51 protein-coding genes, 2 pseudogenes and 1 riboswitch (1 of these 54 only partly in view) are annotated in these 57039 nt (G+C 69.9%); of the genes and pseudogenes, 20 read left to right on the top strand and 33 right to left on the bottom strand.

Annotated elements, in window-relative coordinates; all coding sequences use genetic code 11:
- Positions 1-32 carry the 3' end of a pyridoxamine 5'-phosphate oxidase family protein gene (locus ACWDEW_RS39805; protein WP_450519847.1) on the top strand. It extends 655 nt beyond the left edge of the window, so only the last 32 of its 687 coding nucleotides appear in the window; its start codon lies off the left edge, out of view; the stop codon is at positions 30-32.
- On the top strand, positions 32-664 hold the full coding sequence (locus ACWDEW_RS39800) for an FMN-binding negative transcriptional regulator (RefSeq protein WP_450519845.1): 633 nt from the start codon (positions 32-34) through the stop codon (positions 662-664). The genes ACWDEW_RS39805 and ACWDEW_RS39800 overlap by 1 nt, the downstream gene beginning before the upstream one ends.
- Positions 665-797: 133 nt before the next feature.
- Here the strand turns inward: ACWDEW_RS39800 and ACWDEW_RS39795 are convergent, their stop codons facing one another.
- Complete coding sequence (locus tag ACWDEW_RS39795) at positions 798-1805, bottom strand: EamA family transporter (protein WP_450519843.1); 1008 nt, start codon at positions 1803-1805, stop codon at positions 798-800.
- An 88-nt stretch (positions 1806-1893) separates the two neighbouring features.
- Complete coding sequence (locus ACWDEW_RS39790) at positions 1894-2445, bottom strand: Clp protease N-terminal domain-containing protein (RefSeq protein WP_450519841.1); 552 nt, start codon at positions 2443-2445, stop codon at positions 1894-1896.
- 219 nt (positions 2446-2664) lie between these two features.
- Between ACWDEW_RS39790 and ACWDEW_RS39785 the strand changes: the two genes are divergently transcribed.
- Together ACWDEW_RS39785 and ACWDEW_RS39780 are read left to right on the top strand one after the other, a co-directional pair.
- The gene (locus ACWDEW_RS39785) at positions 2665-2832 is read left to right on the top strand and encodes a hypothetical protein (RefSeq protein ID WP_450519840.1); all 168 of its coding nucleotides are present in this window, start codon (positions 2665-2667) and stop codon (positions 2830-2832) included.
- Between the two features lie 175 nt (positions 2833-3007).
- A complete protein-coding gene (locus tag ACWDEW_RS39780; protein ID WP_019071082.1) occupies positions 3008-3436 on the top strand; it encodes a type II toxin-antitoxin system Rv0910 family toxin in 429 nt (142 codons plus the stop codon).
- Positions 3437-3541: 105 nt separating this feature from the next.
- Here ACWDEW_RS39780 and ACWDEW_RS39775 read toward each other — a convergent pair whose 3' ends face one another.
- Positions 3542-4177 (bottom strand): PadR family transcriptional regulator, encoded by a 636-nt coding sequence (locus ACWDEW_RS39775; protein WP_450519837.1) that lies wholly within the window; start codon positions 4175-4177, stop codon positions 3542-3544.
- A 126-nt stretch (positions 4178-4303) separates the two neighbouring features.
- Here ACWDEW_RS39775 and ACWDEW_RS39770 point away from each other — a divergent pair, with 126 nt between their 5' ends.
- Positions 4304-5194, top strand: coding sequence for an aminoglycoside phosphotransferase family protein (locus ACWDEW_RS39770; protein ID WP_450519914.1), 891 nt, complete (start codon positions 4304-4306; stop codon positions 5192-5194).
- A 3-nt stretch (positions 5195-5197) separates the two neighbouring features.
- On the opposite strand, the gene ACWDEW_RS39765 is transcribed toward ACWDEW_RS39770, so the two are convergent.
- Positions 5198-5722 carry an HAD domain-containing protein gene (locus tag ACWDEW_RS39765; RefSeq protein WP_450519836.1) on the bottom strand — a complete coding sequence of 175 codons (525 nt, stop codon included), beginning with the start codon at positions 5720-5722 and terminating at the stop codon, positions 5198-5200.
- A gap of 25 nt (positions 5723-5747) precedes the next feature.
- Between ACWDEW_RS39765 and ACWDEW_RS39760 the strand changes: the two genes are divergently transcribed.
- The gene (locus ACWDEW_RS39760; protein ID WP_450519834.1) at positions 5748-6416 is read left to right on the top strand and encodes a class I SAM-dependent methyltransferase; all 669 of its coding nucleotides are present in this window, start codon (positions 5748-5750) and stop codon (positions 6414-6416) included.
- Positions 6417-6945: 529 nt separating this feature from the next.
- A complete protein-coding gene (locus ACWDEW_RS39755) occupies positions 6946-7758 on the top strand; it encodes a PhzF family phenazine biosynthesis protein (protein ID WP_450519832.1) in 813 nt (270 codons plus the stop codon).
- 28 nt (positions 7759-7786) lie between these two features.
- Here the strand turns inward: ACWDEW_RS39755 and ACWDEW_RS39750 are convergent, their stop codons facing one another.
- A complete protein-coding gene (locus ACWDEW_RS39750; protein ID WP_450519830.1) occupies positions 7787-8587 on the bottom strand; it encodes a CPBP family intramembrane glutamic endopeptidase in 801 nt (266 codons plus the stop codon).
- 139 nt (positions 8588-8726) lie between these two features.
- Here ACWDEW_RS39750 and ACWDEW_RS39745 point away from each other — a divergent pair, with 139 nt between their 5' ends.
- Positions 8727-10514: a substrate-binding and VWA domain-containing protein gene (locus ACWDEW_RS39745; protein WP_450519828.1), complete on the top strand. Its 1788-nt coding sequence runs from the start codon at positions 8727-8729 to the stop codon at positions 10512-10514.
- 12 nt (positions 10515-10526) lie between these two features.
- On the opposite strand, the gene ACWDEW_RS39740 is transcribed toward ACWDEW_RS39745, so the two are convergent.
- Positions 10527-12044 carry a glutamate-cysteine ligase family protein gene (locus tag ACWDEW_RS39740; protein WP_450519826.1) on the bottom strand — a complete coding sequence of 506 codons (1518 nt, stop codon included), beginning with the start codon at positions 12042-12044 and terminating at the stop codon, positions 10527-10529.
- A 523-nt stretch (positions 12045-12567) separates the two neighbouring features.
- Here ACWDEW_RS39740 and ACWDEW_RS39735 point away from each other — a divergent pair.
- Together ACWDEW_RS39735 and ACWDEW_RS39730 are read left to right on the top strand one after the other, a co-directional pair.
- Positions 12568-13152 (top strand): hypothetical protein, encoded by a 585-nt coding sequence (locus ACWDEW_RS39735; protein ID WP_450519824.1) that lies wholly within the window; start codon positions 12568-12570, stop codon positions 13150-13152.
- Positions 13153-13436: 284 nt separating this feature from the next.
- On the top strand, positions 13437-13628 hold the full coding sequence (locus ACWDEW_RS39730) for a DUF5999 family protein (RefSeq protein WP_450519822.1): 192 nt from the start codon (positions 13437-13439) through the stop codon (positions 13626-13628).
- Between the two features lie 104 nt (positions 13629-13732).
- On the opposite strand, the gene ACWDEW_RS39725 is transcribed toward ACWDEW_RS39730, so the two are convergent.
- The 10 genes from ACWDEW_RS39725 to ACWDEW_RS39680 form a co-directional block, all read right to left on the bottom strand.
- A complete protein-coding gene (locus tag ACWDEW_RS39725) occupies positions 13733-14803 on the bottom strand; it encodes an endo-1,4-beta-xylanase (protein WP_450519820.1) in 1071 nt (356 codons plus the stop codon).
- 91 nt (positions 14804-14894) lie between these two features.
- Positions 14895-16340 carry a glycoside hydrolase family 43 protein gene (locus ACWDEW_RS39720; protein ID WP_450519818.1) on the bottom strand — a complete coding sequence of 482 codons (1446 nt, stop codon included), beginning with the start codon at positions 16338-16340 and terminating at the stop codon, positions 14895-14897.
- A 53-nt stretch (positions 16341-16393) separates the two neighbouring features.
- Positions 16394-18940, bottom strand: a complete 2547-nt coding sequence (locus ACWDEW_RS39715; RefSeq protein ID WP_450519816.1) for an ATP-binding protein — start codon at positions 18938-18940, stop codon at positions 16394-16396.
- Position 18941: 1 nt separating this feature from the next.
- Entirely contained in the window at positions 18942-19625 is a 684-nt protein-coding gene (locus ACWDEW_RS39710) for a response regulator (RefSeq protein WP_450519814.1), read from the bottom strand.
- A gap of 100 nt (positions 19626-19725) precedes the next feature.
- The gene (locus ACWDEW_RS39705; protein ID WP_450519811.1) at positions 19726-20358 is read right to left on the bottom strand and encodes a potassium-transporting ATPase subunit C; all 633 of its coding nucleotides are present in this window, start codon (positions 20356-20358) and stop codon (positions 19726-19728) included.
- Between the two features lie 6 nt (positions 20359-20364).
- A complete protein-coding gene (kdpB, locus tag ACWDEW_RS39700) occupies positions 20365-22464 on the bottom strand; it encodes a potassium-transporting ATPase subunit KdpB (RefSeq protein WP_450519810.1) in 2100 nt (699 codons plus the stop codon).
- A gap of 47 nt (positions 22465-22511) precedes the next feature.
- Complete coding sequence (kdpA, locus tag ACWDEW_RS39695; protein ID WP_450519808.1) at positions 22512-24176, bottom strand: potassium-transporting ATPase subunit KdpA; 1665 nt, start codon at positions 24174-24176, stop codon at positions 22512-22514.
- An 8-nt stretch (positions 24177-24184) separates the two neighbouring features.
- Positions 24185-24274: a K(+)-transporting ATPase subunit F gene (gene kdpF, locus ACWDEW_RS39690; RefSeq protein WP_016434100.1), complete on the bottom strand. Its 90-nt coding sequence runs from the start codon at positions 24272-24274 to the stop codon at positions 24185-24187.
- A complete protein-coding gene (locus ACWDEW_RS39685) occupies positions 24271-24444 on the bottom strand; it encodes a hypothetical protein (RefSeq protein WP_450519807.1) in 174 nt (57 codons plus the stop codon). The genes kdpF and ACWDEW_RS39685 overlap by 4 nt, the downstream gene beginning before the upstream one ends.
- A 763-nt stretch (positions 24445-25207) precedes the next feature.
- Entirely contained in the window at positions 25208-27049 is a 1842-nt protein-coding gene (locus tag ACWDEW_RS39680; RefSeq protein ID WP_450519805.1) for an APC family permease, read from the bottom strand.
- Positions 27050-27316: 267 nt separating this feature from the next.
- Here ACWDEW_RS39680 and ACWDEW_RS39675 point away from each other — a divergent pair, with 267 nt between their 5' ends.
- Complete coding sequence (locus tag ACWDEW_RS39675) at positions 27317-27817, top strand: hypothetical protein (protein ID WP_450519803.1); 501 nt, start codon at positions 27317-27319, stop codon at positions 27815-27817.
- Here ACWDEW_RS39675 and ACWDEW_RS39670 read toward each other — a convergent pair.
- Positions 27795-30308, bottom strand: a complete 2514-nt coding sequence (locus tag ACWDEW_RS39670) for an ATP-binding protein (RefSeq protein ID WP_450519801.1) — start codon at positions 30306-30308, stop codon at positions 27795-27797. The two genes, ACWDEW_RS39675 and ACWDEW_RS39670, sit on opposite strands and share 23 nt — an antisense overlap.
- Before the next feature lie 183 nt (positions 30309-30491).
- Between ACWDEW_RS39670 and ACWDEW_RS39665 the strand changes: the two genes are divergently transcribed.
- The 3 genes from ACWDEW_RS39665 to ACWDEW_RS39655 all read left to right on the top strand — a co-directional run bounded on the left by ACWDEW_RS39665 (position 30492) and on the right by ACWDEW_RS39655 (position 35378).
- The gene (locus ACWDEW_RS39665) at positions 30492-32066 is read left to right on the top strand and encodes a Na+/H+ antiporter (protein WP_450519799.1); all 1575 of its coding nucleotides are present in this window, start codon (positions 30492-30494) and stop codon (positions 32064-32066) included.
- Positions 32067-32370: 304 nt separating this feature from the next.
- Positions 32371-34329, top strand: a complete 1959-nt coding sequence (locus ACWDEW_RS39660; protein ID WP_450519797.1) for an amino acid transporter — start codon at positions 32371-32373, stop codon at positions 34327-34329.
- Between the two features lie 527 nt (positions 34330-34856).
- Positions 34857-35378, top strand: a complete 522-nt coding sequence (locus ACWDEW_RS39655) for a hypothetical protein (RefSeq protein WP_450519795.1) — start codon at positions 34857-34859, stop codon at positions 35376-35378.
- Here the strand turns inward: ACWDEW_RS39655 and ACWDEW_RS39650 are convergent.
- The gene (locus ACWDEW_RS39650; protein WP_450519792.1) at positions 35356-35946 is read right to left on the bottom strand and encodes a DUF1707 SHOCT-like domain-containing protein; all 591 of its coding nucleotides are present in this window, start codon (positions 35944-35946) and stop codon (positions 35356-35358) included. The genes ACWDEW_RS39655 and ACWDEW_RS39650 overlap by 23 nt on opposite strands.
- Positions 35947-36043: 97 nt before the next feature.
- On the opposite strand from ACWDEW_RS39650, the gene ACWDEW_RS39645 reads away from it, so the two are divergent.
- A complete protein-coding gene (locus ACWDEW_RS39645) occupies positions 36044-36439 on the top strand; it encodes a TOBE domain-containing protein (RefSeq protein ID WP_450519786.1) in 396 nt (131 codons plus the stop codon).
- 42 nt (positions 36440-36481) lie between these two features.
- On the opposite strand, the gene ACWDEW_RS39640 is transcribed toward ACWDEW_RS39645, so the two are convergent.
- From ACWDEW_RS39640 to ACWDEW_RS39630, 3 genes are all read right to left on the bottom strand, one after another.
- The gene (locus ACWDEW_RS39640; RefSeq protein WP_450519784.1) at positions 36482-37642 is read right to left on the bottom strand and encodes an NAD-dependent formate dehydrogenase; all 1161 of its coding nucleotides are present in this window, start codon (positions 37640-37642) and stop codon (positions 36482-36484) included.
- Between the two features lie 104 nt (positions 37643-37746).
- A complete protein-coding gene (locus ACWDEW_RS39635) occupies positions 37747-38679 on the bottom strand; it encodes a LysR family transcriptional regulator (RefSeq protein WP_450519782.1) in 933 nt (310 codons plus the stop codon).
- 26 nt (positions 38680-38705) lie between these two features.
- Complete coding sequence (locus tag ACWDEW_RS39630; protein ID WP_450519780.1) at positions 38706-39011, bottom strand: PucR family transcriptional regulator; 306 nt, start codon at positions 39009-39011, stop codon at positions 38706-38708.
- Between the two features lie 50 nt (positions 39012-39061).
- On the opposite strand from ACWDEW_RS39630, the pseudogene ACWDEW_RS39625 reads away from it, so the two are divergent.
- A pseudogene (locus ACWDEW_RS39625) lies at positions 39062-39767 on the top strand (xanthine dehydrogenase family protein molybdopterin-binding subunit); the annotation flags it as partial.
- On the opposite strand, the pseudogene ACWDEW_RS39620 reads toward ACWDEW_RS39625, so the two are convergent.
- Positions 39679-40169: pseudogene (locus ACWDEW_RS39620) on the bottom strand (molybdopterin-dependent oxidoreductase). The pseudogenes ACWDEW_RS39625 and ACWDEW_RS39620 sit on opposite strands and share 89 nt — an antisense overlap.
- Before the next feature lie 205 nt (positions 40170-40374).
- Between ACWDEW_RS39620 and modA the strand changes: the two are divergent.
- The 3 genes from modA to ACWDEW_RS39605 are packed head-to-tail and all read left to right on the top strand — an operon-like array spanning position 40375 to position 43111.
- Positions 40375-41196, top strand: a complete 822-nt coding sequence (gene modA / locus ACWDEW_RS39615) for a molybdate ABC transporter substrate-binding protein (RefSeq protein ID WP_450519778.1) — start codon at positions 40375-40377, stop codon at positions 41194-41196.
- On the top strand, positions 41193-42050 hold the full coding sequence (locus ACWDEW_RS39610) for an ABC transporter permease (protein WP_450519776.1): 858 nt from the start codon (positions 41193-41195) through the stop codon (positions 42048-42050). Before modA ends, ACWDEW_RS39610 begins: the two co-directional genes overlap by 4 nt.
- Entirely contained in the window at positions 42047-43111 is a 1065-nt protein-coding gene (locus ACWDEW_RS39605; RefSeq protein ID WP_450519774.1) for an ABC transporter ATP-binding protein, read from the top strand. Before ACWDEW_RS39610 ends, ACWDEW_RS39605 begins: the two co-directional genes overlap by 4 nt.
- A gap of 96 nt (positions 43112-43207) precedes the next feature.
- On the opposite strand, the gene gcvP is transcribed toward ACWDEW_RS39605, so the two are convergent.
- A complete protein-coding gene (gene gcvP / locus ACWDEW_RS39600) occupies positions 43208-46093 on the bottom strand; it encodes an aminomethyl-transferring glycine dehydrogenase (protein WP_450519772.1) in 2886 nt (961 codons plus the stop codon).
- Positions 46094-46272: 179 nt separating this feature from the next.
- Positions 46273-46368: riboswitch (glycine riboswitch) on the bottom strand.
- Positions 46369-46482: 114 nt separating this feature from the next.
- Here gcvP and ACWDEW_RS39595 point away from each other — a divergent pair.
- The gene (locus tag ACWDEW_RS39595; RefSeq protein WP_450519770.1) at positions 46483-46854 is read left to right on the top strand and encodes a PRC-barrel domain-containing protein; all 372 of its coding nucleotides are present in this window, start codon (positions 46483-46485) and stop codon (positions 46852-46854) included.
- On the opposite strand, the gene ACWDEW_RS39590 is transcribed toward ACWDEW_RS39595, so the two are convergent.
- From ACWDEW_RS39590 to ACWDEW_RS39545, 10 genes are all read right to left on the bottom strand, one after another.
- Positions 46776-48278 carry a DNA polymerase IV gene (locus ACWDEW_RS39590; protein ID WP_450519768.1) on the bottom strand — a complete coding sequence of 501 codons (1503 nt, stop codon included), beginning with the start codon at positions 48276-48278 and terminating at the stop codon, positions 46776-46778. The two genes, ACWDEW_RS39595 and ACWDEW_RS39590, sit on opposite strands and share 79 nt — an antisense overlap.
- Before the next feature lie 57 nt (positions 48279-48335).
- A complete protein-coding gene (locus ACWDEW_RS39585; protein WP_450519766.1) occupies positions 48336-48980 on the bottom strand; it encodes a MerR family transcriptional regulator in 645 nt (214 codons plus the stop codon).
- 216 nt (positions 48981-49196) lie between these two features.
- The gene (locus tag ACWDEW_RS39580; RefSeq protein WP_006123076.1) at positions 49197-49670 is read right to left on the bottom strand and encodes a bifunctional nuclease family protein; all 474 of its coding nucleotides are present in this window, start codon (positions 49668-49670) and stop codon (positions 49197-49199) included.
- Positions 49671-49755: 85 nt separating this feature from the next.
- On the bottom strand, positions 49756-50493 hold the full coding sequence (gene ftsR / locus ACWDEW_RS39575) for a transcriptional regulator FtsR (protein ID WP_450519764.1): 738 nt from the start codon (positions 50491-50493) through the stop codon (positions 49756-49758).
- Positions 50494-50536: 43 nt separating this feature from the next.
- On the bottom strand, positions 50537-51418 hold the full coding sequence (locus ACWDEW_RS39570; RefSeq protein WP_450519762.1) for an FHA domain-containing protein: 882 nt from the start codon (positions 51416-51418) through the stop codon (positions 50537-50539).
- A 61-nt stretch (positions 51419-51479) separates the two neighbouring features.
- Positions 51480-52316, bottom strand: a complete 837-nt coding sequence (locus ACWDEW_RS39565; RefSeq protein WP_450519760.1) for a DUF881 domain-containing protein — start codon at positions 52314-52316, stop codon at positions 51480-51482.
- Positions 52317-52321: 5 nt separating this feature from the next.
- A complete protein-coding gene (locus ACWDEW_RS39560) occupies positions 52322-52654 on the bottom strand; it encodes a small basic family protein (protein ID WP_019059351.1) in 333 nt (110 codons plus the stop codon).
- Entirely contained in the window at positions 52651-53487 is an 837-nt protein-coding gene (locus ACWDEW_RS39555; RefSeq protein ID WP_450519757.1) for a DUF881 domain-containing protein, read from the bottom strand. Before ACWDEW_RS39555 ends, ACWDEW_RS39560 begins: the two co-directional genes overlap by 4 nt.
- A gap of 167 nt (positions 53488-53654) precedes the next feature.
- Complete coding sequence (locus ACWDEW_RS39550; protein WP_019075736.1) at positions 53655-56150, bottom strand: mannose-1-phosphate guanyltransferase; 2496 nt, start codon at positions 56148-56150, stop codon at positions 53655-53657.
- A 114-nt stretch (positions 56151-56264) separates the two neighbouring features.
- On the bottom strand, positions 56265-56873 hold the full coding sequence (locus tag ACWDEW_RS39545) for a CDP-alcohol phosphatidyltransferase family protein (RefSeq protein WP_450519755.1): 609 nt from the start codon (positions 56871-56873) through the stop codon (positions 56265-56267).
- Positions 56874-57039: the final 166 nt, after the last annotated feature.

The raw sequence follows: 57039 nt of genomic DNA, 5'->3' as shown, positions 1-57039 counted from the left end.
TCGAACTCCCGGACTACCTGTCGGTGTTGTGATGCTCATCCACCCTTGGGACGCGCCCCAGGACGACGCCGAATGGCAACACTGGCTGTCCGCGCACGACTTCGGCCAACTGGCCGTCAACGGCCCACCCGGCGAACCCCCGTTGATCCAGCCCCTCCACTTCGCCTACGACCCCGAGCGGGGCGAGGTGGTCACCCACCTGGCCCGCCCCAACCCGCTGTGGCCGGCGCTGGAGGCGAACCCCCAGGTGGTGCTGAGCGTCGTCGACGACTACGTGTTCATCCCCGGCCCCTGGCAGGCGGACCCGGACGTCCCACCGGAACACGGCGTCCCGACCAGCTTCTACGCGGCCGTCCAACTCCGCTGCACCGCCCACCTCGTGGACGACCCGACCGAGAAGGCGACCCTCCTCAACCGCCAGGTCGCCCACTTCCAGCCCGAGGGCGGCACCACACCGGTCACCCCCGGCGAGCCACCGAACGGCCGCCTGCTGTCCGGCATCCGCGCCCTGCGCCTCGAAGTGACCGGCGTACGCGCCAAGTTCAAGTACGCGGGCAAGCGGTCCGTCGAGGTCCAGGACCGTATCGCGACGGGACTCGCGGGGCGGGGCGGGGTGCGGGACGACGTGGCCAGGGGGCATTTGTTGCGGCGGCGGGAGGGGTGAGGACGGGGCAGGCCTGAGGGAGAACTCGGCGAAGCCGCTGCCGGACCAGGCGACTTCCGGGCTGGTCACGTCGCCGTCTCCGGGGCAGAGCGTGAGCCCCGTCCGGTCCTCCTTGCCCGCGCTCGGCTTGGGCCTAGGCGGCAGGTTCCCGTGAGGACAGTTGCTCCCTTTCGGGCCCCCCGGTCGCCACCGGTTCCTCCGAGCCCTTCGTGGGGGCCGAGGACTGGGCGATGAAGGCGCCGAGGAGGACGACCGCTCCGCCGATGAGTTGAGGTGCGGAGAGGTGTTCGCCGAGGAGGATCCAGGCCAGTACCGTCGCGACGACCGCTTCGAGGCAGGCGACGACGCCCGCGACCTGTGGGGAGAGGCGGCGGACGGAGACGACTCCGGTGACGTAGGCCAGGACCGTGGCGATCAGGACGATCCAGGCGAGGAGGAACGCGGCCGGGACCGCGTTGCCGTTCATGTGGGCGTCGCCCTTGAGGACGGACCAGTGCATGGTCCAGGGGCGGGCCACGGCGGTCAGTACGAGGGCGCCGACGAGCAGGCCGTAGGCGATCACGCCGAGTGGGTCGGGTGCCTCGGTGCCCGCGTCGCTGCCCTGGTCGGAGAGGACGAAGTAGCCGACCTGGCAGCAGGCGGCGGCGAGCGCGAGGAGCAGGCCGACGGCGTCGAAGCTCAGGCCCGACCACACCTCGACGACGCAGGCGAGGCCGCCGGCCGCGAGGACCACGCCGAGCGCGGCGGCGCGGGTGACCGGACGCCGCTGCACGAACCGGACCCAGCCGAGCACGAGGGCGGGCGCGAGGTACTCCACTAGGAGGGCGACGCCGACGGGTATGCGGGAGATCGCGGCGAAGTAGCAGGCCTGGACGCCGGCGACGGCGAGCAGTCCGAAGCCGAGGAGCAGTGCGGGGCGGCGGCGGACGAGCGCACGGTGGCGCACGGCGAGCGGCAGCATCACCAGGGCGGCGCCGGCCACCCGCAGCCACACCACGTGCAGCGGGTCGAGGCCCGCCTCGATCAGCGGTTTGGCCGCGACGCCGGATCCCCCGAAGGCCAGCGCGGACCCGAGTGCCAGACCGAGTCCGACACCCTTGGCACCACCGGCGGCACTGCTCTCAGACGTATGCACGGCCACATGATGACAGGGGACGACATGAGCGTCACCCCTGTTGACACCTGTCTCAGCGCGTGGACGGCCTCCGCGCGGTGGGCGGCTTGCTCGGTCAGCAGCCCGGCTCGCCGCCCGCGACGTACTCCCCCGGCCGGCTCTCGATCCACACCAGCACCTCGGGAGACTCGATGCCCGCGCGGTGGAGGACCTCGACGGCGCGGGCCTCGGGGTCCGCGACGAGCGCGGCGAGGAGGTCGATGCCGCCCGCCAGGTCGCCGTCGCGGAGTTCGGCGCGCTCACAGGCGTACTCCAGGGCTCCCGCGGCCAGCGGCGACCAGCCCTCCGCCGCCGGGATCACGGGGAGCGCGCCGGAGTCCTCGACGCTGCCCTGCCAGCGCAGGCCGTAGCCGATGCTGCGCTGCACCAGGTAGCCGAGCAGTCGGGCGATCTGGGGGCCGTCGCCGAAGACGGCACGTGCCTCCGGGTCCGACTCCAGGAGGCTGTGCAGCAGATGGGCCGTGTCGATCTGCCGGTCCCCGTCCCGCAGCGCCCGGCGTCGGGCACCCGCCACCACCGCTGCCAGCTCTGCACTGAGCCTGGCATCGTTGTCCGCACGGTGAATGCCCTGCTCGCGGTTCGACTGCCTGGGAATACGGGGTTGCACGCTCTTACCCCATCAGTCCCTCGCATTGAGGGCATCCCCGGAGGGGAGCATTTCGGCATCCCACACAGAGTTGACTCCGGGCGACGGGATCTCCTCCTTACGGATGAGATCACGCGCCTCACCCCTGAGAGGCGCGCGCCTCCTTGCCGCGCGCCCCGTGCGCAACCGCGCCGCACCGGGCGCACGTCTTTCGCGAATGTGGAGAGCAGGTGCTGGCTGGTGGCACTGCCGGCGGTCGACGGCAGACAGTACGTGTACCGGGTGTACGCCCCGGAGGACGCACTGCCCGCCGACCTGTTCTGGGACGCCTGGCACTGCCACGAGGAGAGCGCCCACCCGCGCGCGTGGGACCTGTTCGACGCGGCGCTGATACGGCGCGTGGGCTGAGGCCGACGAAACCGACGCCGCCGAATTCGATCCGCTCCGATCCGTTCCGCTTCGAACGCGGGCGCTACGGACACTTCCTGACGGTTCATCAGTATTGAATGTTGCGCGCCCTGCGGCTACGTTCCGCGACACCGTAGCCCGACAGCACCGTAGCCCGACAGGAAGAGGTGGTCGTATGGCCGAAATCAGCGCGGAGGCACGCATCGAGGCCCCGGCCGAGAAGGTGTGGACACAGCTCACCGACTGGTCCGCGTACGGCGAGTGGAACACGACCCACACCAACTTCCCCAAGGGCGGCCCCGAGAGCCTCGAAGCCGGCGCGACCTTCCAGGAGAACATGAAGCTGATGGGCTTCCCGGCGGAGGTCGAGTGGACCGTCGAGGAGGTCGAGGCGGCCCGGGTGCTCGCCATCCGCGGCAAGGGCCCGATGGCCGTGAACGTCGCCACGCGCTACACGCTCACGCCCGACGGTGATGCCACGACGGTCCGGATCGACGGCGAGTTCACAGGGGCGGCGGTGACGTTGATGGCGGGCAAGCTGAAGGACTCGGGGACGGCCGCTCTGAACGAATCGCTGCGCAAACTGGGCGGGCTGGTGGCCTGAGGAAGGCGCCGGGGCACCGCAGGAACGGGAACGCGCACAGGGAAGGCGCCCCACGGAACTCCCGTGGGGCGCCTTGACCTGCTGCCTCTTCCGACCCCGAGGACATCAGTCCTCGTCGGCCAGGATCAGGTACAGCTTCTTGCGGGCGTCGTTGATGACGGACAGCGCCTTCTCGCGCTGCTCCTTGCTGCCGGTCTTCCAGACCTGACCGAAGGCCTCCATCAGACCGAAGCCGGCCTGGCGGATCTCACTCAGGGCCTCCCAGTCGACACCTCGGGAAGCCTCTTCCCAGGGCGCGTCCGGACCTTCCTCGGCCGCGGTGCGGCCCGCGTCGGTGAGCGAGAAGAGCTTCTTGCCACCCTCCGTCGCGCTGGCGATCAGGCCCTCGTCCTCCAGCAGCTGCAAGGTGGGGTAGACCGAGCCGGGGCTCGGCTTCCACGCGCCGCCGCTGCGCTCGGCGATCTCCTGGATCATCTCGTAGCCGTGCATCGGCCGGTCCTTGAGGAGGGCGAGGATCGACGCGCGTACGTCGCCACGCCGTGCCCTGCCTCGCGGGCCGCCGCGCCCTCGTCCACCCCAGGGGCCGGGACCGAAGCCCGGTCCGAAGCCGGGGCCACCGGGTCCGCCCGGGCCACCCGGCCCGAAGGGCCCGAAAGCCGCACGCCGCCCGTCGGGGCCGCCCCAGCCGCGCCGGGGGTGGCCTTCCTGTCCATGTCCACGCTCGTATCCGTGGGTACGCATCGCAATCACTCCATTCCATCGTTGATCTGTCGCGATGCGTCAACGATATATCGGAACCGATCGGATGACAAGCCCTGAAAAATTCTCGGTTGATCCGGCCCCGGACGCATGGCTGACTGGACGACCATGCATGCCGACCAAGTGGACGTGACCAGCGAAACCGTCGCGACCCTGATCCAGGAGCAGTTCCCCCAGTGGAGCGGCCGGGCGGTCCGGCCCCTGTCGTCGACGGGGACGGTCCACGCCATCTTCCGCATCGGCAACGACCTCTCCGCACGTTTCCCGTTGCGTCGGGCCGCTGCCTCCGAGGTACTGGCGGTGCTGGAACGGGAGGCCCGGGCGAGCGCGGAGCTGGCCCAGGTGTCCCGGTTCCCCGTCCCGGAACCCGTCGCCCTGGGCAGGCCCGGAGCGGGTTACCCCATGCCGTGGTCCATCCAGACCTGGCTGCCGGGGACCATCGCCCTGGACGCAGACCCGAGTGGCTCCGACGCTTTCGCCGAGGACCTCGCGGCCTTCATCGCATCCCTGCGGGACGCCGGGACACGAGGTCGGGTCTTCGACGGCGACAATCGCGGCGGTGTCCTCGCCCACCACGACGACTGGATGGCGGAGTGCTTCCGGAAGAGCGAGGGGCTGCTCGACGTGCCCCGGCTGCGCCGGCTGTGGAGCCGCTTCCGCCGACTGCCACGCACGGCTGCCGACGTGATGAGCCACGGCGACCTGATCCCCGGAAACGTCCTGGTCGCCGGAGGCCGCCTCACCGGCGTACTCGACACCGGCGGCTTCGCCCCGGCCGACCCCGCGCTCGACCTGGTCGGCGCCTGGCACCTGCTGCGGCCCGGCCCCCGGGACGTACTCCGGCGAACACTGGCCTGCGACGACCTGGAGTGGGAGCGCGGCAAGGCATGGGCGTTCGAACAGGCGATGGGTGTCGTCTGGTACTACGTCGAGACCAACCCGACGATGAGCGGCATGGGGCGCCGGACACTCGACCGCATACTGGAGTCGACGGACTGACGGCTATCCGCGCCGGTCCTCCCGGCTCCACGCAAGCAACCAGCCGTCGACCACCCCGAAGTCCGCCCCGGTGAGACCGGTCGTCGATTCCACGCGGTGGAGGAGGGCGGGTCCACGGTGGTGATCCGACACCCAGGCGTGGTCGAGTTCGGTGATCTCGTCGTCGACCCAGATGAAGGGGCGGCCCGCCGCGGCACGGACGAGAGCTCGGGTCTTCCAGTTGAGTGCGCCGGGCTCGTACTCCTGCGGTGGATCCGGCAGTTCGGCCACCGGGAAGCGGGGCAGTCCGAGGAGTGGCGACAGCACCTCGTTGGCGTACTCCATCCACGCGGTGGCCCAGATCAGCTCGCAGGGCAGTGCCAGCAGTCGCGGAACATGGTCTGTGTCGATCTTCGCCAGCTGGGGATTCGACGTGCCCTGCCAGTCCGCCCACCCCTGCGGGCTCGACGGAATCCGCGCTCCGCCGAGAGGCAGGAGTGTTCCGTCGACGTCCAGGAAAAGCAGCGGCCGTTCCGCCCGTCCGGTCATGGCCCCCCCTTCTGGAGTTGCCCGCATGACCGAGCCCTCCTGCATCGCCGCGATCCGGGAGTCGTACGACACCGTCGCCGCCGACTACGTCCAACTCGATAAGAGTCCGGCCGAGTTGGACCCGCTGTCACGGGCGATGCCGGCCGCCTTCGCGGAGACGGTGCGGGCGGCGGGGCCCGGGCCGGTGGCGGATCTGGGGTGCGGGCCCGGCAGAGTCACCGCGCATCTGGCGGAGTTGGGGGTGCCGGTCTTCGGCATCGATCTGTCCCCCAGGATGATCGAGCTGGCTCGCCACGCCTACCCTCACCTGACCTTCGCCGTGGGCTCGATGACCGCGCCGGAGATCGGCGACAGCGAACTGGGCGGCGTCCTCGCCTACTTCTCCACGCACCACACACCGCCGGACCAACTGCCGGTCGCCTTCGGCGAGTTCCACCGCACGCTCACACCCGGCGGCCTGCTGATGCCGGCCGGCCATGTGGAAGACAACCAACTCCGGCGCCCGACACAGGCGTACGGCGGGCACCCCGTGTCCTACGAGTCCCATCTGCTTCCGCCGGAGGGGATCGCCGGGCTGCTGGAGCGGGCGGGGTTCGCGATCACCGCCCGGCTGATCCAGGAGCCCACGGCGGAATCGAAGAGGACGTACGCCACCTTCCTGGCCCGGAAGCCGGAGCACCCGTCGGCGTCGTAGCGGCCTGTTCGGAGCAACCCGGTACCCCACCCCCGATTCCGGGCCGCACCGCCTGACCGGTCCAGCACCACCGCCCACGGTCCAGCATCACTGCCCCCCATCCAGCATCACGGCCCCCGGTCCACCACCACGGAATCGGCCCAGCGCCGCCGAACGACCCCAGCACGACCGAATCAGTCCAGCGCCGCCGGCTTGATCCAGGGCCGCCGATCTGACCCGCACCACCGGCCCGATCCAGCGCCGCCGCGTTGACCCGCACCACCGGCCCGTATCCGCAGCACCTATCCGACCCGCACCACTAGCCTGTTCCCGCACCACTGCCCTGACCCGCACACCGGTCAGATCCCGCACCACCGCCCGACCTCGCACCACCAATCCGGCCGCACACCACCGCCCCGCACTCACACCACCACCCGAACCCGCATCGCCACCCGAACCCACATCGCCGAACCAACCCCGCCACCGAATCAGTCCAGCACCCCCGAATTGGCCTTGGCCCAGCAGGCCAGAGACCCCCTAGCGTCGAAGCATGCGGATTCGAATCGTCGACGCGTTCACCGACCGCCCCTTCGCCGGCAACCCGGCCGGGGTGGTGCTTCTCGATGCCTTCCCGGAGGGCGACGACTGGCTGCAGAAGGTCGCGCTGGAGGTCAATCACGCCGAGACGGCGTTCGCGCACCCGCTGCCCGAGGGCGGGGCGGCCGACTGGGCGCTGCGGTGGTTCACACCGGCCACCGAGGTCGCGATGTGCGGACACGCGACCCTCGCGACGGCCCATGTGCTGCACACCACCGGCGTCCACGAGGGTCCCGTGCGGTTCACCACCCGCAGTGGTGTACTCATCGCCACGCCGGCACCGGACGGGTCGATCACCCTCGACTTCCCGACTGCCCCGCTCACCCCGGTCCAGATCCCGGAGGGTGTGGCCGAGGCCCTGGGCGCCGAGGCGCTGACCGCCTTCGACACCGGGCCGAACATCCGCGACCTGGTCGTCGAACTCGCCGACGAGAAGACCGTCGTAGGACTGGCGCCCGACCACAAGGCACTCGCCGCCTATTCCGAGCGCGGGATCATCGCCACCGCCCGCGCCGAAGACCCCACACGGGGCTACGACTTCGTCTCTCGTTGCTTCTTCCCGAACGTCGGCATCGACGAGGACCCGGTCACCGGCAGCGCGCACACGGCGCTGGCTCCGTACTGGTCCGAGCGGCTCGGCAGCACCGTCCTCACCGGGCTTCAGGCCTCGCCCCGGTCCGGGCTGGTGCATACCGAACTGCGGGGCGGGCGGACCCTGTTGACCGGGCGGGCGGTCACGGTCATCGACGGCGAGCTGCTCGCCTGAGACGCAACGTGCCTGCCCTTCGCGGGAGTTACGCCGTGGGCAGCCAGCCCACCTTGCCGGCCAGCAGCGCGTAGCCGACGAACGCCCCGATGTCGAGCAGGGAATGCGCCACGACCAGGGGGCCCACGCGGCCCCACCGGCGGTACAGGTAGACGAAGACCACGCCCATCACCATGTTGCCGACGAAGCCGCCGATGCCCTGGTAGAGGTGGTAGCTACCGCGCAGTACGGAACTGGCCACCAGCGCGGTGCCCGGCGTCCAGCCCAACTGGCCGAGGCGGCGCAGGAGATAGCCGACCACGATCACTTCTTCGAGGATCGCGTTCTGCATCGCGGAGAGGATCAGGACCGGGTACTTCCACCACACGTCGGGCAGCGCCTCGGGCACCACCGTGAGGTTGAAGCCGAGGCCCCGTGCGGCCAGGTAGAACGCGATGCCGGTGCTGCCGATCACCGCCGCGACGGCCGCGCCGCGGCCGAGGTCGGGCCAGGGCCGGGTGCGGTCGAAGCCGATCGTGCGCAGGCTCTCGCCCTCCCTGAGGAGGAAGTGGGCGACGAGGGCGACGGGGACGAGGGCCGACGCGATTCCGAAGAGCTGCCAGGCGAGATCCAGCCATGGACGGCCGGGCGCGGCCGAGGCGTTGAGGGTGGCCGCCTGGTCTTTGAGACCGCCCGGTTTCGTGACCGATCCGACAAAGCTGATCAGGGCGGACACTCCACTCGCACCGAGCGAAAGCCCCAGAACGAGCAGTGTCTCGGACCGGAGAATCCGCCGTGTGGGCTGCTCCAGCGGAAAAGTTTCGGCCACCTGCCCTGCCTCCACCTGCACACCTGCCTTCAGTTCGGAAATCCCGCCTCATGCCCATCTTCGCCCCGCTAGGGTCTCGAATGAACTTACGAAGATCGTGCGCGACAGGCCGTTGGGGGAGACGGAGGCACGAGGTTCAACAGGGAGGGGCACCACCGTCATGGGACGTCACAGCTTGCCCGATCCGCAGAGGGCGGGCGGCAGCGACCCCCGTCCTCGTGCGCGGCGCCGCAAGGTGGCCCTCGCCACGGTGCTCGTGCTGACCGTCGCCGGCGGTACCGCGGTCGCGGTGCAGAGCGGACTGCTCTCCTTCGGTTCCTCCTGCCGCAAGGACGCGGTACGTCTGAAACTGGCCGCCTCCCCCGACATGGCGCCCGCCCTGCGTGCGGCGGCCGGAAAGGCGCGCGACGAGAACATCACCTCCGACGGGCAGTGCCTGAACATCTCGGTGACCGCCCAGGAGTCGTACAAGTTCGCGGACACGCTCAAGTCGGGCAAGCACCCGGACGTCCAGGTGTGGGTGCCCGACTCGGAGTTGTGGGTCAACCAGGTCACGTCGGCCGCCGACTCGGACGCGACGGAGGCGACTCCGGCGGGAAACGTCGCCTCCACCCCGGTCGGTGTGGCGATGGTGCCGGCCGCCGCGAAGTCGCTGGGGTGGCCGCAGAAGACGTACACCTGGCTGGACCTGGCCGGGGCCACCCTCCAGGACGACTCGCTGCGGCTGGGCGCGGCCGATCCGGCGCGCAGCGCGACCGGGCTGCTCGCGCTGACACAGCTCAGTACGGCCGCCGCGAAGGTCAAGGGCGGTGACACGCAGGCGGCGGCGATGATGAAGACGCTGTCGCAGCGGATCTCGGACACCGACAGCCAGGTCCTGGACACCCTGCCACGCGACTCCTCGGGCACCGAGCAGGGCAATCCGAAGCGCAACCAGGCGCTGGTGCTGAGTGAGCAGTCGGCGTTCGCGTACAACACGTCGGCCGACGGCGGCGGAAGTCTCGACCTGTTCTATCCGAAGGACGGCTCCCCCCGGCTGGACTACCCGTACAACCTGGTGGACCGGGAGCGGCTGACGACGGACGAGAGCCGGGCCGCGATCCGGTTCATGACGTATCTGAGCCTGCCCGCGCAGCGGAAGCTGATGGAGAAGTACGGCTTCCGCACCGATGACGAGGACGCGCCGAAGGCGGTGATCACCAAGGCGGGCGGCAGCAGCCCGCAGCCGTATGCCGTGGCGCCGGCCGAGCTGGCCTCCGACGCGGCGCTCCAGGAGGCGCTGGGGACCTGGACGATCACCGTGCAGAGCGCGCGGATCACCACGGTCGTGGACGCGTCGTCGTCGATGTCGGAGCCGGTGCCGGGGACCGGACAGTCGCGGATGGACGTCACCAAGGCGTCGCTGCTGCAGGCGCTGGCCACGTTCACGCCCGAGGACGAGATCGGGCTGTGGGACTTCTCCACGAAGCTCGACGGCGACAAGGACTACCGCGTCCTGGTGCCGACCGAGCGGCTCGGCGACCGCGTGGGCAGCGGGACCCAACGGGACCGGCTGTCGGCGGCGTTCGGGAGTCTGAAGCCGGTGCCGAACGGGGCGACGGGCCTCTACGACACCACGCTCGCCGCGTACAAGGCGGCCACGTCCTCCTATGCGGACGGGAAGTTCAACGCGCTGGTGATTCTGACCGACGGGGTCAACCAGGACCCGGGCAGCATCTCGCGCACCACGCTGCTCAAGCAGTTGCGCCAACTCGCCAGCCCTGAGCGGCCGGTGCCGCTGATCATGATCGCGGTGGGTCCCGAGGCCGACAAGGAGGAGGCCCGGCAGATCGCCGAGGCGACCGGCGGCTCGGGCCACGAGGTGAGCAACCCGGCCCAGATCCAGTCGGTGATCCTCCAGGCCATCGTGGCGGCGGGCGCGGCGGGCGCCTCGGCCAACTCGGGCTGAGGCAGCGGCGGTTCACCCCAGTGGTGCCGGTTCGGGGAGGCCGACCGGCCAGGTGTGGACCGGGTCGCCGAGGTGCATCAGCTCGCTGTAGCGGCGGGTGGTGGCGGCCAGGGCGGCTTCGCGGGTGAGGCCCTGTTCGAGGGCGCGGTGGAAGGTGGCGGACTGCCAGGTCGCGCCGTTGGTCCGGCGCCGGCAGCGTTCGTCGATCACGCCCAAGTACAGGTCCCGGTCGGCCGGTTCGACCCCCCACGCGTCCAGTCCGGCCTCCGCGAGCGGCAGTAGTTCGTCGCGTACGAGGGTCACCGTGTCGATCTCGGTGGTGCCGCCGAGCCGTCCGCGCCGGGGCCAGAGCAGGCGGGCGTCGATGCCGTGGCGGCACGCGGTGTCGAAGTTGGCGGCGGCGGCCTCGAAGGGCAGCCGGGTCCACACCGGCCGCGGCTCCTCGGCGAGGGCGCGGACGACGCCGTAGTAGAAGGCGGTGTTGGCGATGACGTCGGTGACGGTGGGTCCGGCGGGCAGGACGCGGTTCTCGACGCGCAGGTGCGGGACGCCGTCGGCGATGCCGTAGACGGGCCGGTTCCAGCGGTACACCGTGCCGTTGTGCAGGACGAGTTCGGCGAGGGTGGGGATGCCGCCGGCTTCGAGCACGTCGAGGGGTTCCTCGTCGTCGTGGACCGGGAGCAGCGGTGGGAAGTAGCGGAGGTTCTCCTCGAAGAGCTCGTAGGCGGAGGTGATCCAGCGTTCGCCGAACCAGGTGCGGGGGCGGACGCCCTGGGCCTGGAGTTCGGGCGGCCGGGTGTCGGTGGCCTGCTGGAAGAGCGGCGGGCGGGACTCGGGCCACAGCTCACGGCCGAACAGGAAGGGCGAGTTGGCGCCCACCGCGACCTGGGCGGCGGCGACGGCCTGGGCCGCGTTCCACACGTCGGCGAAGCGGTCGGGTGTGACCTGGAGGTGCAACTGCACGGAGGTGCAGGCGGCTTCGGGCGCGATGGATCCCGAGGTGCAGGTGAGGTGCTCGACGCCGTCGATGTCGAGGACGAAGTCCTCGCCCCGGGCGGCCACGATCTGATCGTTGAGCAGGGTGTAGCGGTCGACCGCGGAGAGGTTCGAGGAGACCAGGTCGTCCCGGTCGAGGGTCGGCAGAATGCCGATCATCACTATTCCGGCGTCGAGCTCGCCCGCTTTCCGATGGGCATATGCCAGGGAGGTACGGATCTCCTCGGCGAGCCGGTCGAATACCCGGCCCTCCAATCGGTGTGGGGCAATGTTGACTTCCAGATTGAACATGGCGAGTTCTGTTTGGAAATCTCGACTCGCGATGCGTTCGAGAACCTGCGCATTCAACATTTTCGGCATGCCGTCGGCGCCGGCGAGGTTGAGTTCGATCTCCAGCCCCATGAGGTTCTTGGGGCGGTCGAACCGCTTCTCGGCCAGCAGCCGCTCCAGTCCCGTCAGGCACCGCCGCAGCTTGGCGCGGTAGCGCTGGCGGTCGGCGAGCTCGAACGGCCCTGCCACGACCTTCTCCCCCACGATGCGTCACCTCCTCCTCGTCCCGGGTCAGGAAGGATGATGCCCAGACCTGGCGATCGATAACGTCCCGCGGCGGCCCGGCGCCCGCTACTCTGGTCCGAAGTGACCCGCGGCACATTCACGAGGCATGGGGCAGTGCGGGGTTCCGCACACAATGAAGGCCTCGTGAAAAACGCCGACGAGAATTGGCCGACCGCATGGGCGGCATATCCCGAGGTCATCGCCGTTTCCCCGGTTCGGAACCGGGATGATTCCCGCGAATCGCTGGCCGAATGGCCCCTTGTTGTTCATACGGGAAACGGTTAGACGAAACACCGTCTGAACACGTGTCGTATAAACTCCGCGAACAAGGCAGAAGGTTGGCGCCACGATCCTGGAACCTGCCGCCGAGGTGACGTGCGGCAGGCCGCACCCATGTTCACAGCACCCCCGGCCCGCCTCTCTGACCCCGAGAGCTGACAGCGCCGTCCGCCCCCGTCCCGCCCTCGCGCCACCGTGCCTGTCGAATGAGAGGCGACCCACCATGCCGCTGCATGTCCCCCCGGCTCCCGCGCCCGCCCTGCGTTCCGTTCTCACGGCACTCGGTTCCCCCACCGCCGTCCGCGAGGCCCGAACACCCTCCCTGCGCGCGGCCCAGGGGCCCGCCACACCCGAACTCCCGCTGCCCGTCCATGTACTGGACCGCGTCACGCCGGAGGGGACGGCCGTCACCTCGCTGGCCGGGTGGCGTTTCCTGATCCGCTGCGGCGACCGCGCGGTCGCCGCCGCCGACACGATGCTGACCCCCGACGGCTGGGCGTTCTCGCACTTCTTCGAGGGCCCCTACATCGCCGCCACCGAGCGGGCGCTGCGCCAGGCCGAGAACATGAAGGGCGCCTACCAGCCGCGCCTGCTGTCCGTGCCGGGCCTCTACATGCTCACGCTGTGGCTGCACGGGGATCTCACCGCGGACGGCGCCGGCGGTGAACCCGTCGCGGCCGATCTGCTGGTCCCCCTGGCCCCGGCACCGCCCGGCATCGCGGCCCACCGTCCGCACCGGGTCGCCGAGTTGCTGCCGGTGCTGACTCATCGGGTGACTCCGGCGCCGCTACTCAGTTCACCCGCCTGACTTCTCTCCGCTGTCACTCCCGTACCCCGCCACCGAATTCCCGGTGACGGGGTACGATCGCGTTTCCGATCCTCTTTATGCTCGTAACGCTCGTACGAGCAGGAAATAGCTCGTACGAGCCGGGAATTGGGATGAACCGTCCGCGCGGGTGATGCGTCATCAACCTGTGAGAAGCGGTGCCGCTAAATCCCTGCGGATTGACGCCCGTGGGGCAACACTGGGTTCGGACCAACTCAACACCACGGGGGACGGACATGACCACAACAGAGCGAGAGATCCCACCAATGTGCAAGCACCAGCCACCGTGTCCCACAGCCGAATCAGCCGACCGGGAATCCGCCCGCCTCATGGCGAGCCATCCGGAACAGGGCTGGAGCCTGCTGTGCAACGGCGTCCTCCTGTTCGAGGACACGGGTGAACTCCTGCCCGACGGCCAGATCATCGCCCCGCACCGCCAGGTGACGACTGCCGCTTGAGCATTTCAGGAACATGAGGGGCCGGCCGCACACACTTCGGTGCGCACCGGCCCCGACGCATATCCGGGACCGATCACTCCACGTAGTCGACCTGTAGTCGAGCGCTATCCGAGCGCCTCCCGCAGCGCGAAACAGGCGGGCTTGGGCACGAACTGTTCGTCCCACGGAAGAGCCGCCCCCTCACCCGGGAAGAACGCCGGAATCCACGAATACTTGTCCGTGTAATCCCATAGGGTCACGCCCACGCACCGGCGCACCGCGAGGCACGCCCCGGTCAGGTCCCGGTACCAGTCGGCCTGTTCCGCCAACTTGGCGTCGGTCGCCGGGAGTTGCATCCGGACGTCGACCTCGGTGAGCGCGGTGTCGAGCCCGAGGCGGGAGAAGCGGCGGAGGTTGTCCTCCAGGGTCGCCGGATAGCCGTACTGGAGAGCCAGGTGCGCCTGCAGCCCGATGCCGTCCAACGGCACGTGCCGGGCCTTCAGTTGCTTGGCGAGCGCGTAGTAGGCGTCGCTCTTCGGGCCGGTCGCCTCGATGTTGTAGTCGTTGAGGTACAACTTCGCGTGCGGGTCGGCCTGGTGGGCCCAGCGCAGCGCGTCGGCGATGTAGCCGGGGCCGAGCGTCCGGTACCAGAGGGTGTCGCGGTAGGTGCCGTCCTCGTTGAAGGCCTCGTTGACGACGTCCCAGGAGTAGACCTTGCCGCGGTAGTGCCGTACCTCGGTGGTGATGTGCTTCTTCAGTACGGCTCTCAGCTCGTCCGCCGTCCAGGTCCCGGACGTGAGCCAGTCGGGCAACTGGCTGTGCCAGACCAGGGTGTGGGCGCGCACCCGCTGGTGGTTGGCCCGCGCGAGGTCCACGATCTGGTCGCCGTTCGTCCAGTCGAAGACGCCCTGCTGGGGCTCGGTGGCGTACCACTTCATGCCGTTGCCGGGGGTGATCATGTCGAACTCGCTGCCGAGGATCGACGTGTACGCGGTGTCGGTCAGCTCGGGGTTGTCGGTGGCGCTGCCGAAGTAGCGGCCGTGGCGCTCGGCGAGTTGGGCGAGGGTGGGCTGTTCTGCCAGTTGGGCGGAGATGGGCTGTTTCTCCTGGGCCTGCGCGGGTGGGCCGGCGGCGATCCCCGTGGCGAGGAGGAGGGCGGTGAGGGCGCCCGCGAGTCTCGGTCTGTTTCTGGGCATGGTGCGACTCCTGTCCATGGATGAGCAGTACGTCGGTTGGCGCCCGTGCAGGTGAGGGTCGAAACTTTCGGAATCAATCCAGAACGTTGCGCTACCGCTGTTCGTAGTCGAACCAGTCGAAGGCCGCCGTGCCCTCCGTGACGTACATGCCGATCACCCGCCCGGTGAAGCCTCCGGCGACCTGGGTGGAGAGATAGCGGCCGTCCAACTCGGCCAGTTCGACGGCGCCTTCGGGGCCCTCGACGGAGAAGGTCAGGGTGTCGGGGCCGCGCGTGCCGGTGTCGGCCGTGCCCATGGTGACGGCGAGGGTGAGCGGGCCGGGGGGCAACGGCTGCGCCGCGACCCGTTGCCGTACCGGGCCGATCCGCGCGACCACGCTCACCGCTCCCCCGGCGACCTCGATGTCGTAGCGATGGGCCTCGTCCATGCGGACGGAGAGTCCGGCGCGCCCGGAGCCGGGGTCGATGCGGACCGCCGCCCGGCAGTCGTGGTGTTGCTGCCGGCGTCCGAGGAAGACGGGGCCGGCCTGCGCGTCGAGGGTCAGCCACCCCGGACGCTCGGTCAACGACCAGCTGCCGTCCGGCCTGTTGCGCGGGGAGATCCAGGAGAAGGCGAGGGTCGGGGAATCGAAGTCGTCGCGTACCGACGGGAGTTGGAAGGGGTGCCAGGCCTCCGGCGCCGGGTGCTGTTCCCGTACCGGGCCGACCCGTGGCCAGCCGTCCACCCACTCCACCGGGGTCAGGAACGTCTCGCGGCCCAGCACGTGGAAGCCCGGGAACCAGCCCCGGGGGCGGGTGCCGAGCAGCACCATCCACCAGGTGCCGTCGGGGGCCGTGACCAGGTCGGCGTGGCCGGTGCTCTGGATCGGGAGGTCGGTGCTGCGATGGGAGAGGATCGGGTTGGCGGGGGCCGGTTCGTAGGGGCCGCGCGGGGAGCGGGCGCGGGCGATCGAGACGCTGTGCCCGAGTGCGGTGCCGCCCTCGGCCAGCATCAGGTACCACCAGTCGCCGACGCGGTAGAGGTGCGGGGCCTCGGGGTGCTGGAGTCCGGTACCGGACCAGATCGGAAGCGGGCCCTCCAGGACCTTGCCGGTCGTCGTGTCGATGCGGGCCACCTTCACCCCGGCGACGGCACACCAGCAGTTCCCGTCCTCGTCCCAGGCGAGATCGGGGTCGATGCCCGGTACGTCGACGAGCACCGGGTCCGACCAGGGACCCTCGGGGCGGTCGGCGGTGACGAGGAAGTTGCCCTTGCCGCGCACGTCGGTGGTGATCAGGTGGAAGCGGCCGTCGTGGTGGCGGAGGGTCGGGGCGTAGATGCCGGCCGAGGCGGGGGTGTCGTCCGGCAGGTCCAACTGGCCGGGCCGGTCGAGGGCGTTGCCGATCTGGCGCCAGTGCACCAGGTCCCGGCTGTGGAAGAGCGGGACGCCGGGGAAGTACTCGAAACTGGAGCACGCGAGGTAGTAGTCCTCGCCGACCCGGCACACGCTGGGGTCCGGATGGAACCCGCCGATGACCGGGTTGTCGTACGTCCGCATGTGTCAGCTCCTCCGTCCGGCCCGGTCGAAAGTTTCGGGCCGCTCGACGAACCTTACGGAGCCGGACTGTAGGTGGATCCTTCGGTGGGGGCAAGGTCGCTCGCAGGGGCGAGTTGCAGGCTGAGGACCATCGTGAGGCCGCCGCCCGGTGTGTCCTCGGCGCTCAGTGTGCCGCCGAGGGCCTCGGTGAAGCCGCGTGCCACGGCCAGACCGAGGCCGACTCCGGCGCCGCGCGGGGCGTCGCCGTAGCGCTGGAAGGGTTCGAAGATGCGGTTCTTGGCCTCGTCGGGGACGCCGGGGCCGCGGTCGACCACACGGATCTCGACGCGGTCGGCGATGGCACTCGCCTTGACCAGTACGGGAGTTGCGTCCGGGCTGTACTTCACCGCGTTCTCGACCAGGTTGGCCACGGCCCGCTCAAGGAGCCCCGGGTCGACGGCCACCATGGGCAGTGTCTCCGGGATGTCCAGTTCGACGGAGTCCTCGGGGACCCCGCCCAGCGCCATCGGCACGACCTCGTCGAGGTCCGCCTCGCGGATCATCGGGGTGACGGTGCCGGTCTGGAGGCGGGACATGTCGAGGAGGTTCCCGACCAGGTTGTCGAGGCGGTCGGCGCCGTCCTCGATGCCGGCCAGCAGTTCCGCCCGGTCCTCGTCCGACCAGGCCACGTCCTCGGAACGGAGCGAGGTGACGGCCGCCTTGATGCCGGCGAGGGGCGTGCGCAGGTCGTGACTGACGGCGGCCAGCAGGGCCGTGCGGATGCGGTTGCCCTCGGCCAACGCGCGGGCCTGCTCGGCCTCTTCGCGCAGGCGACGGCGATCGAGTACGACGACGGCCTGTGCCGCGAAGGCGGCCAGCACGCGGCGGTCCTCGGCGGGAAGCACCCGGCCGGAGAGGGCGAGTGCCATGTGGTCGCCGACCGGTACGTCGACGTCCGCGTCCTCGGGGTTCTGGCAGGGACGCGGGCCCACGCTGCCCGCACACGTCCAGGGCTCGACGTCACCGGCGCGCTCCAGCAGGGCGGCCGACTCCATGCCGAAGGTCTCCCGGACCCGTTCCAGGAGCGCCTCCAAACTGGTCTCGCCGCGCAGCACATTGCCCGCGAGGAAGGAGAGGATCTCCGACTCGGCGCGCAGCCGGGCCGCTTGATGGGTGCGCCGGGCCGCCAGGTCGACCACCGACGCGACGGACACCGCGACGGCCACGAAGATCGCGATGGCGACGATGTTCTTCGGGTCGGCGATGGTGAAGGTGTGCACGGGCGGGGTGAAGTACCAGTTCAGCAGCAGCGATCCGACCGCCGCCGAGGCCAGCGCGGGGAACAGTCCGCCGAGCAGGGCCGCCGCCACGGTCAGCGTCAGGAACAGCAACATGTCGTTGGCCAGGCCCACTTCGGGCGCGACACCGCTCAGCAGCCAGGTCAGCAGCAGCGGACCGCCGATCCCGGCCAGCCAGCCCCAGACGATGCGGGCCCGCCCGAGCCGCGCACCCCGGTTCACGGGCAGTGCGCGTCCCTTGCCCGCCTCGTCGTGGGTGATCAGGTGGACGTCGAGGTCGGGCCCCGAGTCCCGGGCGACCGTCGAGCCGACGCCGGGCCCGAAGACGTACTGCCACCCCTTGCGGCGGGAGACACCGAGGACGATCTGGGTGGCGTTGACCCCGCGCGCGAAGTCCAGCAGGGCCACCGGGATGTTCTCGCCCACGACTTGGTGGAAGGTGCCGCCCAGGTCCTCGACCAGGGTGCGTTGTTGGGCCAGTTCCTTCGGGGAGGCGGAGGTCAGGCCGTCGCTGCGGGAGATGTAGACCGCCAACACCTCGCCGCCCGCGCCCTTTTCGGCCAGGCGCGCGGCGCGGCGGATGAGCGTGCGTCCCTCCGGGCCCCCGGTCAGGCCTACGACGATCCGCTCGCGGGATCCCCAGATCGCCGAGACGCGGTGCTCGCTGCGGTACTCCTGGAGGTAGGCGTCGACCCGGTCGGCGAGCCAGAGCAGCGCCAACTCCCGCAGCGCGGTGAGGTTTCCGGGACGGAAGTAGTTGGAGAGGGCCGCGTCGACCTTGTCGGGCTTGTAGATGTTGCCGTGTGCCATACGGCGTCTCAGCGCAGGCGGCGACATGTCGACCAGCTCGATCTGGTCGGCCCGGCGCACCACTTCGTCCGGCACGGTCTCCTGCTGCCGCACACCGGTGATGGACTCGACGATGTCGCCCAGGGATTCCAGGTGCTGGATGTTGACGGTCGAGACCACGTCGATGCCCGCCGCCAGCAGCTCCTCGATGTCCTGCCAGCGCTTGGTGTTGCGGGAGCCGGGGATGTTGGTGTGCGGGAGCTCGTCGACGAGGGCCACCTCGGGGTGTCGGGCGAGGACCGCGTCGACGTCCATCTCGCTGAACGTCGTGTCCCGGTAGGCGAGTTCGCGGCGCGGGATCTCCTCCAGTCCGTGCAGCATCACCTCGGTGCGCGGCCGGTTGTGGTGCTCGACGAACGCCACCACGCAGTCGGTGCCGCGCTCGATTCGGCGGTGTGCCTCGGACAGCATCGCGTACGTCTTGCCGACGCCCGGTGCCGCGCCGAGGTAGATCCGGAGCTTGCCGCGTCCCATGTCATCCTTCGAAGCGGTAGCCCATGCCGGGCTCGGTGATCAGATAGCGGGGGCTCGACGGATCCCCCTCCAACTTCCTTCGCAACTGGGCCATGTAGACCCGCAGATAGTTGGTCTTGTTGCTCTGGGACACCCCCCACACCTCCTGCAGCAGGTACTTCTGGGTGACGAGGCGGCCCGGGTTGGTGATCAGGATCTCCAGCAGATGCCACTCGGTGGGGGTGAGCCGGATGTCGTGTCCGGCGCGAGTGACCTTCTTGGCGAGCAGGTCGACGGTGAAGTCGTCGGTGGTGACCAGGGTGGTCGCAGGGGCGAGCGGCACGTCCTCGACACGGCGGACGGCCGCCCGCAGCCGGGCCAGGAGTTCGTCCATGCTGAACGGCTTGGTGATGTAGTCGTCGGCGCCCGCGTCGAGGGCGGCGACCTTCTCGTCGGAGGCCTGCCGGGCCGACAGCACCAGGATCGGGACCCGGGTCCAGCCGCGCAGCGCCTTGATGACGTCGACGCCGTCCATGTCGGGCAGCCCGAGGTCGAGCATCACGACGTCCGGCTGCCGCATGGCCGCGAGCCGCAGCGCGGTGGCGCCGTCGGGGGCCGCGTCCACGCCGTACTGGCGGGCCTGCATGTTGATCACGAGGGCCCGTACGAGCTGCGGGTCGTCCTCCACCACCAGCACCCGTGTCATGGGGGTGTGCCTTTCGTGTGGTCCCTGGCGGGGCGGCGGGAGCCGGCGGCACCGGGATCTCCCCCGGACCGCCGACTCCCCTGCCGTTCGCGTAACGCCATCAGCTCTTCGTCACAAGGGACTTGAGCGCGATGTTGAGTTCGAGGACGTTCACCGTGGGCTCGCCGATGAAGCCGAGGGTGCGGCCGTCGGTGTGGTCCTTGACCAGCTTCTCCACCTCGGTGACCGAGAGGTGGTTGCGCTCGGCGACCCGGTGGACCTGGAGTTCGGCGTAGGCCGGGGAGATGTCCGGGTCGAGGCCGGAGCCGGAGGAGGTGACGGCGTCGACCGGTACCTGGGAGGGCCTGACCTTGTAGTCGGCCGTGGAGTTGTTCTTCACGACCGCCGCCTTGGCGTCCTCCACCTGCTTGACGAGCACCTTGCTGTCGGCCGAGAGGTTGGTGGCGCCGGAGAGGATCAGCTTGTACTGGGTGTTGACCGAGTTCGTGCCCAGTCCATTGGCGGGGCGCCCCTGGAAGTAGTCCAGGCTGTAGCCCTGTTGGCCGATGAGCGAGGAACCGACGACCTTGCCGTCCGCCTTGATCTCCGAGCCGTTCGCCTTGTTGTTGAACAGCGCCTGGGCCACCCCCGTGACCGCCAGCGGGTAGATGACGCCGGTCACCAGGGTCAGCACGAGGAGAGCGCGCAGGGCCGCCCAGAGCAACCGGGCTGTGTTGGATACCGAGTTGTTCATAACTGGTCAGCCGATTCCGGGGATGAGGGAGATGAGGAGGTCGATGAGCTTGATGCCGATGAAGGGCGCGATCAGGCCGCCGATGCCGTAGATCCCGAGGTTGCGGCGGAGCATCTTGTCCGCGCTGACCGGCCGGTACTGCACGCCCCGCAGGGAGAGCGGGACCAGCGCGATGATGACCAGCGCGTTGAAGATGACCGCGGAGAGGATCGCGGAGTCGGGCGAGGCCAGGTGCATGATGTTGAGCTTGTCGAGGCCGGGGTAGACCGCCGCGAACAGTGCCGGGATGATCGCGAAGTACTTCGCGACGTCGTTGGCGATCGAGAAGGTCGTCAACGCGCCCCGGGTGATGAGGAGTTGCTTGCCGATCTCGACGATCTCGATGAGCTTGGTCGGGTTCGAGTCGAGGTCGACCATGTTGCCGGCCTCCTTCGCGGCCGACGTCCCCGTGTTCATCGCGACGCCGACGTCCGCCTGGGCCAGCGCGGGCGCGTCGTTCGTGCCGTCGCCGGTCATCGCGACCAGCTTGCCCCCGGCCTGCTCCCGCTTGATGAGCGCCATCTTGTCCTCGGGAGTGGCCTCCGCGAGGAAGTCGTCGACGCCGGCCTCGTCCGCGATCGCCTTCGCCGTCAGCGGGTTGTCGCCCGTGATCATGACGGTCTTGATGCCCATCCGGCGCAGCTCGTCGAACCGCTCGCGCATACCGGCCTTGACGACGTCCTTGAGGTGGATGACGCCCAACACCCGTGCGCCGTCGGCGTCTTCGACCGCCACGAGCAGCGGGGTGCCGCCCGCCGCGGAGATCCGGTCGGTGAGCGCGCCGGCGTCCTCGGACACCTCGCCGCCCCGCTCCCGGACCCAGGCGACGACCGAACCGGCCGCGCCTTTGCGGATCCTGCGCCCGTCGACGTCCACACCCGACATCCGGGTCTGGGCGGTGAAGGCGATCCACTCGGCGTGCGCCAGCTCGCCCTGGTGGCGCTCGCGCAGGTCGTACTTCTCCTTCGCCAGGACGACGATGGAGCGGCCCTCGGGCGTCTCGTCGGCCAGCGAGGAGAGCTGGGCGGCGTCGGCGAGCTGGGCCGCGGTGGTACCGGTCACCGGCACGAACTCGGAGGCCTGACGGTTGCCGAGGGTGATGGTGCCGGTCTTGTCGAGCAGCAGCGTCGAGACGTCACCGGCGGCCTCAACCGCCCTGCCGGACATGGCCAGTACGTTCCGCTGCACCAGCCGGTCCATACCCGCGATGCCGATCGCGGAGAGCAGCGCGCCGATCGTGGTCGGGATCAGACAGACCAGCAGGGCCACCAGCACGATCATCGTGAGGTGCGTGCCCGCGTAGTCCGCGAACGGCGGCAGCGTGGCGCAGGCGAGCAGGAAGACGATGGTGAGGGACGCCAGCAGGATGTTCAGGGCGATCTCGTTGGGCGTCTTCTGCCGGGCGGCGCCCTCGACCAGGGCGATCATCCGGTCGATGAAGGTCTCGCCGGGCTTCGTCGTGATCTTGATGACGATGCGGTCCGAGAGCACCTTCGTGCCGCCGGTGACCGCCGAGCGGTCACCGCCGGACTCGCGGATGACGGGCGCGGACTCGCCGGTGATGGCCGACTCGTCGACACTCGCCACACCTTCCACGACGTCCCCGTCACCGGGGATGACGTCCCCGGCCTCGCACACGACCAGGTCGCCGATGCGGAGTTCGGTGCCGGGCACCTGCTCCTCGACGGTGCCGTTGAGCCGCCGGGCCACCGTGTCGGTCTTGGCCTTGCGCAGGGTGTCGGCCTGCGCCTTGCCGCGGCCCTCGGCGACGGCCTCCGCCAGGTTGGCGAAGATGACGGTCAGCCACAGCCAGGCGCTGATCGCCCAGCCGAACCAGTCGCCCGGGTCCTTGAAGGAGAAGACCGTGGTCAGCACGGACCCGATCCACACCACGAACATGACCGGCGACTTGACCATCACCCGCGGGTCGAGCTTGCGGCAGGCGTCGGGCAGGGACCTGATCAGCTGCTTCGGGTCGAACAGGCCCGCGCCGACGCGGCCTTCGGTGGCCTTGTGCCCGGTCGGCACATCGCTGTGCGGCGCCCTGGTCGGAGTGGCTGTGGACATCGAGTCCTCTTGGTTCTCTGTGTTCCCTGTGTTCTCTGTACGGGTGCTCATGACGCCAGCCCCTCGGCCAGCGGGCCCAGCGCCAGCGCCGGGAAGTAGGTCAGACCGGTGATGATGAGGATCGCGCCCACCAACAGGCCGGTGAACAAAGGCTTTTCGGTGCGCAGGGTGCCCGCGGTGACCGGCACCGGCTTCTGCTCGGCGAGCGAGCCGGCCAGGGCCAGCACGAACACCATCGGCAGGAAGCGGCCGAGCAGCATCGCGAGCCCGGTCATGGTGTTGAACCAGTCGGTGTTCGCGTTCAGACCGGCGAAGGCCGAGCCGTTGTTGTTCGCGGCGGAGGTGAAGGCGTACAGCACCTCGGAGAAGCCGTGCGCGCCGGAGTTCAGCATCGAGTGCGGCGGGGTCGGCAGCGCCATCGAGGCGGCGGCGAAGATCAGCACCAGGGCCGGGGTGATCAGGATGTAGCAGGCCGCGAGCTTCATCTCGCGGGTACCGATCTTCTTGCCCAGGTACTCGGGCGTACGGCCGACCATGAGCCCGGCGATGAACACCGCGATGACCGCCATGATCAGCATGCCGTAGAGGCCGGAGCCGGTACCACCGGGTGCGATCTCGCCCAACTGCATGCCCAGGATGGTGATTCCGCCGCCGAGACCGGTGAACGAGGAGTGGAAGGAGTCCACCGCGCCCGTCGAGGTCAGCGTGGTCGACACCGCGAAGATCGAGGAGGCGCCGACACCGATGCGCTGTTCCTTGCCCTCCATCGCACCGCCGGCGATCTGGAGCGCCGAGCCGTGGTGGGCGAACTCGGTCCACATCATCAGGGCGACGAAGCCGACCCAGATGGTGGCCATGGTGGCGAGGATCGCGTAGCCCTGCTTGATGGAGCCGACCATCACACCGAAGGTGCGCGTCAGCGCGAACGGGATGACCAGCAGCAGGAAGATCTCGAAGAGGTTGGTGAACGGGGTCGGGTTCTCGAAGGGGTGCGCGGAGTTGGCGTTGAAGTAGCCGCCGCCGTTGGTGCCGACCTCCTTGATGGCCTCCTGCGAGGCGACCGCACCGCCGTTCCACTGCTGGTGGCCGCCCATGAACTGGCCGACCTCATGGATCCCGGAGAAGTTCTGGATGGCACCGCAGGCGACGAGCACGAGCGCGGCAACCACGGACAGCGGCACCAGGATGCGGATGACACCGCGCACCAAGTCGGCCCAGAAGTTGCCGAGTTCACCGGTGCGCGAGCGCGCGAAGCCCCGTACGAGAGCCACGGCCACGGCGATGCCTACGGCCGCGGAGACGAAGTTCTGCACGGCGAGACCGGCGGTCTGCACGACGTGCCCCATGGTCTGCTCGCCGTAGTACGACTGCCAGTTGGTGTTCGTCACGAACGACACGGCCGTGTTGAACGACTGCGCCGGATTCACCGAGGAGAAGCCCAGCGAGCCGGGCAGGATGCCCTGGAGGCGCTGAAGCAGATACAGGAAGAGGACTCCGACGGCCGAGAAGGCGAGCACTCCGCGCAGATACGCGGGCCAGCGCATCTCGGTGTTCGGGTCGGCACCGATGCCCTTGTAGATCCACTGCTCGACGCGCAGGTGCTTGTCGGAGGAGTAGACCCGGGCCATGTAGGTGCCGAGGGGGATGTAGGCGAGTGCCAGCGCGCCTATGAGGGCGAGCAGCTGGAGGACGCCTGCGAGTACGGGACCCATGTCGTTGCTCAGAACCTCTCCGGGAAGATCAGGGCGAGGACGAGATAGCCCAGCAGGGCGACGGCCACGACGAGGCCGACGATGTTCTCGGCGGTCACAGCTTCGTCACCCCCTTGGCGACGAGGGCCACCAGCGCGAAGACCGCGATCGTGGTGACGACGAAGGCCAGATCGGCCATCGTGAGCTCCTGGATTGAGGTTCGAATGGAACGGACGCTTAGAGGTAACCCCGCCCGTGACCGAATCCGGCCGCCGTTGACGGGTCCCATACGGCGGCACGTACGCCTTTGACGGGACTCTTACGGCAACGTCGGGCTGCGGCTGGCGAGCGAGGTTCTGCGGGGGTACGGGGCACGGGCTCGCGGGCGGTTTCCGGCGACGCCGGTGCGGGGTCTCGGTTGGAATCCGGCGGCTTCGGTGCCAGGTCTCGGGCGGCTTCCGGCGACGCCGGTACCAGGTCACGGGCAGCTTCCGGCGACGCCGGAACCGGGCCGCAGGCGGCTTCCAACGGCGCGGGAACTGGCCCAGGGGGCTCTACGGCAGCGCCGGCTCTGGTCCGCGGGCAAGTTCTGTGGCGACATCGACACCGGGCCGCGGGTGGCTCCAGGGCGGCGCCCGCTCTGGTCCGCAGGCGGTTCTGCACCAACATCGGCATCAGGCCGCAGGCGGCTCTGCGGTAGGGCCGACACCAACCCGCGGTGCGCTTTGCGCCGATGCCGACACCAACCCGGCAGACGGCTCCACGCCGACACCCCTGCCTGTCCACGGGGCGGCTCCAGTCCGACATCGACACTGGGCCGCCGGCGGCTGTACGGCGGCGCCGACACCGACCCGCGGCGGTTTCCGGCGACGCCGGCTCGGGTCCACAGGCGGTTCTACGGCAACGCCGGTGTCGGGCCCGCAGGCGGCCTCCTCCCCGACCCACCCGCACAGGCCCACAGACGGTTCCAGGCCGACGCCTCGCGGCAGGTGCGGGGCGCGAGCGCCGTGCCCCCGTGGCGAAGCAAGCGCGCCCGCGCCTCACCCCACGTGTCAGAACAACCGGAACCGCAGTCGGCAGATCACCGCGTCCGTGTCCCGCCGTACCGCGTGGGCGACGACGGCCCCGCGCTGGTTCTGGAGCAGCCGCTGCCACAGCCGTACGGGCTCGACCTCGGCGATCAGGACGGTGACCCGGGTGTCCGGTTCCGTCGCCGACACGTTCCGTACGTACGCGGCGATCGGGCGGCCCAGCGTGCGGCGTTCGCAGGCGAGGCGGACCAGGGGCACTCCCGGGTTCCACTCGGCCCAGGCGCGCTCCAGGGCATGGAGGTGGGCGCGGTCCTCGGGGTCGGGGTAGCAGACGGTGACCGCACGGACCTCGTCGCCCAGGGAGGCGGCGGCCGTCAGGGCCTCCGAGGTGAGCCGGGTCAGCGAGGAGACGGGCACGATCACCACGGACCGGTCGCGGTGCGGCGGTTCCGGGATACGGCCGAGGCCGAGCCGCTCGCCGATGTGCGCGTAGGCGCGGTGCACGGTCTCGAAGGCGAGCACGAGCAGCGGCAGGGTGATCACGATCAGCCAGGCGCCCTCCTCGAACTTGCTCGCGGTGACGACGACCGCGGCCACCCCGGTGAGGACCGCGCCGAAGCCGTTCAGGAGGGCCTTGCCGCGCCAGCCGGCGCCCCGTTCGCCGCGCCAGTGCCGGACCATGCCGACCTGGGCGACGGTGAACCCGACGAAGACGCCGATCGCGAAGAGCGGCACGAGGGTGTTGGTGTCGCCGCCGGAGAACACCAGCAGGGCCGCCGAGACCGCGGCCAGCGCGAGCACGCCGTGCCGGTGCACCTGGCGGTCGGCCTTCAACGCGAAGACGTGCGGGAGGTAGTTGTCGCGGGCCAGCAGCTTCAACAGCACGGGCAGCCCGCCGAAGGACGTGTTCGCGGACAGGGCGAGCAGGATCATCGTCGCGAACTGGATGACGTAGAAAGCCCAGTTGTGGCCGAGTGAGGCGTCCGCGAGCTGGGCGAGAACGGTGACTCCCCGGACGGGCTGGAGGTGGAAGCGGGAGATGAGCACCGATAGGCCGATCAGCATCACGCCGAGCACCGCTCCGAGGGCGACCTCCGCGCGCTGGGCCCGTTTCACGCGGGGTGCACGGAAGGAGGGCACCGCGTTGGCGATGGCCTCGACACCGGTCAGGGCGCTGCACCCGGAGGCGAATGCTTTCAGCAACAGCAGGGTGCCGACGCTCGTCGCGTTGTCCGCGAGCGCGGAGGCGTGTCCGTCGGCGGTCGCGGTGCTCACCGGCGCGGACCGGAACAGGCCGACCGCGATGAGCACGAAGATGGAGCCGACGAAGACCACCGTGGGCACGACGAAGGCGCGCGCCGACTCGACGATCCCGCGCAGGTTCACCGCCGTGACCAGCACGAGCACCGCGAGACACAGCCACAGCCGGTCGTCGTACAGCCCGGGGAAGGCCGAGGTCAGGGCCGCGACTCCGGCCGTGACGGCCACGGCGACGTTCAGGACGTAGTCCAGCACCAGCGACGCGGCGGCCACCAGGCTCGTCCGCGCGCCCAGGTGCGTCCTCGCCACGGCGTAGGAGCCACCACCGTCCGGGAAGGCCGCGATGACCTGCCGGTACGACGCGACGAGCACGGCCAGCAGGGCGGCGATGGCGAGCGTCACCGGCAGGGTGAAGCCGAGCCCGTGCGCGCCGGCGGCGGCCAGCACGAGAACGATCGCCTCGGGGCCGTAGGCCACCGACGCCATGGCGTCCAGGGAGAGGGCGGCGAATCCGCCGAGGGCGGTCAGCCGATGGCGCTCGCCGGTATCCGGGGGCTCCTCGTCGGCGGGCGTCTCACCCGGCTGGACAGTCAGAACGGTCATGCCGATGGCTCCTTCGCGTACGGACGCGCGGTGACGGGAACGCGCGAGCTCAAGGTTCCGTCCCGCCACCACTGGTTTCTCCTTCTCCTTGCGGCTTCTTCGCGCCGAACACGCGTTCTTTGACGCGAACTTGACGAGCGTGTGACCAGGGCAACCGCGCTCGGCCGCCGCACGGGCGCTGTGGAGACGTCAAGATCCACCGGCCGCCCGTCAGAGTCCCGTCAAGGTCCGGCCTCCGTACGCCGGGGGATCTCTACCGTCACCTCCATGGCACCGGTGGAGGACCGACGATGGGCGATGGACCTGCGCGGCACGTTCCGCTGCGCGGGCGCGCTCCTCGGACTCCTGCTGGCCGTCGACCGCTTCGGCGGCCGGCTCACGTGCTGGCGGGCCGCGCTCTGGTTCGCCGTGGCGCTGCTGCTCTTCGTGGTGCTGTATCCGCCCCGGGTCCGGGCGGGCGAGGGCTGGCTGTCCGCACGCGGGCTGCTGCGCGAGCGGCGCGTCCGCACGGACCGGCTCGTGTCGGTGCGCTGTCTGGACGGGGTCTCTCAACGGCTGCTGCTGCGCGACGAGTTCGGCAGCCGGGTCTCTGTCGATCCCGATGTGCTGGTCAACAACCCTGACGTGTGGCACAGGTTCGCGGAGGACTCGCACAAGTCCCTTGCCTCCGGCTCGCTCACCTGCGGGGCGACCGCGCTGCGCCGGATCGCGGAACGCGTCGAACGCGAGACCGCGGAGACCGTGTTCAGGGTGTCCGGTCTGGAGTGACCACAAGGCTCGGATCCGACTGGCTCACCCCTTCGGCCAGCGCCAGGGACACGACCATGGTCAGCCCGCCACCCGGGGTGTCCTCCGGGGTGAGCGTCCCGTTCATCGCCTCGGTGAGGCCGCGCGCAAGGGCGAGCCCCAGCCCCAGACCGGTGGTGTTGTCCGTGTCACCGAGGCGCTGGAACGGTTCAAAGAGCCGCTCGCGACCGGTGGTCGGCACCCCGGGCCCTCGGTCCACGACCCGCAGCTCCACCCGCCCGCCCAGCGCGCTGGCGGTGACCAGCACCCGGCGCCCGGGCGGGGTGTGCCGGGCCGCGTTGCCCGCGAGGTTGGCGATCACCCGCTCCAGCAGCGGCGGATCGACGAGCACCGGCGGAATCGACTCCACGTCCCGCAGGTCCACGTCGGGCACGTCCGCGAGCGCCATCGGCAGGACCTCCTCCAGGCTCGTGGCCCGGAGGTTCAACGGCAGGACGCCCGCCTCCAGACGGCTCAAGTCGAGGAGATTTTCCAGCAGTCGGTTCAGTTTGGCCATCGACTCGTCGGCGGTGGCGAGGAGTTCGTCGCGGTCCTCCGCCGAGAACTCGACATCCCGGCCGCGCAGGGAGGTGACGGCCGCCCAGCCGGCCGCGAGCGGGGTGCGCAGATCGTGGCCGACCGCCCGCAGCAGCGCGGTACGCAGCCGGTCGGCGGCCTTCACCGGCTCTATCTCGGCTGCCGCTTCGGCGAGTTGGGCCCGTTCGACGGCGGAGCCGACATGGGCGGCGAAGGCCGCCAGCACCCGGCGCTCCGAGGCGGACAGGGTGCGTCCGCGCAGCACCAGGTAGGCGCCGGGGCCCGCCGGGACCGTGGTGACACCCCCGCCGATGTCGTGGTCCGGCGGTTCGTCGACGAGTTCGGCCGAGTCGGTGCCGAAGGTCTCGCGGGTGCGTTCCAGCAGGGCCGGGATCGTCTGGCCGCCGCGCACGATGCTGCCGGCGAGGGAGGACATGGTCTCGGCCTCGGCGGTGGCGCGCGCCGAGCGCCGGGAAAGTCGTAGCGAACGGTCGACCACGGCGGCCACGGTCGCCGCCACGACCGTGAACACCCCCAGCGCCAACAGGGCGTTGGGGTCGTCCAGCGTGAACTGCCCGATGGGCGGGATGAACCAGTAGTTGAGCAGCAGCGAGGCCGTCACCGACGCGATGACCGCCGAGGCGACTCCGCCGATGCAGGCGACCCCGACCACGGCGAGCAGGAACAGCAGGGCCTCGCTGGTGAGGTTGACCGTGCCGCGCACCTGCGCGAGGCAGACGGTGAGCAGCACCGGCAGTACAAGTCCGGCCACGGGTCCGGCGATCAGCCGTGCGGTCGAGAGGGTACGGCGGCGGGAGGGCAGCAGGGTGCCGCGGCCGGCGCGCTCGTGGGTGACGCGGTGGACGTCGATGTCGCCGGAGAGTTCGGTGACCGTCTCGCCCGTGCCGGGTCCGGACAGGAAGCGCTCCAACCGGCCCCGGCGGCTGGTGCCGAGGACGAGCTGGGTGGCGTTCTCGGTGCGGGCGAACTCGACCAGGGCGGTGGCGACTCCGTCGCCGACCACCGAGTGGTAGCTGCCGCCGAGGTCCTCGACGAGCCTGCGCTGCCGGGCGAGCGAGGCGTGGGAGACCCCGGCGGCGAGTCCGTCGCTGCGGGCCACGTGCACGGCGAGCAGATCGCCGCCCGCCGACCGGTCGGCGATGCGGGCGGCCCGCCGGATGAGCGTGTCGCCCTCCGGGCCGCCGGTCAGCGCCACGACCACCCGTTCCCTCGTCTCCCACACCCCGCCGATCGCGTGCTCGGCGCGGTAGGTGTGCAGGGCCTCGTCGACCCGGTCGGCGACCCACAGCAGCGCCAACTGCCGTAGGGCGGTGAGGTTTCCGGGCCGGAAGTAGTTGGCGAGGGCCGCGTCGATCTTCTCGGGCGCGTAGATGTTGCCGTGCGCCATGCGCCGCCGCAGTCCCTCGGGCGGCATGTCGATCAACTCGATCTGCTGGGCCCGGCGTACGACGTCGTCGGGCACCGTCTCGTGCTGCGGCACCCCGGTGATCTTCTCGACGACGTCCTTGAGGGAGGCGAGATGCTGCACGTTGACGGCGGTGACGACGTCGATGCCGGCGGCGAGGAGTTCGTCGATGTCCTGCCAGCGCTTGGAGTTGCGTCCGCCGCCGGGGACGTTGCTGTGGGCGAACTCGTCGACGACGGCGACCTCGGGGCGGCGGACGAGGACCGCGCCGAGGTCCATCTCCTCGAAGTACCCGCCCCGGTAGGCGCATCGAGCCCGCTCGACGACCTCCAGGCCGTCGAGCATCGCCTCGGTGAGCGGGCGTCCGTGGCACTCGGCGAAGCCGATCACCACATCGGCGCCCCTGGCGGCCCGGCGCCGCGCCTCGTCGAGCATGCGGTAGGTCTTGCCGACGCCCGGGGCCGCCCCGAGGTAGACCTTCAGCCGCCCGCGTCGTAGTACGTCGTTCATCGCCTCCCAGAGAAGCGCTCGGCAGGCCTTCGGGCGGACGTCTTGACGCGTCTCTGGCGCCGCCCGCGAGGACGTTGACACTGTCTTGACGGCGTCCGGCCGGGTTAGGGTGTGCGCGGTGTGCCGGGAAGTCTGGTCGGCGGGGAGTCCGCATGGGCTCGTCCAAGACCACAAGGGGACGGCATGCGCGGCGTCGGTACGGTTCTCGCTCTGGTGGTACTCGCGACGCTGGTCGCGACGTTCGCCCGCCGGTGGCGGATCCCCGCGCCCTCTCTCCTCGTGGTCGCCGGTCTCGCCGTGGCGCTGCTGCCGGGCACCCCTGCCATCGGGATCAGCCCGGACGTGATCGGTCTGGTGGTGCTGCCGCCGCTGCTCTACGCCAGTGCGGAGGATTTGTCGTGGCGTGAGCTGAAGGCGGTGTGGAAGCCGGTCGGGATCCTCGCGATCGGGCTGGTCCTCGCGTCCGCGGCGGCGGTGGGCTGGGTGGCGTCGACGGTGACCCCGTTGTCCTGGCAGATGGCGTTCGTGCTCGGCGCGGTCCTGGCCAGCACCGACCCGGTAGCCGTCACCGCGCTGGGCCGGCGGCTCGCGCTGCCGCCCCGGGTCCAGATGCTCGTCCAGGCGGAGTCCCTGTTCAACGACGCGACCTCACTGGTCCTGTTCCGGGTCGCGGTGAGCGTCGCGGTGGCCTCGGCGGCGGCGAACTGGGGTGCCGCGGGCGGCGAGTTCATCGTCCTGGCGGGCGGCGGCACGGTCATCGGGGCGGCGGTCGCCCACGCCGTGACACTGATCCGGCGGCACACCGAGGACCCGGTCCTGGAGACGGTGATCGCCCTGGTCACGCCGTACGCGGCCTACGTACTGGCGGAGGGCGCGCACACCTCCGGCGTGACCTCGGTGGTGGTGGCGGGTGTCGTCCTGGGCGGTCGCGGCGACCGGCTGACCAACGCCCGCATCCGGCTCCAACTGCACGCCGTCTACGGCACGTTGGTGTTCCTGCTGGAGAGCGTGGTGTTCTCGCTGATCGGACTGGCGCTGCCCACGCAGGTGCGGGCGCTGTCCGACGGCGACCGGGCCTGGCCGCTGTACGCGCTCGCGGTGGCGGGCACCCTGATCGCCGTACGCCTGCTGTGGCTGGCGCCGCTGTCGGCGGTGGTGCAGCGCAAGGCCGGGACGCACCGGGTGAACTGGCGGGTGCCGATGGTGCTGACCTGGGCGGGCACCCGGGGTGTCCTGCCGCTGGCGGCGGCCCTGTCGATCCCGGAGGTCACCAGCAGCGGTGCCGCGCTGACCGACCGGCCGCTGGTCCTCGTCCTCACCACCTCGGTCGTGGTCGTCACCCTCGTCGTGCAGGGATTCACGCTCGCGCCCGTCGTCCGCCGCTCCGGCATCGCCCTGGAACCCGACCACACGGAACGCGAAGAGGCGTCCGCCCGCTGCAGGCTGGCCGACGCGGGCATCCGCCGCCTCGACGAACTCGCCGAGCTGGAAGCCGTACCGGACGTCGTCCTCGACCGGCTCCGCCGCGGCCTCAACGCCCGTCTCGACGACGCCCGCGACCGCCTCGCCGAGAACAACGGACACGCGGCCCACGTCGAGTCGGCCGACCTGGTCTACCGCCAGCTCCGCCGCGACCTGATCGCCGTAGAAGCGGTGGAGTTGCAGCGCCTCTACGACGACCACGCCATCAGCGACACGACCCGCAGGCGGTTGCAGCGGTCGCTGGACCTGGAGGAGGCGAGGCTGGCGGACGTGTGAGGCGGTGGTACGGGGGCGGGCGGCGGCTCCGTCCGGCATGCGCACCCGGCCCGTCGTCACGCTCGGTGTCCACCCTCCGGTACGGGCCTCCTCACGTCCCCCATACAGCCCAACCCACCCCGAACCACTTCCGGCCACCCCTTCCTGATGCGCTCCTGCCGCCCACCCGGCCAGTCTTAACGGAAGATTGACGCCCACGGCCCCGAGATCCATGGGCCCACGCGTCACTCTCCGCTTACGCTGGTGCCGCCGTCCGCGTGATGGCCAGAAACCGCACGCTGACCCGCACCCCAGGAGCACGCCCATGACCACGACCGAACACCCTCCCAGTCGCCTGCGCGCCTGGATGCTGGAGGGCCTGGCCGACATGGGCAAGGGCGGCGGCCAGCAGGTGCCGCAGTCCGCGCCGGAACCCGAACAGCAGGTCCACAAGGGCCAGCGCTGGTGGCGGGTGATGTGCCTGACCGGTGTCGACTACTTCTCCACCCTCGGCTACCAGCCCGGCATCGCGGCGCTGGCGGCCGGACTGCTCTCGCCGGTCGCGACCATCGTGCTGGTGGTCGTGACGCTCGCCGGCGCCCTGCCCGTGTACCGGCGGGTGGCGGAGGAGAGCCCGCACGGCGAGGGCTCCATCGCGATGCTGGAGCGGCTGCTGTCGTTCTGGAAGGGCAAGCTGTTCGTCCTGACCCTGCTCGGCTTCGCCGCGACCGACTTCCTGATCACCATCACCCTGTCGGCCGCCGACGCCTCCACCCACCTCGTGGAGAACCCGCACCTGACCAGCGTCCTGCACGACAAGCAGATGCTGATCACGCTCATCCTGGTGGCCCTGCTCGGCGCGGTGTTCCTCAAGGGCTTCCTGGAGGCGATCGGTGTCGCCCTCTACCTGGTGGCGATCTACCTCAGCCTCAACGTCGTGGTCGTGGTCGTCGGCATGTGGCACGTGCTCACCGAGGCCCATGTGGTCACCGGCTGGACCAGCGCCCTCACCACCGAGCACGGCAACGTCTTCGCGATGGTCGGCGTGTCCCTGCTGGTCTTCCCCAAGCTGGCGCTGGGCCTCTCCGGTTTCGAGACGGGCGTGGCCGTCATGCCGCACGTCGAGGGCGACCCGGACGACACCCACGACAACCCCAAGGGCCGCATCCGGGACACCAAGAAGCTGCTGACGACCGCCGCGCTCATCATGAGTGTGTTCCTGATCGCCACCAGCTTCATCACCACGGTGCTGATCCCGGAGAAGGAGTTCAAGACGGGCGGCCAGGCCAACGGCCGCGCGCTCGCCTACCTCGCGCACCAGTACCTGGGCAACGCCTTCGGCACGGTCTACGACCTCTCGACCATCGCCATCCTGTGGTTCGCCGGCGCGTCCGCGATGGCCGGCCTGCTCAACCTGATGCCGCGCTATCTGCCCCGCTACGGCATGGCCCCGCACTGGGCCCGCGCGGTCCGCCCGATGGTGATCGTCTTCACGCTGATCGCGTTCCTGGTCACCTGGATCTTCGACGCCAGCGTCGACGCGCAGGGCGGCGCCTACGCCACCGGCGTCCTGGTCCTGATGTCCTCGGCCGCGATCGCGGTCACCATCTCCGCCCGCCGCGCCCACCAGCGCAACTGGACCATCGCCTTCGGGATCGTCTCCGCGGTCCTCCTCTACGTCACCGTCGTGAACGTCATCGAGCGCCCGGACGGTGTGAAGATCGGCGCCTGCTTCATCGCCGGCATCATCCTGGTCTCGCTGCTGTCCCGGCTGGCCCGCGCCTTCGAACTGCGCGTGACGAGCGTGCAGTTGGACCCCATGGCGGAACGATTCATCCGGGACATGGCCAGCCGGAAGATCCGCTTCGTGGCCAACGAGCCCGACCGCCGCGACAAGGCCGAGTACCGGGACAAGATCGAGCAGATCCGCGCCGACAACGACATCCCCGGCGAGGACTTCGTGTTCGTGGAGGTGACGGTCCTCGACGCATCCGAGTTCGAGGCGGGCCTGACGGTGCGCGGCGAGGTGCTGCACGGCCGCTACCGGGTGCTGACCCTGGAGTCCTCGTCCGTCCCGAACGCGCTGGCCGCGCTGATGCTGCACGCCCGCGACACCACGGGCCGCATCCCGCACATGTACTTCGAGTGGACCGAGGGCAATCCCTTCGCCAACTTCCTCCGCTTCTTCCTCTTCGGCCAGGGCGAGGTCGCCCCGGTCACCCGTGAGGTCCTCCGCGAGGCGGAACCGGACCGCGCCCGCCGCCCGCGCGTACACACGGGCTGACGCCTACCGGACCTGACGCCCCGCACACCGGCCGGCCCGGTCCGGTCCGGCCCCGAGAGTCTCGCGCGCCTGCGCACGGACCAACCGGACAGGGCACTGCGCGCCCGCGCGGACACACCACCTGACGCCCACCGGACCTGACGCCCCCGCACCCGCACACCGGCCGGCCCGGGCCAGCACCGAGGGCCTCGCGCGCACGCGCACCGACCACCCGGACAGGGCACTGCGCCCACGCGTACACACCACCTGACGCGGAGCCGTCCCGACGCCCCCCGAACCCACTCCGGTCGAGCCGCGCCCGGCGACCCCGCGCACCGACGGCGCCGGACAACTCCAACGCCCCGCGCCCAGACACCGACCCGACCCATCGCGCCGGGCAAGCCTCCTGCCCGTACCTCCCCCGGTCGACCGTTCGCGGTCGACCGGGCCGGCGTCACCGTAAGAGACACGACAAAATCCGGTCCCGCAGTGTAAGAGGCCCGTCAGGGGCCCGCGCGTCGGGCCCGGGGCGGCCTACGGTCGGCCTCATGCGGCAGAGCACCCCACCACGGGACCCGACCGGCGACCGTCACTGGCGTGGCGACGCCCGGCTGGCGGTGGGCTGCGCGCTCGGCTTCCTCTCGATGACCCTGCTGGTCGACTGGAACGCCGGAACCCTCACCCTGCCCCGCGCACTGCTGTGGTTCGCCATGTCGGCGGCGCTCTGCGCCGTACTGCTCCCGCACCGCGTGACCGCTGGCCCCGGCTGGCTCACCGTGGACAGCCCGCTGCTGCGCCGCACGGTGCGCACGGACGCACTGACGGTCGTCCGGCAGTACGGCGATGTCTCCGCGCGTCTGGTCCTGCGGGACACGCACGGGCAGTGGCTCGAACTGGACCCCCGGGTGCTGGTCGCCAACCCCCTTCTCTGGCACGAACTGGACACGGGCATACGGCACTCGATGGAGCGCGGCACACTGCGCCAGGGCACCGACGTCCGACGTCACCTGGGCCAACTGGTCGACGACGAGACTGCCCGGTCGGTGCTCAGGGCGTCGGGGATTTCCTGACCCTGCGCCGCGTCCGGCGTATCAGGACCTTTCCGAACCCGAGTTGGCCGACGATCTCTATCCGCAGCTCGACCGGAGCCCCGGCGTCACCCGGCCCGCGCGTCTTGACCTTGCTGTAGTTGAGCACCAGGTCGTCGGTGTTCACGACGACACCCGGCGGGAGCAGCAGCCGCAGCGCACCGAGGTGCATGTCCAGGTCGACGCGGAGCGTGGCCTGGGTGATCACCGCCTGCGTGAGGTCGAGTGTCACATCGCCCAGGCGCGACTGGATCTCCAGCCTGCGCGGCACCACCCAGCCGTCACCGCGCCGCGTGGAGCCGCCGTTCTGCTCGATGCGGGCAACGTCCTTCACCTCGACCGGAGTCGCGCCGGCCACCACCGGCAGGTCGGCCGTCAGGACCGCCAGCTCCCCCAGCGTGCGGGCGGACAGGGCGGCCTCGACGCGCTCGTCCAGTTCCTCGGCGGTCAGCCGTCCGTCGCCGGCCGCGCCGGTCAGCACGTCCACGACGCGGTCCCGGTCCGCGTGCGAGGCCCGCAACCCGGTCGTGCCCGTCAGCTCACCCGACATACCCTCACCCCGATCGACGGACTGCGCTATATCGCGTTATACCCCAGAGCCAACCCCTCGTCCACCGACTTCCGTTTCTGCCCCTAGGGTGGCGCGTATGCAGTCCTACACAATCGGCCAGGCGGCGCGGCTGCTCGGCGTGAGTCCCGACACCGCGCGGCGGTGGGCCGACGCGGGCCGGGTGACGACCCACCGCGACGAGGGCGGCCGGCGGCTCATCGACGGTGTCGATCTGGCCGCGTTCTCGGTCGAGTTGGCCAAGTCGGGCGTCGTCGAGGAGGGCACCTCCTACACCTCGGTGCGCAACGCGTTCCCCGGCATCGTCACCGCGATCAAGCTCGGCGACGTCGCCGCCCAGGTCGAGATCCAGGCGGGCCCGCACCGGCTGGTCTCGCTGCTGACCCGCGAGGCCGTCGAGGAACTCGGCCTGGAGGTCGGCATGGAGGCCACCGCCCGCGTGAAGTCGACGAACGTACATATCGACCGGGTGTGAGGCGGGCGGTGAGCTCCGTCCGTCACCTGGGGGGAGCACCCGTCACTTGTTGACCGAGTAGGAGTGCGCGCCGGTCCCCGCCAGCGCGCCCCCGTCCACGATCAGGTACTCGTCACGGATCGGCCGCCCGGCGAAGAACGCCTCCAGGATCTCCCGGGTGCCCGCCGCGTACCGGGCCTGCGCCGACAGCGAGGAACCGGAGATGTGCGGGGTCATCCCGTGGTGCGGCATCGTGCGCCAGGGGTGATCCGCGGGAGCGGGCTGCGGGAACCACACGTCACCGGCGTAGCCCGCCAACTGCCCACTGCGCAGCGCCCGGTCGACGGCGTCCCGGTCGACGATCTTCGCGCGCGCGGTGTTGATGAGGTACGCGCCGCGCTTCATCTGCGCGAGCAGTTTGTCGCCGAACAGCCCCTCCGTCTCCGGGTGCAGCGGCGCGTTGATGGTGACGACATCGCAGTGCGGCACCATGTCCTCGGCGCTCTCGTGCCAGGTCAGCCCCAACTCCCGCTCCACGTCCTCGGACAGCCGGTACCGGTCGGTGTAGTGCAGCTGCACGTCGAAGGGCGCGAGCCGCCGCAGCACCGCGAGCCCGATCCGCCCGGCGGCGACCGTCCCGACGTGCATGCCTTCGAGGTCGTACGAACGGGCCACGCAGTCCGCGATGTTCCAGCCGCCGTCGAGCACGACCTGGTGGGACGGCAGGTAGTTGCGCACCAGAGACAGCGTCATCATCACGACGTGTTCGGCGACGCTGATGCTGTTGCAGTACGTCACCTCCGCGACCGTCACGCCGTGGGAGATCGCCGCGTCGAGGTCGACGTGGTCGGAGCCGATGCCGGCGGTGACCGCGAGCTTGAGGTTCTTGGCGGCGGCGATCCGCTCGGGGGTGAGGTACGCGGGCCAGAACGGCTGCGAGATCACGATGTCGGCGTCGACCAGTTCACGGTCGAAGACCGAGCCCTCGCCGTCCTTGTCGGAGGTGACGACGAGGGTGTGCCCGGCGGCCTCCAGGTAGGCGCGCAGGCCGAGTTCACCGGAGACACTGCCGAGGAGGTGGCCCGGGGTGAAGTCGACCGCCTCGGGGGTGGGCGTGGTCTGGCCGCCGGGGTAGTGGTCGATCACGGGCAGGTCGTCGCGGGCGTACGAGGTCGGGTATCCGTCGGTCGGGTCGTCGTACAGGACACAGAGAACCTTGGCCATGTCGCGGCTCCTCAACTCCGTTGTCGGAAGGTGCACTTCACGATCCTCGGGGTGAATCGCCCTGGTCAAAGCGAACGTTGCTATGGCCGGATAGCCCGCTTCTATCAGCGCCCTTCGCCGAGGTAGGTGTGCAGCAGTTCGTCGAGCGCGTCGCGTACGCCCGCCTCCCGCGCCACCTTCAACAGGGCTTCCGCCAGCACGGATTGGGGTTCGGTGCGGGCGACGACCAGCCCGACCCGGGGCCCGTGCGCGGGACCGTTCAGCGGCACCACCCTCATCCCCTCCGGTACGTCGAACATGTGCAGCCACGCGTGCGAGATCACACTCGACCAACGCCCGCCGGGCAGCAGGGTGTAGAGCCCGGCGACACTGTCCGACTCGATCGCCGGGGAGACCGTCGCCCCCTCGGCGGCGAAACACTCGTCGATGATGCGCCGGTTGCGCATCCGCGAGTTGAGCAGGCAGAGCGGGAGGGTGGCCGCCTGCGCCCAACTGGCCCTGGAAACACCGCCAAGTGGTCCGTCGACCGGCGTGAGGAGCACATACCGCTCCTCGTAGAGCGGAAGGCGGCGGACGTTGCGCAGGCTGTCGTCGTCCAGGTACGTCATCGCCGCGTCCAGCTCGAACTCGGCGAGCCCGTGCCGGATGTCGACGGACGACAGCGACTCCAGGGCTACCCGGGCCCGGGGATGCCGTTCGCAGAACGGGGTGGTCAGGAGGGAGGCGGCGGGCAGCGCGGTCGGAACGACGCCCAGCCGCAGCGTGCCGGTCAGGCCGCCGCGCAGGGCGGACAACTCCTGGTGCAGGGCGTCCCGTTCGGCCAGGATGCGGTGCGCCCAGGCGAGCACCACCTCGCCCTCCGGGGTCAGCCCCTCGTACTTTCTGCCGCGCCGCACGATCGGCACGTCCAACTCGTGCTCCAGCCGTCGGATCGCGGCCGACAACGAGGGCTGCGAGACATAGCAGGCCGCCGCGGCGCGCGCGAAGTGCCGCTCACGGGCGAGCGCGACGAGGTACTCCAGCTGACGCAACAGCATCCCTGACCTCCCCTGTGACGTGCAGGCTAGGCGCTGTCCGTCCGGCACAACAGGGCTGCCCACAGGTCGAGTCGATCGTCGAGCCGGGAGAGGTCACGGCCGGTGAAGTGCTCGATGCGAGCGATGCGGTAGTGCACGGAGTTGACGTGCAGACGCAGCGCCTCCGCGGTCCGCGCCCAGGACCCGTCACAGGCGAGGAAGCTCTCCACCGTCTCCAACAGCACGGCGTTGCGCCGCAGTTCAGCGAGCACGGTCCAGCCGAAGGCGGTACGGACCTCGGCCGGCACACCCGTGAGCAGTACGTCGAGCCCGGTGAGCACGGAGGCGTCCACGGGCGCGGACCCGTGACGTGCGGTACCGCGTGCCGAGGTGAGCGCGTAACGTGGTGGCGGGCAAGACCACGCTGCGCGCATCCCGCGCCCTTGCGAACCGGTTGCTCGACTTCGCCGCCGCCCGGCTGCAACTCCCGCCCGCCGACTGTCGGTTGGCGGAGGAGACCGTACTGAACCCGAACGGCCGTCTGACGCTGAAGGAGCTGCACGCGGCCGGTGCGGCGGTCGGGACGGAGTTCAGCGCCGACGGACACTTCGGCGGCACCCCGCGTTCCGTGGCCTTCAACGCGCAGTGGTTCAGGGTCTCCGTGGACCCGGACACGGGCGAGATCCGCATCCTGCGCAGTGTGCACGCGGCGGACGCGGGAACGGTGATGAACCCGATGCAGTGCCGGGGCCAGGTGGAGGGTGGGGTCGCCCAGGCGCTCGGCGCGACCCTCTTCGAGAGCGTCCGCATCGACGGGCAGGGCGCGGTGGAGAGTGGAGACGGCCGCGTTCCGCCGCTACCGGCTCCCGCAGTACGTGGACGTGCCGCGCACCGAGGTGCACTTCATGGAAACGGCGGACGCCATCGGGCCGTTGGGCGCCAAGTCGATGAGCGAGAGTCCCTTCAACCCGGTCGCGCCCGCCTTCGCCAACGCCCTGCGGGACGCGACGGGCGTCCGCTTCACCGACCTTCCGCCGACCCGCGACCGGGGGTGGCCGGCACTGGCCGACTCGCCGCGCCGTACCCCCCGTCCACCCGTATCGCACTGATCCCGCTGATGTGCCGGGCCCCGCAACGGTCCTGCGGAAGCACCAGTTGCGGCCCGGCACGGTCGAGCGGGGTGTCGTCGATGCTCACGGCGAGCAGAACAGGGGCATGAGCGAAGTCGGGGTCGATCTCGGCCCAGGACAGCAGCGCGTGGTGCCCGTCCGTACCGCTCACCGCGATGAGGAAGCGCAACCGGTCCTTGCGGCGGACGGGGTCGAAGCCGGGACCGGCCGCGGACAGGACGTCGTAGAGCCGTGGTCCCGCGAAGCGGTGGACCTGGGTGCCGCTGGTGGCGCACTCGAAGCTGACCGCACCCGGTGCAGCGGCCAGTTCAGCAGGTCGGGCACGGTGAGCCGGGCGGGCCGGGCGAGGTCCCCCGTCAGGTCGAGCTGCGCGAGCGTCACGAGCCGTCACCTCCCGGAATGTGATGCCCGGACGGCAGTCCCGTACAAACGCACATGCGCACCCCACAAGGGAATAGCACAGCTCATGCGATGCGACAGGAGACTTACACCTTGCATATGCGGCAGTATCATCGCGGCACGGCCGTTGCGGTCGGGCAAGGGCGCGACCATCCGTTATCGGCAGAATCAGAGGAGTAGAACCGTGATGACCCGTTCCGCGCGTCGGACCCGCCGGACCCTGCAGGTTGCGGGGGCCGGAGCCGCCGCGCTGCTGGCCCTGAGCGCCTGCTCCTCCAGCGACGACTCGTCCTCCTCTAAGTCCAACACCTCGGCGTCCGCGTCCCCGAAGATGTCCGGCACCGTCACCGTCTTCGCCGCCGCCTCGCTCAAGGAGTCGTTCACGACCCTGGGCAAGGAGTTCGAGACGGCGCACCCGGGTACCAAGGTCACCTTCAACTTCGCCGGCAGCGACGCCCTCGCCGCGAGCATCACCAGCGGTGCCCCGGCCGATGTGTTCGCCGCCGCGAGCCCCAAGACCATGGCGATCGTCACGGACAAGGGGGACGGCGTCGGCACCCCGGCCACGTTCGTCCGCAACCAGCTGGAGATCGCCACCCTGCCGGGCAACCCCGACAAGGTGGCCTCCCTGAAGGACCTCACCAAGTCCGGCCTCAAGGTCGTGCTCTGCGACAAGACGGTGCCGTGCGGCGCCGCGGCCCAAAAGGCGCTGACGGCAAGCAAGTTGAAGCTCACCCCGGTGTCGTACGAGGAGGACGTCAAGTCCGCCCTCAACAAGGTGGTGCTGAAGGAGGCCGACGCGGCGGTCGTCTACAAGACCGACGTGCACGCGGCCGGCAGCAAGGTGGAGGGCGTCGAGTTCCCCGAGTCCGCCGACGCCATCAACGACTACCCGATCGTCCTCCTGAAGAACGCGCCCAACGCCGTCGCCGCCAAGGCGTTCATCGCGCTGGTGCAGTCCGCCGAGGGCCAGAAGGTGCTGTCCGCGGCGGGCTTCCTCAAGCCGTGACCCAACTCGACACCTCCGACGCCGCGGCCGAGACCCTGAAGGGCGGCCCGCGGCGTCGCCGCGTCCGGATGCCCGGGCACGGGGTGCCGTTGCCCCTGCTGGTGCCCGCGCTCGTGGGGCTGGCGTTCCTGCTCCTCCCGCTGCTCGCCCTTCTCGTACGGGCCCCCTGGCGGTCGCTGCCGTCCCAACTCACCAGCACGGAGGTCTGGCAGGCGCTCCAACTCTCCCTGCTGAGCGCGACCTTGGCGACCGCCGTGTGCCTGGTCCTGGGCGTGCCACTGGCCTGGCTGCTGGCCCGCACGGAGTTTCCCGGCCGCCGCGTCGTCCGGGCCCTGGTGACGCTCCCGCTGGTCCTGCCCCCCGTGGTGGGCGGCGTAGCACTGCTCCTGGCCCTCGGTCGCAACGGTGTCGTGGGCCAGTGGCTGGACTCGTGGTTCGGCATCACGCTCCCCTTCACCACGACCGGCGTCGTGGTCGCGGAGGCGTTCGTCGCGATGCCGTTCCTGGTCATCAGCGTCGAGGGCACCCTGCGAGCCGCCGACCCCCGCTACGAGGAGGCTGCCCAGACCCTCGGCGCCTCCCGCTTCACGGCGTTCCGCCGGGTCACACTCCCCCTGATCGCCCCCGGCATCGCAGCCGGCTCGGTGCTCGCCTGGGCCCGTGCGCTGGGCGAGTTCGGTGCGACGATCACCTTCGCCGGCAACTTCCCGGGCCGCACCCAGACCATGCCCCTCGCGGTCTACCTCGCCCTCCAGAACGACCCGGAAGCGGCGATCGCCCTCAGCCTGGTCCTCCTGGCCGTTTCGATCGCGGTCCTGGCAGGACTTCGGGACCGCTGGATGACCACCTCATGAGCTACCTCATCACCACACCTGACAAGGGCCTCGACGCCCATCTCGTCGTGGACCGCGGCACCTTCCGCCTGGACGTCGAGCTGGCCGCCGCACCGGGAGACGTGGTCGCCCTCCTCGGCCCCAACGGCGCGGGCAAGACAACCGCGTTGCGAGCCCTGGCCGGCCTGGTCGGCCTGACGGACGGTCATCTACGGCTGGACGGCACGGAGTTGGACCGTATGCCCCCGGAGTCCCGCCCGGTGGGAGTCGTCTTCCAGGACTACCTCCTCTTCCCGCACCTCACCGCACTCGACAACGTCGGTTTCGGCCCGCGCTGCCAGGGCGCGACCAAGGCGGAGTCCCGGGCCATCGCCGCCGAGTGGCTGGAGAGGATGGGCCTCACCGAGCACGCGAGCGCCAAGCCCCGGGGACTCTCCGGCGGCCAGGCTCAACGCGTGGCCGTGGCAAGGGCGTTGGCGACCCACCCACGCCTCCTGCTCCTCGACGAACCCCTGGCCGCCCTGGACGCCCGCACCCGCCTGGACGTACGGGCCCAACTCCGCCGCCATCTCGCGGAGTTCGAAGCGGTAGCCGTCCTGGTCACCCACGACCCCCTGGACGCCATGGTGTTGGCCGACCGGCTGGTGGTGATCGAGCACGGCACGATCGTCCAGCAGGGCACCCCCGCCGACATCGCCCGCCACCCGCGCACGGACTACATCGCCCAACTCGTCGGCCTCAACCTCTACAAGGGCAGCGCCGACGGCCACACGGTCACACTCGACACCGGCCCCACGATCACCACCACGGAGGACCTGACCGGCGAGGTGTTCGTGGCGTTCCCACCAAGCGCGGTGACTCTCTTCCGAGACCGCCCGACCGGCGCCAGCGCCCGCAACCTCTGGCACTGCGAGGTAGCGGGCCTGGAAACCCACGGCGACCAGATCCGCGTCGACCTGACCGGCGAACTCCCCCTGGCAGCAGACCTGACGACACCGGCAGCAGCCGAACTGGACCTGCATCAGGGGGCGTCGGTCTGGGCCGCCGTCAAGGCAACCCAGACCCACTCATATCCAACCTGAGCCAGAGCGCTCCTTCAGGACGCGGGGCTGTATCAATTTGTGGCTCCGCCACGGGGCGCGCCCAGCCGCAACGGACCCGCAGCCGAACTCCGAGCCTCAGTCCTCGTACGCATCCAACGGCGGGCAGGAACAAACAAGGTTCCTGTCCCCAAAGGCCTGGTCGATCCGCCGCACAGGCGGCCAGTACTTGTCGGCAACGGAAACACCCGCCGGGAAGACAGCCTCCTCGCGCGAGTAGGCGTGCCCCCACTCCCCACCCAACGCGGCAGCGGTGTGCGGCGCGTTCCGCAGCGGGTTGTCCTCGGCCGGCCACTCCCCCGCGCCGACCTTCTCGATCTCTCCGCGAATCGCGATCATCGCCTCGCAGAACCGGTCCAGCTCGATCAGGTCCTCGGACTCGGTCGGCTCGATCATCAGCGTGCCGGCCACCGGGAACGACATGGTCGGCGCGTGGAAGCCGTAGTCGATGAGCCGCTTGGCGATGTCGTCGACGGAGACACCGGTCGCCTTGCTGATCGGCCGCAGATCGATGATGCACTCGTGCGCGACGAGCCCGCCGGGCCCGGTGTAGAGCACGGGGTAGTGCGGTTCGAGCCGCTTGGCGATGTAGTTGGCGCTGAGGACCGCCACCTGCGTGGCGCGCTTCAGCCCCTCGCCGCCCATGAGCCGGACGTACGCCCAGGAGATCGGCAGAATCCCGGCCGAGCCCCAGGGAGCAGCGGAGATCGGCCCAACTCCCGTCTCAGGACCGGCCGCAGGCTGCAAGGGATGGTTCGGCAGATACGGCGCCAGGTGCGAGCGCACGCCCACCGGCCCGACACCCGGCCCACCCCCACCGTGCGGAATGCAGAACGTCTTGTGCAGATTCAGATGCGAGACATCGCCGCCGAAGTGCCCCGGCTTGGCAAGCCCCACAAGGGCGTTGAGGTTGGCGCCGTCGACGTAGACCTGCCCGCCCGCCTCGTGGACCTGCGCGCAGATGTCGGCGACGTGCTCCTCGAACACCCCGTGCGTGGACGGGTAGGTGATCATCAGCACCGACAGCTCGTCGCGGTACTGCTCGATCTTCGCCCGCAGGTCCTCGACGTCGATCTCGCCGTCCTCGGCGGTCTTCACGACGACGACCTTCATCCCGGCCATCACGGCACTCGCGGCATTCGTGCCGTGCGCGGAGGACGGGATCAGACACACGGTCCGCTGCTCGTCACCGTTGGCCCGGTGGTACCCACGCACCGCCAGCAGTCCGGCCAACTCGCCCTGCGAACCGGCGTTGGGCTGCAGCGACACCTTGTCGTACCCGGTGACCTCGGCCAGCCGCTCCTCCAACTCCCTGATGAGCGTGAGGTATCCCTGCGCCTGCTCGGCGGGCGCGAAGGGGTGCAGCTGCCCGAACTCGGGCCAGGTGACCGGCTCCATCTCGGTGGTCGCGTTGAGCTTCATCGTGCAGGAGCCCAGCGGGATCATGCCCCGGTCTAGCGCGTAGTCCCGGTCGGCCAGCTTGCGCAGGTAGCGCAGCATCGCGGTCTCGGAACGGTGGTCCCGGAAGACGGGGTGCGTGAGGTACGCGTCGTTCCGCAGCAGCGCCTCGGGCAGCGTGTCCTCAGCGGTCGCGTCGAGCGCCTCGATGTCCCCTTCGACCCCGAACGCGGCCCATACGGCGGCCAGTTGGGCGCGGGTGGTGGTCTCGTCGCAGGCGATGGACACCTGGTCCGCGTCCACGAGGTGGAGGTTGACCCCGTCCTCGCGGGCGGCGGCGACGGCCTCGGCGGCCCGGCCGGGAACGCGCGCGGTCAGCGTGTCGAAGTAGCCGCCGTGGACAACCTCGACACCGCCGGCGGTGAGCCCGGCGGCGAGGATCGTGGCGTACCGGTGCGTCCGCCGCGCGATGCCCTTGAGCCCCTCGGGCCCGTGGTAGACGGCGTACATGCCGGCCATGACGGCGAGGAGCACCTGGGCGGTGCAGATGTTGCTGGTGGCCTTCTCGCGGCGGATGTGCTGTTCGCGGGTCTGCAGGGCGAGGCGGTAGGCCTTGTGTCCGTCGGCGTCGACGGAGACGCCCACGAGCCGCCCGGGCAGGCTGCGCGCGAACTTCTCGTGCACGGCCATGTATCCGGCGTGCGGCCCGCCGAAGCCCATCGGCACCCCGAAGCGTTGCGTCGTACCGACCGCGATGTCCGCGCCCAGCTCGCCGGGCGACTTGAGCAGCGTGAGCGCGAGGAGATCGGCGGCGACGGTGACGAGGGCGCCGAGCGCGTGGGCCTGCTCGATCAGCGGCTTGATGTCGCGTACGGCACCGGAGGCGCCCGGGTACTGCACGAGCACGCCGTTGATCTCGCGCTCGGCGATGTCGGCCGGGATGCCGTCGCTGAGGTCGGCGACGACGACCTCGACACCGGCCGGCTCGGCGCGGGTCTCGATGACGGCGATGGTCTGCGGCAGCGCGTCCGCGTCGACCAGGAACAGACCCTTCTTGTTCTTACCCATGCGCCGCGAGAGCGCCACGGCCTCGGCGGCGGCCGTGCCCTCGTCGAGCAGGGAGGCGCCGGAGGTCGGCAGCCCGGTGAGGTCGGCGACCATGGTCTGGAAGTTGAGGAGGGCTTCGAGCCGCCCCTGGGAGATCTCCGGCTGGTACGGCGTGTAGGCCGTGTACCAGGCCGGGTTCTCCATGACATTGCGCAGGATCACGGGCGGGGTGAAGGTCCCGTAGTACCCGAGTCCGATCATGGAACCGAGGACCTCGTTGCGGTCCGCGAGGGAACGCAGCTCGGCCAGCACCTCGGCCTCGGTACGAGCACCGGGCAGGTCCAGGGAATCGGCGTTCTTGATCACATCGGGGACCGCGGCGGCCGTGAGCTCGTCGAGCGAGCCGTAGCCGACCTGCGCGAGCATCTTGGCCCGCGCTTCCTGGTCGGGGCCGATGTGGCGCTGCTCGAACGGGATGCCCTGTTCGAGCTCGGAGAGCGAAGTGCGAGGGGTGGTCATTTTGGGAGGCCTCCTGGTCGGACACGACCTTCGAGGGCACCACGACAGTGGGGTGCCGGACGGCCTCCCCCTCTGTCATCTCAACCTGAGAGCTTCACCGGTCACCCGAGGGTCACCGGCTTTCACCGTCGGTGAGAGCGAGGGCCGTCGCCGGCACCCGCCCTGCTTTCCAGAGTGACCTCGTCCGTGCGGTACGTGGGCCTGAGAGATTCCGGGGAGGATTTGCTCCTTCGGCGCCTCCGATGAAGTCTGGAGGACTCTCCCGCACGGGGTCAGCAGCCGCTCGCCAGCCTACCAGCGAGCGGTGCAGCCGAGCTTTCGAGTGGCCACCGGCCCGATTGTGCTCTTTTGTAGAGTTTACGAATGAGTTGCGACCAGGAGGAGGGCCCGTGCAGACCGATATCGATCCGCGCAACCTGATCGGCCGCAAGGCGTTCGACCGCACCGGCGCCAAGATCGGCACGATCGACGAGGTCTACCTCGACGACGCGACCGGTGTACCGGAGTGGGCGGCCATACGCACCGGCCTGTTCTCCAGGGACGCCTTCGTCCCCCTGGAGCCCAGCGAGCTCATCGAGGGCACCCTGCACATCCCCTTCGACCGCTCCCTGATCAAGGACGCCCCCGACTTCGGCGTGGGCCGCCACCTCTCCCCCGACCAGGAACTCCAGCTCTACCACCACTACGGCCTCGACGTGGCCCCACCGCCCTCCCTCCCGGACCGCGACTTCGGCAGACTGGCGGGCTCGGACGACGCCTGAGCCGAGGCGGCGAGAGGGTCGGCGGGTCTTCGATTCTCCGGGGGCGGCGCCACCAACTGCCCTGATGCCACGGCCAGTTCACCCGCGTCCCGCGTCACCAACGGCAGCGGCTCCGCCGGCTCCAGCTCGGGATCGTCGGTCCGGAACGTCCGCACCCGCCCGGGCCCGGCATCCTCCGGCGTCTCAAACCGCACGGTGACCCGCCCCAGCCCGCTGCCCTGCACCCACCCGTGCCCGAACCCGGCGTGACGCACATCGTGGCCCGCGGGCCAGCGCCGCTCGACGGGCGCCGGCTGCTCCCCTCCCTCTTCCTCCTCCGTGTGCTCCTCCTCAAGAAGGTCGGCCTGCTCCCCCGCCGCCTGCGCGAACAGGTCCTCCTGCGTGTAGTCGGCGAGCCCGGAGACACCCACCCCCAGCAGCCGCACCCCGCCCGTGGTGTCCACGGAGTCCAGCAACCGCGCCGCTGCCTCCCGCACCACCCCCGGGTCGTCGGTGGGCCCGCGCAGCGTCTCGGAGCGCGTCAGCGTCGAGAAGTCGTACCGCCGCACCTTGAGCACGATGGTCCGCCCCGACAGCCCGGCGCCCCGCAGCCGCCGTACACACCGGTCGGCTAGGCGCTGCACCTCCAGGCCCACCCGGATCCGATCGTGGATGTCCACGTCGTAGGTGTCCTCGACGGACACCGACTTGGTCTCCCGCTCGGCCACCACGGGCCGCTCGTCGTGCGCGAGCGCCATGGCGTACAGCGCGTGCCCGTGCGCCTTGCCGACCAGTCGTACGAGCTCGTCCTCGCCCGCCTCGGCGATCTCGTCGACCGTGGTGATCCCGGCCCGCCGCAGATGGTCGCCCGTCGCCGGTCCGACCCCCGGCAGCGTGCGCACCGACAACGGTCCCAGCAGCGCCCGCTCGCTCCCCGGCTCGATCAGCACCAGCCCGTCGGGCTTGGCCCGCTCGGAGGCGATCTTCGCGAGCATCTTGGAGGCCGCGAGACCGACCGAGCCGGTGAGCCCCGTGACCGCCCGTATGTCGGCGCGGAGCCGCTCCCCGGCCCGCCGCGCGGACTCGGCGTCCCAGGCCGCCTCACCGGCCTCCAGATCCACGAACGCCTCGTCCAGGCTCAGCGGCTCCACAAGCGGCGACAGCGCCCGCAGCAGGGCCATCACCTGCTCGCTGATCGACCGGTAGAACCCGAAGCGCGGCACGAGATACGCGGCGTTCGGAGCGAGTCTGCGCGCCTGGGCCATGGGCATCGCCGAGTTCACCCCGAAAACCCGTGCCTCGTACGAGGCGGTGGCCACCACCCCGCGCGGCCCGAGACCGCCCACGACGACGGCCTTCCCGCGCAGGCTCGGCTTGGATGCCTGCTCCGCCGAGGCGAAGAAGGCATCCATGTCGAGATGCAGGATCGTGGGCGCGGTTCTCACATCTCCGATGCTGCCCTACGCCACTGACAATGCCCCGCCACGGCTCCCGCCGGGTCCTCAGACGGCCCGGTTGCGCCGCCTGGCCAGCTCGTCGGCGGGGTTGACCCCGAGCAGCGTCTCGCCGGTGTCGACGCGCTCCCCGTGCAGCTGCGACAGGGCGCTCTCGACATCCCGCCACACCACGCCCACGGCGATCCCGAAGACCCCCTGGCCGCCCTGGAGCAGGGCGTGGACCTCGTCCGGCGAGGTGCACTCGTAGACCGTGGCGCCGTCGCTCATCAGCGTCATGCGCTCCAGATCGCGGAAGTCGCACTCCCGCAGGTGCAGCACGGCGCTGCGGATGTTCTGCAGCGACACACCCGTGTCGAGGAACCGCTTGACGATCTTCAGGACGACGACGTCGCGGAAGCTGTAGAGCCGCTGCGTCCCCGACCCGTGTGCGGGCCGCACGCTGGGCTCGACGAGCCCCGTGCGTGCCCAGTAGTCCAGTTGCCGATAGGTGATGCCGGCCGCCGCACAGGCCGTAGGGCCCCGGTAGCCGATCTGCTCGGACGCCATGGCCGTCGCCCCTCCACTGCTCGGCACGGCAGTGGGTCGATGCGGAGCGTGATCGGCCGCACTGCCATGAAGCGGGTACGGGCCACTGTCCCCGAAACTGCGTTCCGGGGCACCCCCAGCCGTACCGTCGCCGCTGCTTCTCACGCCGACCTCCGTCCTTGACCTGCCTTCTCGACGGTAGGCAGTCACCAGGGGTGCGTCAACGATCGCCACGCTAGGCACGCCGAGTGATAATCACCCTAGGAGTGGTTTCCCGTACCCCACCGCGGGGAAAGGCTAGCCGAATGCTCTCGCGGCGGGCCGCAGGACGCTCTCACACGCCGGTGGCAAATGCCAGCATTTTCCTGCCGGCCGTCGATCTCACTGGCTGTTGGTCCCGAAGTCCTCGGGCGAGATCTGGTCGAGGAACTCGCGGAACTTCTCCACCTCGTCCTCCTGCTCGTCGGGGATCGCGATGCCGGCGTCGTCGAGCACGCCGTCGCTGCCGTAGATCGGCGTCCCGGTGCGCAGTGCCAGCGCTATGGCGTCGGACGGGCGGGCGCTCACCTCGACTCCGCTGGCGAACACCAGCTCGGCGTAGAAGACGCCCTCACGCAGATCCGTGATGCGTACTTCGGTGAGCTCCTGGCCGACGGCCTCCAGCACGTCCTTGAACAGGTCGTGGGTCAGCGGTCGTGCGGGGGCCATGCCCTGCTGTGCGAAGGCGATCGCCGTCGCCTCCCCGGGCCCGATCCAGATGGGGAGGTAGCGGTCGCCTCCCACTTCACGCAGGAGCACGATCGGTTGGTTGGAGGGCATTTCGACCCGGACACCTACGACATCGAGCTCGTTCACACAGCAACCCTAGGCCGTGCCCGGGACGTTTGGGTAGTCGGGCCGGGATCGGGTGACCGATCAGGCTGCCGTAATCCCGCCCGGCTCAGGGCAGGCGTACACCCAGCGCGGTCTGCACCAGCGCGGCGTGCAGCTTCACCGTGAGCCCCGCCAGCTCCTTCGTACGGGCCTCCGCGTGGGCCCTGGTCTGCGGATTGCGGTGCCGCTTCAGTGGGGCGACCACCTGGTCGACGAGCCCGGCCTCGCGGTCCGCCGCGGCCTTCATGGCGCGCAGGTGCCGGGGTTCGATCCCGAACCGCCCCAACTCCAGGACGAGCCCGGCCACGGTGACGGCTTCCGCGTCGTACACGCCGTCCGGCAGTGGAGCGATGAGTCCGTACGACTCCCACTCGTCGAGCTCCTGCTCACCGATCCCGGCGGCGGCCAGCAGCTCGGCCCGCCCGATCCGGGCCGCCGTGGGGCCCTCCACGGGCTCCAGGACGACTTCGCCGTCCCGTTGACGGCCTACGGTGGGCAGCGGGGCGGCCTCTCCGCGCTCCATGGCTTCGAGGTGCTCGCGGATCACCTTGAGCGGCAGATAGTGGTCCCGCTGCATCCGCAGAACATGGCCGAGGCGCTCGACGTCGGCGGGGCTGAACTTGCGGTATCCGGAAGGGGTCCGCTGCGGCTCGATGAGCCCCTCCGACTCCAGGAAACGGATCTTGGAGATGGTGACTTCGGGGAACTCGTCGCGCAGCGTGTTCAGCACCGTGCCGATGCTCATCAGCCCGGTGTCCGCGGCGGCGGTACCGTGCCCGGCACCGCCGCTCGGTGTTTGAAGCATGGACCTTCCTGGGGGAATCCCCCGGACACAGTCCGAGGGAGGGTCAGTAGCCCCGCTGGCTCGCGTAGAACACCAGCCGGTACTTGCCGATCTGCACCTCGTCACCGTTGGCCAGGGGGACCGAGTCGATGCGCTCGCGGTTGACGTACGTGCCGTTCAGGCTGCCGACGTCGGCGACTGTGAAAGAACCGTCGGCAACACGCCGGAACTCCACATGGCGGCGCGAGACCGTCACGTCGTCCAGGAAGATGTCGCTCTGCGGATGACGGCCGGCAGTGGTCAGCTCGCCGTCCAGCAGGAAGCGGCTGCCCGAGTTCGGACCGCGCCGCACCACCAGGAGCGCCGAGCCCAGCGGCAGGGCGTCGACGGCCGCCTGGGCCTCCGGGGAGAGCGTCGGCATCTGCGTCTGGCCGGTCACCTCGGCGTCGTAGGCCTCAAGACCGGAGATGGAGATCGTGGACGTCGTCTCGGACGCACGCTCCGGGGTCACACCGGGGCGCAGTGGCGCACCGCAGTTGGAACAGAAGCGGCTGTTCTCCGCGTTGCGGTTACCGCACCTCGTACACACCAGGGCCGACATAAGGGAAAACCCTCCACCCGTACTTGAGGTTGACGGTTGCCCGAAACCTATGTCGCCGGACTGCGCAGGGTCAACCGACGGCGCGCCCTGACCAGCGACCTGGTCACGGAACAGCGGACGCTGGCCCTCCGCGTCCGGTTGTGCGCGATGGCGAGCGGTCTGATTGTCGCCACTCTCTTTCGCACTCTTGCCGAACAACTTCGCAAACAACTTCACGGGCGATTCCCCTTGACCGAAACAGACCCGCCCGTGGGGCAGGACGAACCCTGATTGAACACACCGGTCGACCCGGACATCCTCACAACGTCCGTATCCACCAGACAGTTTCCACCACGCACCACCCAATCGGTGCGCCGACCCCCCGCAAGCTCATGCCCTCGCCGGACGGTCCGCATGCACCCCCGGTTCACCGGGAGGACGACCGAGCGTAGTCAGGCTGCTTCGCGGCCCGCAAGGCATCCACGACGATCTTGCTCGACCGCCCGACGGTAACGGTGGCCTGCTCCTTCTCAAGAGTCTGCACCACACCTCCAGGGATGTTGAGCGCCGGTTCGAGATCCTGCGGCTTGCCGATGACCTTGAAACGATAGGGGGCGTTGATCTTGTTCCCGTCGACGCTCACGCTCTTGTCGGAGTCCGTCAGATAGGTGCCGGCCACCACACGGACGCCGTTCACCTGGATCGCCTCCGCGCCGGCCGCGCGCAACTCCTGGACCGCATCGAGCAACATGTCCGCCTCGACCGTTCCCTTCGTGTCATCGATGGTCATCGTGATGCCGGGTCCCTGCGCGGCCACGGTGCCCGCCAGAATGCCGAGTTGTTTCTCCTTCTCGGCGGTCTGCTTGCGGGCCTCCTCGGCCTGGTCGGAGCTGTTCTCCAGCTCGTCGCGCTGTTTCTGCAGACCCTGCTTCTCGTCCTCAAGACGCTGAGTACGGTCGTCCAGTTCATCGAGAATGCGCACAAGATCTTCCTGCCGGGCCCCGCGCAGCGCGCTGTCGCTGTTGCTGTTCGAGGCGACCTGCACGGCCAGCCCGAAGCCGAGGCCGAACAGCAGCACGGCGACGATGAGTTGGGCCCTACTGGCGCGCGGCGGCCACAGCCCCTGGACCAGCCGCTGCCGACCCGTGACGGTGGGAGCAGGCGTCTCCTCGGCGACCGGCGCCTCCGCAAAAGCAGACGCCGGTACCTCTTCGGGCAGTTCCCTGCGCAGCCTGTTCTCCGGCTGCTCGTCCTCGTTGCTCATCTACCTCACGCCCGGAAGACGTGCCGGCGAATGGCCGCGGCGTTGGAGAAGATCCGGATCCCGAGAACGACCACGACACCCGTGGACAGCTGGGCGCCGACGCCCAGCTTGTCGCCCAGGAACACGATCAGCGCGGCCACGACCACGTTCGACAGGAACGACACGACGAAGACCTTGTCGTCGAAGATGCCGTCGAGCATCGCCCGCAGACCACCGAAGACGGCGTCGAGCGCCGCGACGACCGCGATCGGCAGATACGGCTCGACGACCACCGGCACCTCAGGCCGGACCAGGATTCCGGCCACCACTCCCACGATGAGGCCCAGTACGGCGATCACGATGTGCCCTTCTCAGTTCTCGGCTGTGCTGTTCGTACGATCACACTCGGCGCGGCGGGCAGCCGGAGATCGCTCTCCACGGCGATGGTCGCCCTGATGCCGTAGTTGTCTTCCAGAGCGTTCAGATAGAGCCCGTCGGCACCGTTCTGGAACCGCGTGCTCAGACGCTTGCCGTCCCCCACCGCGAGCACCGTATAGGGCGGTACCAGTGGCCTGTTGTCGACCAGTATCGCGTCGCCCGCGGCCCTGATCGCGGACAGCGCCGTCAGCCGCTGCCCGTTGACGGAGATGGCCTCGGCACCCGCCGCCCACAGTCCGTTGACCACCCGCTGCATGTCGCGGTCGCGCACCCGCCCGGTGTCGGAGAAGTCCGCGGTCTCGCGCGGGTTGTCGCCTCCGCCGCTGCTGGCTTCCTTCGCGTCGTCGACGACGAGCTTCACACCGGGGCCGTGCACCGCGGTGGCACCGGACAGCATGCTCACCAGGTCCGCCTGGCCGCTGCCGCCACTCGTCTTCAGCGCCGCCCGCTGCCGCGCGCTCACGTCGTCCCGGAGCGTGTCGACGGTGTCTTCCAGCTCGTCCGCCGACTTGGTCTCTTTGTCGATACGGTCGATCAGTTCCTGGCGCTCCTTGGCCACCACGGGGGCGGCCACCCGCGCCTGTGCCGCTCCCAGCGTCACGACAAGGGCCGCCAGCACCAGGCCGGCGGCGAGACCGACCTTCGCCTTGAGGGTCTTCGGCATGCCGCTCGCGCCCGCTGCCTTCTTCCGGGCGGCTGCCTCGGCGTAACCCTCGTCGAGGCTGTGGTCCATGACGTTGGTGAGCAGCGACATGGATGCGTCCGGACGCGCAGGGCGCGTGGGTGTGCTCCGAACGGGGGGCTGCTGCGGCATGCCGCACATCGTCGCACGTGGTGGCCCGTACCTCCGAATGGCCCCACCGGCGTGCCGGACAGGCCCCCTTGGGGAGACATGTCCGGCACGCGCGCGTGGTCCGCGTTTTACCGTCCGGCGCTGTCCACGACCGCCGACCACTCGTCCAACAGTGCCTGCGCGGAGGCGTCGTCGGGCCCTTCGGCCCACAGATGAGTGACCGCCTCGGCCGGGTCCGGCAACACCATCACCCAGCGCCCGTCGGTCTCCACCACGCGTACCCCGTCCGTGGTGTCGACAAAGCGATCACCGGCCGCTTCCACGACCCGGCGCATCACAAGTCCCTTGACGGCCCAGGGAGTCGCCAGATCCCGCTTCAGGACGTGCGCCCGCGGAATCCGCGCATCGATCTGGCTCAGCGTGAGTTGCGTACGCGCCACCAGCCCGATGAGTCGTACGAAGGCGGCGGCACCGTCGAAGACGCTGCTGAACTCCGGGATGATGAACCCGGCCTTGCCGTCGCCGCCGAAGATGGTCGTCTCGTCGCGACCGACCCTGGTCAGGTCGTCCGGCGAGGTCGTCGTCCACTCGACCTGGGTCCCGTGATAGGCCGCCACCTGCTCGGCGATCCTCGTGGTGGTCACCGGCAGCGCCACCCGTCCACTGCGCCGCTCGGCGGCCACCAGGTCGAGCATCACGAGCAGGGCCCGGTCGTCCTCGACGATCCGACCCTTCTCGTCGACGAGCGACAACCGCTCACCGACCGGGTCGAACCGCACCCCGAACGCGGCCCGCGCGGAGGCCACGATCTCGCCGAGCCGCACCAGCCCCGAGCGCCGCGTGTCCGCGGTCTCCGTCGGCCTGGACTCGTCGAGACCGGGATTGATCGTCAGCGAATCCACACCGAGCTTGCCGAGCAGGCTGGGCAGCACGAGCCCGGCGCTGCCGTTCGAAGCGTCCACCACGACCTTCAGGCCGGAGTCGGCGATCCCGGTCGTATCGACATTCCGCAGCAAGGACCCGGTGTACGAGTCGAAGACGCTGGCCGGGAAGTGCAGGTCCCCGATCTCACCGGGGAACGCACGCCGGTACTCCTGCCGTGCGAACACCCGGTCCAGCTTGCGCTGACTCCCCTGCGAGAGGTCGGCGCCCTGGCTGTCGAAGAACATGATGTCGACGGAGTCCGGCACCCCGGGCGTGGTCCGGATCATGATCCCGCCGGCACTGCCCCGCGCGGTCTGCTGCCGGGCCACCGGCAGCGGTACGTTCTCCAGATCCCGTACGTCGATGGCGCTGGTCTGCAGGGCGGAGATCACCGCCCGCTTGAGCGCACGGGCACCTCGGGAGTGGTCGCGGGCCGTGGTGACCGTGGAGCCCTTCTTGAGGGTCGTCGCGTAGGCGCCGGCGAGACGCACCACCAGCTCCGGCGTGATCTCCACGTTCAGGATCCCGGACACACCGCGCGCACCGAAGAGGTGCGCCTGTCCTCTGGACTCCCAGATAACCGACGTGTTGACGAAGGCACCGGCTTCGATCGTCTTGAACGGGTAGACCCGCACATTGCCCTGCACGATCGATTCTTCACCGATCAGGCACTCGTCACCGATGACGGCGCCGTCCTCGATCCGGGCCGCTCGCATGATGTCGGTGTTCTTTCCAACGACACAGCCACGCAGATTGCTGTGCTGGCCGACGTACACGTTGTCGTGCACGACCGCCCTGTGCAGGAAAGCCCCGGTCTTCACGACGACGTTCGAACCGATGACGGTGTGCTCACGGATTTCGGCGCCGGCCTCCACCTTGGCGTAGTCACCGATATAGAGCGGCCCGCGGAGAACCGCGTCCGGGTGCACTTCGGCCCCCTCGGCCACCCACACGCCCGGCGACAGCTCGAAGCCGTCGATCTCGACGTCGACCTTGCCCTCCAGGACATCGGCCTGCGCCTTCACATAGCTCTCGTGAGTGCCGACGTCCTCCCAGTAGCCCTCGGCGACAAAGCCGTAGACCGGCTTTCCCTCCTTCATCAGCTGCGGGAAGACATCGCCGGACCAGTCGACCGGAACATCGGCCTCGACATAGTCGAAGACCTCAGGCTCCATCACATAGATGCCCGTGTTCACCGTGTCCGAGAAGACCTGGCCCCAGGTCGGCTTCTCAAGGAAACGCTCGACCTTTCCCTCTTCGTCGACGATGGTGATGCCGAATTCCAGCGGATTGGGCACCCTGGTCAGACAGACCGTGACCAGCGCACCCTTCTCCTTGTGGAAATTGATCAGTTCGGTGAGGTCGAAGTCGGTCAGGGCATCACCGGAGATGACGAGGAAGGCATCGTCCTTCAACGCCTCTTCGGCGTTCTTGACGCTTCCGGCGGTACCGAGTGGCTTCTCCTCATTGGCATACGAGAGCTCCATGCCGAGCTCTTCGCCGTCACCGAAGTAGTTCTTGACCAGCGAGGCCAAGAACTGCACGGTGACTACGGTCTCATTGAGTCCATGCCTTTTGAGCAGCCTGAGCACGTGCTCCATGATCGGTCGATTGACCACGGGCAACAGTGGCTTGGGCATGCTTGAGGTCATGGGGCGAAGGCGTGTGCCTTCGCCTCCGGCCATCACTACGGCCTTCATGTCGGAAGCGTCCTCCTCTGAGAGACGACGGTCTAGCCGACTGCACCAGTCCAGATTGTCCCGCACTTTTGCTCAGCGGGCCATCGAGCGACTGTTACCGCCCTATCGGCAAGGTCAGTCGGCCGTGGCATCCGCACGCAGCAGGCGGCGGACTTGTACCACGTAGAGGACTCCTGCCCACCAGTACAGCGTTGTACCCCATCCGGCGAACGCCCATCCGAAAATCGCTGCGAGTGACGGAAGCCATCCACTTCCGTCACTGAGCAACAGCAACGGGAACGCGTACATCAGGTTGAACGTCGCGGCCTTACCCAGGAAGTTCACCTGTAGCGGCGGATACCCGTGGCGCCTGAGGATGCCCACCACTACCAACAGAACCAGCTCCCGCGCCAGCAGCGCAGCGGTCAACCAGATTGGCAGAATCTCGCGCCAGGTGAGTCCGACGAGAGTCGAGAGAATATAGAGCCGGTCCGCGGCCGGATCAAGAAGCCGGCCAAGGCTGCTGATCTGGTTCCAGCGCCGCGCGAGCTTACCGTCCAGGTAGTCACTGACCCCGCTCAGCATCAGCACCAGGAGCGCCCAGCCGTCACTCTTGGGGCCTCCGAACTCGGGCCTGAGGATCAACCACAGGAAGATGGGTACGCCGACCAGGCGCGCCATGCTGAGGATGTTCGGGATGGTGAGCACCCGGTCTGTCTGGACGCGGGTCTCCTGGACCTCCACCCGGGGGCCTCCTGTGGGGAAAACGAGCCAACGATGCTCCCTGACCTTACCCCAACGCAAAAAAGCTCTGGCTCTTGGGCTGCGTGCCCAAGAGCCAGAGATCTAAAAGGAGTTCGGCGGCGTCCTACTCTCCCACAGGGTCCCCCCTGCAGTACCATCGGCGCTG

Source organism: Streptomyces sp. NPDC001100 (assembly GCF_053598575.1).
Note: the sequence above shows the minus strand (reverse complement) of the source record. Positions and strands in the feature narration are given on the sequence as shown.

Excerpts from the sequence above, each read along its gene's own strand:
- ACWDEW_RS39800 (WP_450519845.1), top strand. The coding sequence starts at position 32 with ATGCTCATCCACCCTTGGGACGCGCCCCAGGACGACGCCGAATGGCAA.
- ACWDEW_RS39780 (WP_019071082.1), top strand. The coding sequence starts at position 3,008 with ATGGCCGAAATCAGCGCGGAGGCACGCATCGAGGCCCCGGCCGAGAAG.
- ACWDEW_RS39775 (WP_450519837.1), bottom strand. The coding sequence starts at position 4,177 with ATGCGTACCCACGGATACGAGCGTGGACATGGACAGGAAGGCCACCCC.
- ACWDEW_RS39770 (WP_450519914.1), top strand. The coding sequence starts at position 4,304 with ATGCATGCCGACCAAGTGGACGTGACCAGCGAAACCGTCGCGACCCTG.
- ACWDEW_RS39765 (WP_450519836.1), bottom strand. The coding sequence starts at position 5,722 with ATGACCGGACGGGCGGAACGGCCGCTGCTTTTCCTGGACGTCGACGGA.
- ACWDEW_RS39760 (WP_450519834.1), top strand. The coding sequence starts at position 5,748 with ATGACCGAGCCCTCCTGCATCGCCGCGATCCGGGAGTCGTACGACACC.
- ACWDEW_RS39755 (WP_450519832.1), top strand. The coding sequence starts at position 6,946 with ATGCGGATTCGAATCGTCGACGCGTTCACCGACCGCCCCTTCGCCGGC.
- ACWDEW_RS39745 (WP_450519828.1), top strand. The coding sequence starts at position 8,727 with ATGGGACGTCACAGCTTGCCCGATCCGCAGAGGGCGGGCGGCAGCGAC.
- ACWDEW_RS39735 (WP_450519824.1), top strand. The coding sequence starts at position 12,568 with ATGCCGCTGCATGTCCCCCCGGCTCCCGCGCCCGCCCTGCGTTCCGTT.
- ACWDEW_RS39730 (WP_450519822.1), top strand. The coding sequence starts at position 13,437 with ATGTGCAAGCACCAGCCACCGTGTCCCACAGCCGAATCAGCCGACCGG.
- ACWDEW_RS39725 (WP_450519820.1), bottom strand. The coding sequence starts at position 14,803 with ATGCCCAGAAACAGACCGAGACTCGCGGGCGCCCTCACCGCCCTCCTC.
- ACWDEW_RS39720 (WP_450519818.1), bottom strand. The coding sequence starts at position 16,340 with ATGCGGACGTACGACAACCCGGTCATCGGCGGGTTCCATCCGGACCCC.
- ACWDEW_RS39715 (WP_450519816.1), bottom strand. The coding sequence starts at position 18,940 with ATGGGACGCGGCAAGCTCCGGATCTACCTCGGCGCGGCACCGGGCGTC.
- ACWDEW_RS39710 (WP_450519814.1), bottom strand. The coding sequence starts at position 19,625 with ATGACACGGGTGCTGGTGGTGGAGGACGACCCGCAGCTCGTACGGGCC.
- ACWDEW_RS39705 (WP_450519811.1), bottom strand. The coding sequence starts at position 20,358 with ATGAACAACTCGGTATCCAACACAGCCCGGTTGCTCTGGGCGGCCCTG.
- kdpB (WP_450519810.1), bottom strand. The coding sequence starts at position 22,464 with ATGTCCACAGCCACTCCGACCAGGGCGCCGCACAGCGATGTGCCGACC.
- kdpA (WP_450519808.1), bottom strand. The coding sequence starts at position 24,176 with ATGGGTCCCGTACTCGCAGGCGTCCTCCAGCTGCTCGCCCTCATAGGC.
- ACWDEW_RS39685 (WP_450519807.1), bottom strand. The coding sequence starts at position 24,444 with ATGGGACCCGTCAACGGCGGCCGGATTCGGTCACGGGCGGGGTTACCT.
- ACWDEW_RS39680 (WP_450519805.1), bottom strand. The coding sequence starts at position 27,049 with ATGACCGTTCTGACTGTCCAGCCGGGTGAGACGCCCGCCGACGAGGAG.
- ACWDEW_RS39675 (WP_450519803.1), top strand. The coding sequence starts at position 27,317 with ATGGCACCGGTGGAGGACCGACGATGGGCGATGGACCTGCGCGGCACG.
- ACWDEW_RS39670 (WP_450519801.1), bottom strand. The coding sequence starts at position 30,308 with ATGAACGACGTACTACGACGCGGGCGGCTGAAGGTCTACCTCGGGGCG.
- ACWDEW_RS39665 (WP_450519799.1), top strand. The coding sequence starts at position 30,492 with ATGCGCGGCGTCGGTACGGTTCTCGCTCTGGTGGTACTCGCGACGCTG.
- ACWDEW_RS39660 (WP_450519797.1), top strand. The coding sequence starts at position 32,371 with ATGACCACGACCGAACACCCTCCCAGTCGCCTGCGCGCCTGGATGCTG.
- ACWDEW_RS39655 (WP_450519795.1), top strand. The coding sequence starts at position 34,857 with ATGCGGCAGAGCACCCCACCACGGGACCCGACCGGCGACCGTCACTGG.
- ACWDEW_RS39650 (WP_450519792.1), bottom strand. The coding sequence starts at position 35,946 with ATGTCGGGTGAGCTGACGGGCACGACCGGGTTGCGGGCCTCGCACGCG.
- ACWDEW_RS39645 (WP_450519786.1), top strand. The coding sequence starts at position 36,044 with ATGCAGTCCTACACAATCGGCCAGGCGGCGCGGCTGCTCGGCGTGAGT.
- ACWDEW_RS39640 (WP_450519784.1), bottom strand. The coding sequence starts at position 37,642 with ATGGCCAAGGTTCTCTGTGTCCTGTACGACGACCCGACCGACGGATAC.
- ACWDEW_RS39635 (WP_450519782.1), bottom strand. The coding sequence starts at position 38,679 with ATGCTGTTGCGTCAGCTGGAGTACCTCGTCGCGCTCGCCCGTGAGCGG.
- modA (WP_450519778.1), top strand. The coding sequence starts at position 40,375 with ATGACCCGTTCCGCGCGTCGGACCCGCCGGACCCTGCAGGTTGCGGGG.
- ACWDEW_RS39605 (WP_450519774.1), top strand. The coding sequence starts at position 42,047 with ATGAGCTACCTCATCACCACACCTGACAAGGGCCTCGACGCCCATCTC.
- gcvP (WP_450519772.1), bottom strand. The coding sequence starts at position 46,093 with ATGACCACCCCTCGCACTTCGCTCTCCGAGCTCGAACAGGGCATCCCG.
- ftsR (WP_450519764.1), bottom strand. The coding sequence starts at position 50,493 with ATGCTTCAAACACCGAGCGGCGGTGCCGGGCACGGTACCGCCGCCGCG.
- ACWDEW_RS39565 (WP_450519760.1), bottom strand. The coding sequence starts at position 52,316 with ATGAGCAACGAGGACGAGCAGCCGGAGAACAGGCTGCGCAGGGAACTG.
- ACWDEW_RS39555 (WP_450519757.1), bottom strand. The coding sequence starts at position 53,487 with ATGTCGCTGCTCACCAACGTCATGGACCACAGCCTCGACGAGGGTTAC.
- ACWDEW_RS39550 (WP_019075736.1), bottom strand. The coding sequence starts at position 56,150 with ATGAAGGCCGTAGTGATGGCCGGAGGCGAAGGCACACGCCTTCGCCCC.